At 70.8% G+C, this 42,359-nt stretch carries 36 protein-coding genes; 15 read left to right on the forward strand and 21 right to left on the reverse strand.

The features are described 5' to 3' along the window. Positions 1-373: 373 nt before the first annotated feature. Positions 374-1,381, reverse strand: a complete 1,008-nt coding sequence (locus ACZ561_RS39220) for a stage II sporulation protein M (RefSeq protein ID WP_471004795.1) — start codon at positions 1,379-1,381, stop codon at positions 374-376. A gap of 119 nt (positions 1,382-1,500) precedes the next feature. Between ACZ561_RS39220 and ACZ561_RS39225 the strand changes: the two genes are divergently transcribed. Further along, complete coding sequence (locus ACZ561_RS39225) at positions 1,501-2,430, forward strand: RDD family protein (protein ID WP_471004797.1); 930 nt, start codon at positions 1,501-1,503, stop codon at positions 2,428-2,430. Here the strand turns inward: ACZ561_RS39225 and ACZ561_RS39230 are convergent. Together ACZ561_RS39230 and ahcY are read right to left on the reverse strand one after the other, a co-directional pair. Next, positions 2,427-3,041 carry a hypothetical protein gene (locus ACZ561_RS39230; RefSeq protein ID WP_471004799.1) on the reverse strand — a complete coding sequence of 205 codons (615 nt, stop codon included), beginning with the start codon at positions 3,039-3,041 and terminating at the stop codon, positions 2,427-2,429. The two genes, ACZ561_RS39225 and ACZ561_RS39230, sit on opposite strands and share 4 nt — an antisense overlap. A gap of 131 nt (positions 3,042-3,172) precedes the next feature. Continuing rightward, positions 3,173-4,630, reverse strand: coding sequence for an adenosylhomocysteinase (ahcY, locus tag ACZ561_RS39235; RefSeq protein ID WP_471004801.1), 1,458 nt, complete (start codon positions 4,628-4,630; stop codon positions 3,173-3,175). Positions 4,631-5,016: 386 nt separating this feature from the next. Here ahcY and lepB point away from each other — a divergent pair, with 386 nt between their 5' ends. Next, complete coding sequence (lepB, locus tag ACZ561_RS39240) at positions 5,017-5,673, forward strand: signal peptidase I (protein WP_471004803.1); 657 nt, start codon at positions 5,017-5,019, stop codon at positions 5,671-5,673. 67 nt (positions 5,674-5,740) lie between these two features. Here lepB and ACZ561_RS39245 read toward each other — a convergent pair whose 3' ends face one another. The 6 genes from ACZ561_RS39245 to ACZ561_RS39270 all read right to left on the reverse strand — a co-directional run bounded on the left by ACZ561_RS39245 (position 5,741) and on the right by ACZ561_RS39270 (position 12,351). Further along, the gene (locus ACZ561_RS39245) at positions 5,741-6,706 is read right to left on the reverse strand and encodes a cation diffusion facilitator family transporter (RefSeq protein WP_471004805.1); all 966 of its coding nucleotides are present in this window, start codon (positions 6,704-6,706) and stop codon (positions 5,741-5,743) included. Positions 6,707-6,772: 66 nt separating this feature from the next. Continuing rightward, positions 6,773-7,924 carry a mannose-6-phosphate isomerase, class I gene (manA, locus tag ACZ561_RS39250; RefSeq protein ID WP_471004807.1) on the reverse strand — a complete coding sequence of 384 codons (1,152 nt, stop codon included), beginning with the start codon at positions 7,922-7,924 and terminating at the stop codon, positions 6,773-6,775. Positions 7,925-8,062: 138 nt separating this feature from the next. Further along, entirely contained in the window at positions 8,063-9,220 is a 1,158-nt protein-coding gene (locus tag ACZ561_RS39255; RefSeq protein WP_471004809.1) for an SIS domain-containing protein, read from the reverse strand. Positions 9,221-9,344: 124 nt separating this feature from the next. Beyond that, the gene (locus ACZ561_RS39260) at positions 9,345-9,527 is read right to left on the reverse strand and encodes a Trm112 family protein (RefSeq protein ID WP_471004811.1); all 183 of its coding nucleotides are present in this window, start codon (positions 9,525-9,527) and stop codon (positions 9,345-9,347) included. Between the two features lie 519 nt (positions 9,528-10,046). After that, positions 10,047-11,414, reverse strand: coding sequence for a phosphomannomutase/phosphoglucomutase (locus tag ACZ561_RS39265; RefSeq protein WP_471004813.1), 1,368 nt, complete (start codon positions 11,412-11,414; stop codon positions 10,047-10,049). 508 nt (positions 11,415-11,922) lie between these two features. Further along, positions 11,923-12,351 carry a DUF3499 domain-containing protein gene (locus ACZ561_RS39270; protein WP_376443110.1) on the reverse strand — a complete coding sequence of 143 codons (429 nt, stop codon included), beginning with the start codon at positions 12,349-12,351 and terminating at the stop codon, positions 11,923-11,925. A 290-nt stretch (positions 12,352-12,641) separates the two neighbouring features. Between ACZ561_RS39270 and ACZ561_RS39275 the strand changes: the two genes are divergently transcribed. After that, complete coding sequence (locus ACZ561_RS39275) at positions 12,642-13,121, forward strand: metallopeptidase family protein (RefSeq protein ID WP_471004858.1); 480 nt, start codon at positions 12,642-12,644, stop codon at positions 13,119-13,121. Between the two features lie 217 nt (positions 13,122-13,338). Here ACZ561_RS39275 and ACZ561_RS39280 read toward each other — a convergent pair whose 3' ends face one another. The 3 genes from ACZ561_RS39280 to ACZ561_RS39290 form a co-directional block, all read right to left on the reverse strand. After that, complete coding sequence (locus ACZ561_RS39280) at positions 13,339-14,862, reverse strand: DUF5719 family protein (RefSeq protein WP_471004815.1); 1,524 nt, start codon at positions 14,860-14,862, stop codon at positions 13,339-13,341. Further along, the gene (locus tag ACZ561_RS39285; RefSeq protein ID WP_471004817.1) at positions 14,859-18,503 is read right to left on the reverse strand and encodes a glycosyltransferase family 2 protein; all 3,645 of its coding nucleotides are present in this window, start codon (positions 18,501-18,503) and stop codon (positions 14,859-14,861) included. The genes ACZ561_RS39280 and ACZ561_RS39285 overlap by 4 nt, the downstream gene beginning before the upstream one ends. A gap of 238 nt (positions 18,504-18,741) precedes the next feature. Continuing rightward, entirely contained in the window at positions 18,742-19,005 is a 264-nt protein-coding gene (locus tag ACZ561_RS39290) for a WhiB family transcriptional regulator (RefSeq protein ID WP_015033978.1), read from the reverse strand. Positions 19,006-19,671: 666 nt separating this feature from the next. Between ACZ561_RS39290 and ACZ561_RS39295 the strand changes: the two genes are divergently transcribed. The 3 genes from ACZ561_RS39295 to ACZ561_RS39305 all read left to right on the forward strand — a co-directional run bounded on the left by ACZ561_RS39295 (position 19,672) and on the right by ACZ561_RS39305 (position 22,681). Then, positions 19,672-20,208: a cysteine dioxygenase gene (locus ACZ561_RS39295; protein ID WP_471004819.1), complete on the forward strand. Its 537-nt coding sequence runs from the start codon at positions 19,672-19,674 to the stop codon at positions 20,206-20,208. A 65-nt stretch (positions 20,209-20,273) separates the two neighbouring features. Next, positions 20,274-21,230, forward strand: a complete 957-nt coding sequence (gene cofD / locus ACZ561_RS39300; RefSeq protein ID WP_471004821.1) for a 2-phospho-L-lactate transferase — start codon at positions 20,274-20,276, stop codon at positions 21,228-21,230. After that, positions 21,227-22,681 (forward strand): coenzyme F420-0:L-glutamate ligase, encoded by a 1,455-nt coding sequence (locus ACZ561_RS39305; RefSeq protein ID WP_471004823.1) that lies wholly within the window; start codon positions 21,227-21,229, stop codon positions 22,679-22,681. The genes cofD and ACZ561_RS39305 overlap by 4 nt, the downstream gene beginning before the upstream one ends. 69 nt (positions 22,682-22,750) lie before the next feature. Here the strand turns inward: ACZ561_RS39305 and ACZ561_RS39310 are convergent, their stop codons facing one another. From ACZ561_RS39310 to ACZ561_RS39320, 3 genes are all read right to left on the reverse strand, one after another. Continuing rightward, positions 22,751-23,743 carry a DNA-3-methyladenine glycosylase family protein gene (locus ACZ561_RS39310; protein WP_471004825.1) on the reverse strand — a complete coding sequence of 331 codons (993 nt, stop codon included), beginning with the start codon at positions 23,741-23,743 and terminating at the stop codon, positions 22,751-22,753. A gap of 108 nt (positions 23,744-23,851) precedes the next feature. After that, positions 23,852-24,934: a mannose-1-phosphate guanylyltransferase gene (gene manB / locus ACZ561_RS39315; protein ID WP_471004827.1), complete on the reverse strand. Its 1,083-nt coding sequence runs from the start codon at positions 24,932-24,934 to the stop codon at positions 23,852-23,854. 133 nt (positions 24,935-25,067) lie between these two features. Continuing rightward, a complete protein-coding gene (locus ACZ561_RS39320; RefSeq protein WP_471004829.1) occupies positions 25,068-26,489 on the reverse strand; it encodes a peptidoglycan recognition protein family protein in 1,422 nt (473 codons plus the stop codon). 137 nt (positions 26,490-26,626) lie between these two features. On the opposite strand from ACZ561_RS39320, the gene ACZ561_RS39325 reads away from it, so the two are divergent. The 5 genes from ACZ561_RS39325 (at position 26,627) to ACZ561_RS39345 (ending at position 33,502) form a co-directional block, all read left to right on the forward strand. Further along, positions 26,627-27,379, forward strand: coding sequence for a TIGR03089 family protein (locus ACZ561_RS39325; RefSeq protein WP_471004831.1), 753 nt, complete (start codon positions 26,627-26,629; stop codon positions 27,377-27,379). Between the two features lie 185 nt (positions 27,380-27,564). Then, on the forward strand, positions 27,565-28,806 hold the full coding sequence (locus ACZ561_RS39330; RefSeq protein WP_471004833.1) for an LCP family protein: 1,242 nt from the start codon (positions 27,565-27,567) through the stop codon (positions 28,804-28,806). 249 nt (positions 28,807-29,055) lie between these two features. Next, on the forward strand, positions 29,056-30,852 hold the full coding sequence (locus tag ACZ561_RS39335) for an LCP family protein (RefSeq protein WP_471004835.1): 1,797 nt from the start codon (positions 29,056-29,058) through the stop codon (positions 30,850-30,852). Positions 30,853-30,902: 50 nt separating this feature from the next. Next, positions 30,903-32,648, forward strand: coding sequence for an LCP family protein (locus ACZ561_RS39340; protein WP_471004837.1), 1,746 nt, complete (start codon positions 30,903-30,905; stop codon positions 32,646-32,648). Between the two features lie 425 nt (positions 32,649-33,073). Continuing rightward, positions 33,074-33,502 carry a hypothetical protein gene (locus ACZ561_RS39345; protein ID WP_471004839.1) on the forward strand — a complete coding sequence of 143 codons (429 nt, stop codon included), beginning with the start codon at positions 33,074-33,076 and terminating at the stop codon, positions 33,500-33,502. Between the two features lie 79 nt (positions 33,503-33,581). On the opposite strand, the gene ACZ561_RS39350 is transcribed toward ACZ561_RS39345, so the two are convergent. Together ACZ561_RS39350 and ACZ561_RS39355 are read right to left on the reverse strand one after the other, a co-directional pair. After that, on the reverse strand, positions 33,582-33,995 hold the full coding sequence (locus ACZ561_RS39350; RefSeq protein WP_471004841.1) for a spore-associated protein A: 414 nt from the start codon (positions 33,993-33,995) through the stop codon (positions 33,582-33,584). Between the two features lie 362 nt (positions 33,996-34,357). Beyond that, positions 34,358-35,386 carry a glycosyltransferase family 2 protein gene (locus ACZ561_RS39355; RefSeq protein WP_471004843.1) on the reverse strand — a complete coding sequence of 343 codons (1,029 nt, stop codon included), beginning with the start codon at positions 35,384-35,386 and terminating at the stop codon, positions 34,358-34,360. 127 nt (positions 35,387-35,513) lie between these two features. Between ACZ561_RS39355 and ACZ561_RS39360 the strand changes: the two genes are divergently transcribed. Next, entirely contained in the window at positions 35,514-36,998 is a 1,485-nt protein-coding gene (locus ACZ561_RS39360; RefSeq protein WP_471004845.1) for an LCP family protein, read from the forward strand. Positions 36,999-37,071: 73 nt separating this feature from the next. Here ACZ561_RS39360 and ACZ561_RS39365 read toward each other — a convergent pair whose 3' ends face one another. Beyond that, positions 37,072-37,629 (reverse strand): acyl-CoA thioesterase, encoded by a 558-nt coding sequence (locus ACZ561_RS39365; protein WP_471004847.1) that lies wholly within the window; start codon positions 37,627-37,629, stop codon positions 37,072-37,074. 118 nt (positions 37,630-37,747) lie between these two features. Here ACZ561_RS39365 and ACZ561_RS39370 point away from each other — a divergent pair, with 118 nt between their 5' ends. After that, positions 37,748-39,013 carry an LCP family protein gene (locus tag ACZ561_RS39370; protein ID WP_471004849.1) on the forward strand — a complete coding sequence of 422 codons (1,266 nt, stop codon included), beginning with the start codon at positions 37,748-37,750 and terminating at the stop codon, positions 39,011-39,013. A gap of 460 nt (positions 39,014-39,473) precedes the next feature. Here ACZ561_RS39370 and ACZ561_RS39375 read toward each other — a convergent pair whose 3' ends face one another. Both ACZ561_RS39375 and ACZ561_RS39380 read right to left on the reverse strand, forming a co-directional pair. Further along, positions 39,474-40,376, reverse strand: coding sequence for a hypothetical protein (locus ACZ561_RS39375; RefSeq protein WP_471004851.1), 903 nt, complete (start codon positions 40,374-40,376; stop codon positions 39,474-39,476). A gap of 104 nt (positions 40,377-40,480) precedes the next feature. After that, positions 40,481-40,921 carry a peptidase inhibitor family I36 protein gene (locus ACZ561_RS39380; protein ID WP_471004852.1) on the reverse strand — a complete coding sequence of 147 codons (441 nt, stop codon included), beginning with the start codon at positions 40,919-40,921 and terminating at the stop codon, positions 40,481-40,483. Between the two features lie 264 nt (positions 40,922-41,185). Here ACZ561_RS39380 and ACZ561_RS39385 point away from each other — a divergent pair, with 264 nt between their 5' ends. Together ACZ561_RS39385 and ACZ561_RS39390 are read left to right on the forward strand one after the other, a co-directional pair. Beyond that, on the forward strand, positions 41,186-41,326 hold the full coding sequence (locus ACZ561_RS39385) for a hypothetical protein (RefSeq protein WP_471004860.1): 141 nt from the start codon (positions 41,186-41,188) through the stop codon (positions 41,324-41,326). Then, positions 41,304-41,519: an antibiotic biosynthesis monooxygenase family protein gene (locus ACZ561_RS39390; protein ID WP_471004854.1), complete on the forward strand. Its 216-nt coding sequence runs from the start codon at positions 41,304-41,306 to the stop codon at positions 41,517-41,519. The genes ACZ561_RS39385 and ACZ561_RS39390 overlap by 23 nt, the downstream gene beginning before the upstream one ends. Before the next feature lie 504 nt (positions 41,520-42,023). Here ACZ561_RS39390 and ACZ561_RS39395 read toward each other — a convergent pair. After that, the coding region (locus ACZ561_RS39395) for an acyl-CoA dehydrogenase family protein (protein ID WP_471004856.1) at positions 42,024-42,359 on the reverse strand (336 nt) is incomplete at its 5' end.

Here is a 42,359-nt window from a genome sequence, read left to right on the forward strand (position 1 = left end):
CCTCTCGGGCTTTCCTCCGGGCTTTTCCCTTCGGTCTTTCGTGTTTCCAGCTTAGCAGATCCGATTTCCGTTTCTGCCACCCGCTGGAGCGGGCTGCCAGGCCGTTCTTCGCTTTCGCGTTTCCCTTTCCGGCGATTCCGACTTTATCAGATTCATTTCGGCCGACCTAATCGGTGGCTTCGTGATTCGAATAAGGAATCGGGGTGGCTCCGTGGAAATCAACTTCCCGACCGGAGCGAGAGAGATTCTAGCTGCTGACCTTCGAACTTGTCCAGTCCGAGGCAACCGTTCAAATCTACCTCCCCACGCGGACCGTGTCAACGGTTTTTGTGGGCGATGAGGAGACTAGCAGGTCAGCGGGGTGGTCCGCACATCAGGCAGCGGTCGGTAGGGCCGCGCTGCGGTCGGTCTCCTCGAGATCGCCCGTGTCACCCGCTCGGGCCGCGCGGCCGCCCAGGACATAAACGTAGACGAGAAATGCCAGTTCAGCCGCGACGCCGATGGTGATGCGCGCCCAGGTCGGGAGGCCCGACGGGGTGACGAAGCCTTCGATGAGACCCGAAAGGAACAGGACCAGGGCCAGGCCGATCGCCATTCCCACGGCCGCGCGGCCCTGCTGGGCGAGGGCGGAACGACGGGTCATGGGGCCCGGGTCGATGAGGGTCCATCCGAGGCGCAGTCCGGTGCCGGCGGCGACGAAGACCGCGGTCAGTTCGAGGAGGCCGTGCGGGATGAGCAGGCCCAGCATGATGTCGAGGCGTCCTGCGGAGGACATCAGGCCGATGGCCACGCCGAGGTTCAGCATGTTGAGGAAGAGGATCCAGAGCACCGGGACGCAGAGGAACGCGCCGAGGACCAGGCACATGGCGGCTGCCTGGGCATTGTTCGTCCAGACCTGGGCGGCGAAGGATGCCGCCGGATGGCTCGAGTAGTACGTCTCGTACTGGCCGCCCGGGCGGGTCATCTCGCGGAGCTCGGCCGGAGCACCGATCGCGGACTGGACCTCGGGATGGGTGCCGATCCACCAGCCCATGACGGCCGCGATGAGTATGGAGAGGACGGCCGTCGGGACCCACCAGTGGCGTGAGCGGTAGACGGCGGCCGGGAAGCCGGCGGTGAAGAAGCGGGTCACGTCGCGCCAGGAGGAGCGGCGGGTGCCGGTGACCGCGGCGCGGGCGCGGGCGACGAGCTGGGTGAGCCGGGCCGTGAGCATGGGGTCCGGGGCGGCGGACTGGATCAGCGAGAGATGGGTGGCCGTCCGCTGGTAGAGGGAGACGAGCTCGTCGGCCTCGGCGCCGCTGAGCTTTCCGCCTCGGCGCAGGAGGTGGTCGAGGCGGTCCCACTCGGCTCGGTGGGCGGTGACGTAGACGTCGAGGTCCATGATCGGCTGCTGCTCCAGGCACTGGGTGCGTACGGGTCCGTACTACTGCGGCGCGCTGCGGGTCAGCTTGGCAGACTGTCGTACCGAGGGGTCGGGAAGGCCGGAGAAGGGTGGGCGCCGTGAGCGGGGTTGTGACGGGGGATGCCGTCGTACTGGGGTTGCAACCGGCGCGGCTGCCGAGCCGGGCGCTGGCGCTGGTCCTCGATCTTCTGACCGTGTGGGCGGTCTATCTGCTGATCACGGTGGGGCTGGCGATGGCCACCGCCTCGTTGGACGAGGCCGCGCAGATGGCGATCTCGATCGCGTCCTTCCTGCTGGTGCTGGTGGGGGCGCCGATCGCGGTGGAGACGCTCTCGCACGGGCGGTCGCTGGGGAAGCTCGCCTGCGGGCTGCGGGTGGTGCGGGACGACGGGGGGCCGATCCGGTTCCGGCACGCGCTGGTGCGCGGGGCGATGGGGGTCGTGGAGATCCTGATGACGTTCGGGGTCGTCGCCTGTATCGCTTCTCTGGTGTCGGAGCGGGGGCGGCGCATCGGGGACGTGTTCGCGGGGACGCTGGTCGTACGTGAGCGGGTGCCGGCGGCTCGGAGTGCGGTCGTGCCCCCTCCTCCGCCGTGGCTCGTGGGTCGGTTCGCCGAGCTGGATCTGTCGGCGGTGCCGGACGCGCTGTGGCTGGAGATACGGCAGTACCTGACGCGGATGCGGGAGTTGGACCCGGGCGTGGGGCGGAGGCTCTCGGAGCGGCTGGCCGATGAGCTGGTCGCGCGGACCGGAACGCCTCCCCCGCCGGGTGTGCCCGCGGCGGCGTATCTGGCCGGGGTGGTCGCCGAGCGGCAGGCTCGGGAGGCTCGTCGGGCCTTCGCCCCGGCGGGGCAGGGCGGAGGCGGGCAGGTGCCCGGGTTCGTGGCTCCTGTGGTGCGACCGGTGAGCGCGGCTTCGGCGGCGAAGGTGGAGAACGTCCCTCCCGCCGCCGGGCCCGTGGCGCCGCCTGTCGTTGCGTCGGAGGTACGTGATGCGGGCGCGTCGACCGGGTTCGCGCCGCCGGCCTAGGGCCAGACGGACGGCGGGGTCTCGAGGGCTTCGAGTTCGATGCCGGGGGCGGAGAGGACCACGTCGCCGGCGATGTGGAGCGTGTGCTGCTCTCCCGTGTCCAGGGCGTTGACCTGGTACTCGTCCACGATCAGACGGCCGTTGTCAGTGGCGTGCGTTTCACTGTTCACCAGGGCCCAGGACTGGTCGATCGTGAGGGGGGCGAGCACGGGATCCGTGAAGGCGACGAGCCGGATGCGGGTCGCGGGGGAAGCGGGGGTGAGACGCAGGAGTCGCGTGATCGCGACGAGGAACGCCGGTGAGGTGCCGGTGAAGGCATGGGCGCGCACATTGCCTTCCGTGGCATGGGTGCCGGTGGGGTCGGTACGGACCCAGGTGACGCCGTCGAGGGCCGCGCCGCGGACCTGCCAGCTCGCGGCGTGGAGTTCGAGGCGGATGGGGCGGCCGAGTTCGTCGATGGCCAGGTCGACGGAGCCGGCGTGTTCGCCGGAGGGGGTGGTGGTCTGTGAGACATAGCGCCAGCCGGAGGGGCCGGGCGCGCAGTTGAAGTGCTCTTCACCGAGGGGGGTGTGATCGTGCGGATCATGGAGCGAATAGCGGCCGCGGGGCATGGGTCCTCGGGGTGCTTGCTGGGGCGATAGACGAGGCAGGCCCCCGGCACGGGGGTGCGGGGGCCTGCCTTTTCCTCTACGGGTGACCGGGACGGGCGTGTGTCAGTGCACGGGCGCCGTCGGTCCCGGCATCAGTAGCGGTAGTGGTCCGGCTTGTACGGGCCTTCGACCTCGACGCCGATGTAGGCGGCCTGCTCGGGGCGCAGGGTCGTGAGCTTCACGCCCAGGGCCGCGAGGTGGAGGCGGGCGACCTTCTCGTCGAGGTGCTTCGGGAGCACGTAGACGTCGGTCGGGTACTCCTGCGGCTTGGTGAAGAGCTCGATCTGGGCCAGGGTCTGGTCCGCGAAGGAGTTCGACATCACGAAGGACGGGTGCCCGGTCGCGTTGCCGAGGTTCAGCAGACGGCCCTCGGAGAGGACGATCAGGACCTTGCCGTCGGTGAACTTCCAGGTGTGGACCTGAGGCTTGACCTCGTCCTTCACGATGCCGGGGATCCGGGCGAGCCCCGCCATGTCGATCTCGTTGTCGAAGTGGCCGATGTTCCCGACGATGGCCTGGTGCTTCATCTTGGCCATGTCGGAGGCCATGATGATGTCCTTGTTGCCGGTCGTGGTGATGAAGATGTCGGCCGTCTCGACCACGTCGTCCAGGGTCGCGACCTGGTAGCCGTCCATCGCCGCCTGGAGCGCGCAGATCGGGTCGATCTCGGTGACGATGACGCGGGCGCCCTGGCCGCGGAGGGACTCGGCGCAGCCCTTGCCGACGTCGCCGTAGCCGAAGACGACCGCGGTCTTGCCGCCGATGAGGACGTCGGTGGCGCGGTTGATGCCGTCGATCAGGGAGTGGCGGCAGCCGTACTTGTTGTCGAACTTCGACTTCGTCACGGCGTCGTTCACGTTGATCGCCGGGAAGAGGAGGGTGCCGGCCTGGTGCATCTCGTACAGGCGGTGGACACCGGTCGTGGTCTCCTCGGTCACGCCGCGGATCTCGGACGCCAGCTGGGTCCACTTCTGCGGGTTCTCGCCGAGGGTGCGGTTGAGGAGACGGAGGATGTGGCCGTACTCCTCGCTGTCCGCGGTGGACGGGTCCGGAGCGGAGCCGGCCTTCTCGAACTCGACGCCCTTGTGGACGAGGAGGGTGGCGTCACCGCCGTCGTCCAGGATCATGTTCGGGCCGCCGGTGGGCGTGTTCGGCCAGGTCAGGGCCTGCTCGGTGCACCACCAGTACTCCTCCAGGGTCTCGCCCTTCCAGGCGAAGACCGGGACGCCGGCGGGGGCCTCGGGGGTGCCGTTCGGGCCGACGGCGATGGCCGCGGCGGCGTGGTCCTGGGTGGAGAAGATGTTGCAGGACGCCCAGCGGACCTCGGCGCCGAGGGCGACCAGGGTCTCGATGAGGACGGCGGTCTGCACGGTCATGTGCAGGGAGCCGGTGACGCGGGCGCCGGCGAGCGGCTGCTGCTCGGCGTACTCGCGGCGGATCGACATCAGGCCGGGCATCTCGTGCTCGGCCAGCGTGATCTCCTTGCGTCCGAAGGCGGCAAGGGACAGGTCGGCGACCTTGAAGTCCTGCTGGGTGGCGGCAGTCGTCATGACTGGGCTGCTCCTCGTGGATCGGGTTCGAGGGTCGTGTGAGGCGCCTGACACCGCGTCTGGGGTCGTGCGGGCATACGAATGCCCGGGAGATCCCGCGGTGCAGTCGTCGGAGGCCCTCTCTCCCTCGGCCGGCCCGCGTGGGACCGCCCGACCGCCATCAGCAGCGACGTCTGGCTGGTCACGAATCTACACCGATCAGCGCAGCGGCCCACAGTCCGCCCAGCCCGGGATTCGGCCGGTTCCGACCTCGACAACCCGCTCGGAAACGGTCCGGGCGGAGCTGACACCCGCCCCGGGTAGGGTGCGGGGCCTTGCACGGATGATCACGTGGGGCCTGCCCCTTCGCGGGCGGGCGGGTGAGTGAGTACCAGGGAGTGGGACGAATGAGACCGGGGCGGGGACTGCGGATCACCGGGTGGGCGCTGCTGCCCGTGGGGCTACTGCTGCTGGTGGGAGCGGTGCTGACGGGAAAGTACGCGTACGGCGGCCACAAGGTCGCCGGGGACTCGATGAGTCCGACCTACAGCAGGGGCGACAGCGTCTTCACCGAGAAGATCGACGCGGCGGATGTGCGGCGCGGGGACATCGTCCTCTACGACCTGCCCGAACGCCTCTCGGACCGCGGCCGCCTGAGCATGCAGCGGGTGATCGGGGTCGGCGGCGACAGGGTGAGCTGCGACGGTCGGCAGGTGCTCCTCAACGGCAAGCCGCTGCTTGAGAAGTACCTCGCCGGGGGCGACCCGGTCGGGGACGGGAAGGTCTACGACGTGCAGGTGCCGGAGGGGCGGCTGTTCATGCTCGGCGACAACCGGGTCAACTCCCTGGACTCCCGTTACTACGGCTCGGAGGGGTATGGCGGGACCATCCCCGCCGACGCCGTGCGTGAACGGGCCCACGACAACGAGGACATTGGGTATGCCATCGCCTTCGGCGCGCTCGCGGGGATCGGCGTGGCCCTGACCGGGTTCGGCTGCGGGGTCGCCGGGTGGCTCGTCGGCCGTCGGCCCAAACCGGTCCCCGTCCCCTCTCCGCAGGTATGAGAAGAGGCCCCCGGGACCGTGTCGGTCCCGGGGGCCTCCGCCTTCACGCCGTGGGGCATGAGTCCCGTCAGTGGCCCGGGCCGCCCGGGGACTTCGCCGGGTTGATGCCGGCCGCCGCGGCCGACTCGTTGTAGATGTCCGGCTCCAGGTAGATGACCCGGGCGATCGGGACGGCCGCGCGGATGCGTTCCTCCGCCGCGTTGATCGCCGCCGCCACCTGGGAGGCCGTCTCGTCGGTGCGGACGGCGATCTTGGCGGCGACGAGGAGCTCCTCGGGGCCGAGGTGGAGCGTGCGCATGTGGATGAGGCGGGTGACGGTCTCGCCGTCGACGACAGCGTCCTCGATCTTCTTCACGTCCTCCACGCCGGCGGACTCGCCGAGCAGCAGCGACTTGGTCTCGGCGGCGAGGACGATCGCGATCAGGATGAGCAGGATGCCGATGCAGAGGGTGCCGATGCCGTCCCAGATGCCGTCGCCGGTCAGGAGGGCGATGCCGACGCCGCCCAGGGCGAGGAACAGACCGACGAGCGCGCCGAGGTCCTCCAGGAGGACGACCGGGAGCTCGGGCGCCTTCGCGCGGCGCACGAACTCCTTCCAGGACTGGTTGCCGCGGATCGCGTTCGATTCCTTGATGGCCGTACGGAACGAGAACGTCTCGGCGATGATCGCGAAGACGAGAACGCCGATCGGCCAGTACCAGTCCTCGATGGGGTGCGGGTGCTTGATCTTCTCGTAGCCCTCGTAGACGGCGAACATGCCACCGACCGAGAAGAGCACGATCGAGACGAGGAAGGCGTAGATGTACCGCTCACGGCCATAGCCGAAGGGGTGCTGCGGGGTCGCCTCCCGCTTGGCCTTCTTGCCGCCGAGGAGCAGGAGCCCCTGGTTGCCGGAGTCGGCGAGCGAGTGGACGCTCTCGGCCAGCATCGAGGACGAACCACTGAAGAGGAACGCCACGAACTTGGCTACCGCGATCGCGAGATTCGCGGCGAGTGCCGCCACGATCGCCTTGGTTCCGCCTGACGCGCTCATGGGTGTACGTGTTCCCTTCGTCGGTGCTCCGGCTCTGTTGCCGCCATACGGCCGGTCATTGTTGCATCAGGCGACGACGGTGGCGCGAAACACCGTTCCCGTACCGGACAGTTCGGTCGTTTCGCCCGCCGGTACGAAAACCGACTCGCCGGGCGCGAGGGTCACTTCGCCCGCCTTGGGCCGGCCCGCGACGGCGAGCAGGATCTGCGGGGTGCCAGCGGTGACATCGGTGGGCGCGGCGCCCTCTGCCCGTACGAAACGGGACAGACGGAACTCGTCGATCGGGGTGTCGTAGACCTCTTCGCCCGCCGGTGACGCTTCGGGGCGCAGGACGGCCGCGTCGTTCGGCTCGAAGCGGACGACCCGCAGCAGCTCCGGGACGTCGACGTGCTTGGGGGTGAGTCCGCAGCGCAGCACGTTGTCGGAGTTGGCCATGATCTCGACGCCGAGGCCGTCGATGTAGGCGTGCGGCACGCCGGCACCGAGGAAGAGGGCTTCGCCGGGCTGGAGTTGGACCGGGTTGAGCAGCATGGCGGCGATGACGCCGGCGTCGCCGGGGAAGTGGTGGGCGAGGGTGACGTACGGAGCGTGGGCACCGCCCAGGCGGGCGGCGGCGGCCGCGGCCTCGGCGACGGTGTGCGCCATCTCCTCGCGGTCGGCGGTGAGCAGGGCGGTCATGACCTCGCGCAGCGCGGCCTCTTCGGGGTGGGCGTGCAGCAGGTCCACGTACGGCTTGAGGGAGTCGACGCCGAGTGCGGCGATGGTGTCGGCGGCCTCGACGGGGTCGCGGAAGCCGCACAGCCCGGTGAACGGCGTGAGGGCGCAGATCAGTTCGGGCTTGTGGTTGGCGTCCTTGTAGTTGCGGTGCGGCGCGTCGAGCGGGATGCCGGCCGCCTCCTCGGCGGCGAATCCGGCCTTCGCCTGGGCGAGGTCGGGGTGGACCTGGAGGGAGAGCGGGGCGCCGGCGGCGAGCATCTTGAAGAGGAAGGGGAGGTGCGGGCCGAACTTCGCGACGGCCGGTGCGCCCAGTTCGCGTACGGGATCGGCGTCGATGACCTCGTTGAGCGGTCCGCGCTCCGTGCGGGACGGGGCGCCGGGGTGGGCGCCCATCCACATCTCGGCCTGGGGCTCACCGGTGGGGGTGGTGCCGAGGAGTTCCGGGATGGCGGTCGTGGAGCCCCAGGCGTAGGGGCGGACGGTGTTGACGAGGCGGTCCATCGAACGGTTCCAGCTTTCCTCAGTGCGGGAGGTGGGTCGGCGGAGTGTCTCAGCGGGTGGTGTCCGTGGGGTGTCTCAGCGAGGTCTTCCGGGGTACGGACGCGTACGGCGGAGTACGGCGGAGTACGACGCTGTGGGTCAGTGCTGCGGGGCGATACCGGCCGAGGCCAGGGCGAGGTAGACGGCGGCGAAGTCGGTGACGGCGAGCAGTTCGGCGAGGGTCTCCAGGTCTCCGCCCTCCTCCGGCTCCAGTTCGCTGATGGCCGTGCCGTGGCTGAGCGCCAGTTCACGGGCGGCGGGCGCCGCGGTCAGGCCACCGGCGTCGGCCGGGCGGTCGCGCAGCAGGACGACCCGGGCGCGCAGGGCCTGGGCCTCGTCGACGCGGTCGCGGAAGAAGTCGTCGGGGTCGGCGCCTGCCGCGTAGTCGCCGGCGAGCAGCACGCCGTGGGCGGGCAGCGCCTCGGGCAGTTCGGCAGCGAGCGCGGGCAGTCCGGCCAGCTCGGCGAGGACGGCGGCGAACCGGCGGCCGACGGGGCCCGCGGCGTCGCCCTCGGTCCAGATCAGCGGCAGCGAGTCGGCGAGTTCGGCGGCGAGCGTCTTGGCCGGGTTGCTGTACGTGGCGATGGCAGGGCCGCAGCGTTCGGCCGTACGGTCCAGGCGGTCGGCGACCTTCTCCAGCGTCTCGGACGGCGCTTCGACGAGGCCGACGCGGTCGAGGAGCGCGAGGAGCGGGGTGAACAGGGCCCACAGGGAGCCGGGACCCGCGGCGAGGGTCTCCTCGTACTCCTCGGCGCTCTCGTGCGGGGCCATCGCCATGGGCACGAGCAGTCCGCGGGGGCCGCTGACGGCCTCGGCGAGCGGGGTGTTCCTGGGCGCGACGGCGACGACCGTGATCCCGCGGCGGTACGCCTGCTCGACGAGGAGGGCGAGTCCGGGTTCGGAGCCGTCGGTCGTCGGGATCAGAAGCAGATCCACGGAGCCGGCCCAGCCGGGGAGTGCCCAGCGCAGGGCGCCGGCGGCGGGGGCGACGCCGGTGGGCTGGAGGCGGATGACGGGCGCGGAGGCGCCGGCGAGGGCTCCGACCAGGTCGGCGACGCCGGCGGCCGCGGTGCCGGGGCCGGCGACGAGGACGGAGCGGGGCCGACCCTCCGGACTGAGTTCGTCGATGCCGGCCTCGGCGGCGTGGCGGGCAGCGGTCCGAACCCGTGCGCCGGCCTCGGCGGCGCCGCGGAGCAGACCGCGGCGGTCGGCGAGGGCGAGGGCGTCCGGTGCGTCGAGGAGGGTCTCATCCAGCATGGGGCCTCCGAGGGCGGGGCGGGGCGGGTGCGGCCGGTGATGTGTGCCCGACCGTCGGCCGGGTTCTGTTTCCCTACCCGCCCCACCGGGGTTCGGATCTTCCCTGGGTGGAGCGGCGCCTGCCTTACGCCGGGCGGCGGGCCTCGTCGACCAGGAGGACGGGGATGCCGTCGCGGACCGGGTAGGCCAGGCCGCAGTCGTCACCCGTGCAGATCAGCTCGGGGCTCTCGGCCGCCGTGCGGTCGTTGAGCGGCGCGTGGCACGCCGGGCAGGCCAGGATCTCCAGGAGGCCGGCTTCGAGCGGCATGAGGTTTCCCTTCGAACAAACGGTGGTGGTGCTGCCCTTTGGGCCAGGTCAGCCTACCGCCGGGGGACGGGCCGCGCGGCTCGGCCGCCCGGCCCGTCCCTCAGGGGTGAGGGGCGGTCCGCGCCACGGGGATGGGCGGCCCGTGCGCCGGCTGGGAGGGGGCGTCGGTTCCCCCCCCCCCCCCCCCCGGCAGGAGACGGTCGGTCCGTCCCCGGCCGGGGGGACAGTCGGCCCGTCCCTGCCGGGGGACAGTCGGCCCGACCCCGGCGGGGGACAGTCGGTCCGGCCCCCTGCCGGGGCACAGTCGGCCCGTCCCCTGCCGGGGCACAGTCGGTCCGACCCCCTGCCGGGGCACAGTCGGTCCGACCCCGGCAGGGAGAGGGTGTCGGCAGCTCCCCGGCGGGGGAGAGGCTGTCAACGCTCCCCGCCCGAGGGGGTGTCGACCGTCCCCGGCCGGGAGAGAGTGTCGTCAGCTCCCCGCCCGAGAGGGTGTCGACCGTCCCCGGCCGGGAGAGGGTGTCAGTCCGTCGCGCGGACGAGGGCGAGGACCTCGTCCCGGATCTTGGCCATGGTGGCCGCGTCGCGGGCCTCGACGTTCAGGCGGAGCAGCGGCTCCGTGTTGGAGGGGCGCAGGTTGAACCACCAGTCGTCCGCCGACACCGTCAGGCCGTCCAGCTCGTCGAGCGTGATGCCGTCCTGGCCCTCGTACGTCGCCTTGACCGCCACGGTGCGGCCCGCCTGGTCGGCGACCGTGGAGTTGATCTCGCCGGATCCCACGTAGCGGTCGTACGACGCGACCAGCTCCGACAGGGGGCCGTCCTGGCCGCCGAGGGCGGCGAGGACATGGAGCGCGGCGAGCATGCCCGTATCGGCGTTCCAGAAGTCCTTGAAGTAGTAGTGCGCGGAGTGCTCGCCGCCGAAGATCGCACCTGTCTTCGCCATCTCCTCCTTGATGAAGGAGTGGCCGACGCGCGTACGGACCGGCGAGCCGCCGTTCTCGCGTACGACCTCGGGCACCGACCAGGAGGTGATCAGGTTGTGGATGATCGTGCCGCCGGGGGTCTTGGCCAGCTCGCGGGCCGCGACCAGGGCCGTGATCGCGGACGGGGCGACCGCCTCGCCGCGCTCGTCGACGACGAAGCAGCGGTCGGCGTCGCCGTCGAAGGCGAGACCGAGGTCGGCGCCCTCGGCCCGGACGCGGGCCTGGAGGTCGACGATGTTCGCCGGGTCGAGGGGGTTGGCCTCGTGGTTCGGGAAGGTGCCGTCCAGCTCGAAGTACATCGGTACGACGTCCAGCGGGAGGCCCTCGAAGACGGTCGGGACGGTGTGGCCGCCCATGCCGTTGCCCGCGTCCACGACGACCTTGAGGGGGCGGATCGCGGTGAGGTCGACCAGCGCCTTCAGGTGGGCCGCGTAGTCCTTCAGCGTGTCCCGCTCGGTGATGGTGCCGGTGGTCGGTGCGGCCGCCGGGGCGCCCTCCTCCGACCAGCGCTCGACCATGATGCGGATCTCGGACAGGCCGGTGTCCTGGCCGACGGGCGCGGCGCCGGCACGGCACATCTTGATGCCGTTGTACTGCGCGGGGTTGTGCGAGGCGGTGAACATCGCGCCCGGCAGGTCGAGGCTGCCGGAGGCGAAGTACAGCTGGTCCGTGGAGCAGAGCCCGATCAGCGTGACATCGGCGCCGAGGCGGGCCGCGCCACGGGCGAACGCGCCCGACAGGCCCGGCGACGAGGGCCGCATGTCGTGGCCGACGACGATCGCGTCCGCGCCGGTCACCCGGACGAACGCGGCGCCGAACAGCTCGGCGAGCGGCTCGTCCCACTGATCCGGCACCACCCCGCGAACGTCGTACGCCTTCACGATCTGCGACAGATCAGCAGCCACGGAACAACCCTCCTGAATCCTCGAACCTCGGCACGCGTGTGCGGCGCGTGTGCCACGCGTGTACGGCGTGTGCGGATGCCCAACCTACCGGGGCCCGCCGAGGGGAGGGCAGAGCGCCTGGCCGGGCGGGCGCCGCGCGTGGGGGTCCGGTACGGGATGTCGCGCTCGGGAGCGGGGCTGAGGAGCCGGCTCGGGGCGTCGGGCTCGGGAGCCGCGTTCAGGACGTCGGGCTCGGAGTCGGGGAGTGCGGAACGCGGGAGGCGGGACGCGGGACGGGGGGTCCAGGCTCGGGTGTTCCGGGCTCGGGTGTTCCGGGCTCGGGTGTTCCGGGCTCGGGTGTTCCGGGCTCGGAGGTCCCGCGCTCGGGCGTCATGCTCAGGAGTCCGGCGCAGGCCCGGCTCAAGGCGTCGCCCGCTCGGAAGTCCGGTGCAGTTGCCTCGCTCGGGAGTCCGGCGCCGGTGCCCGGCTCAGGACGTCCTGCTCAGGGCGTCGCCTCAGAGCGTCCTGCTCAGGAGTCCGGGGAGCGAAGGACGCGGAGGTGGCCGCGGCGGCCGACCTCCACCGGGTCTCCGCCTCGGCCGCCGCCCTTGCCGCCGGCCTCGGCCGTGCGCTGCTGGGGGCGCGCCGCTTCCCGTACCGCGTTGGCGAGGGCTTCGAGGTCGTCGCCGCTGGGGCGGGACGGGGCGGAGCCGTCGGACAGGCGCACGACCTCCCAGCCGCGCGGCGCGGTGAGGCGCTCGCTGTGTTCGGCACACAGGTCGTAGCAGTGGGGCTCGGCGTAGGTGGCGAGCGGGCCGAGGACCGCAGTCGAGTCGGCATAGACGTACGTCAGTGTCGCGACGGCAGGGCGGCCGCACGCGGTGCGCGAACAGCGACGTACAGGGCTCACGACGTTGGACGGTACCGCACTCTTGAGCGGGCCGCGACGACTCTCCACCAGGTCACTCCACCGTGTCGCGGTGTGACGTCGGACACGGGCTCGCTTCGGGGGGCCGTCCTGACCTGCGCGTAAGGAGGGGCACGGGGGTCGGGACGGCGATCGATCCGGACAACGGTCGACAGGAATCCGGTCAACCACGGCCGGATGGCCGATCGCGGGAGCCCCTGGAATCGAGCCCGCGCCTGGCCGGAACGTTCAACTAACGACAACCCGGGTCCGGCGCGCGGCGAGGCGGTCCGTGTGCGCCACGGTCGACGGGCACCGAGGAGAGTTACGCTGCGTCAGTGATGGACAGTCCTGTGCCGCCGAACCCCTCGTCCCGTCCGCCCGAGCCCGATGCGGCGGAGTCCAGTCCGGTTCCGGTGGAGCCGCGGACGCGCAGGCGCGACCGGCACGGTCGCGGTATGCGCGGGCCCGTCGCCCCGCCGCAGGTGCCCTTGTCCGCGACCCGTGCCGACACGTTCCGCGATCTCGTCCTGGACTCGGTGGAGCGCCTGGAACGGCGCTGGCCGCAGCTGGCGGACGTCGAGTTCATGGTCCTCGACGTGCCGCCTTCGGTGGAGGGCGAGTCGGTGCCGCTGGGCGGGGCCGCGCCGGCGGAGAAGGGCGGGCCCGCCCGGATCGTCGTCTACCGGCGACCGGTCGAGATCCGCTCCAAGAGCCGTGACGAACGGGCGCTGCTCGTCCATGAGGTCGTGGTGGAGCAGGTGGCCGAGCTTCTGGGTCTCTCCCCCGAGTCGGTCGACCCCCGCTACGGGCAGGACTGACCCCTTCGGGGGAACACGGGCCACCCTTCGGGGGAACACGGGCCAACTTCGGGGGAACGGCGGCCGCCTTTGGGGAAACAGCGGCCGCCGGGAAGGAACGCCGACGCCCTTCCCCGTCGTACGACATGGGTGTCCCCGATGCCAGCCGTCCGGGCACCGGTCGTCCAGGCGTCGGCCGTGCGGGCACCTGCCCGTCGAAGCGCCCGTCCTCGAAGCGTCAGTCGTCCAGGACCGAGAGGTCCTGCTTCGCCCTCGGGACCTGCACCGCGCCCCGGTCGTCCGCCAGGGTCTGGACCGTGAACATGGGGATGCCGTCCTGCGGGAGCGCCAGGACGCGTGCGGCGTGGACGGGCCCGCCCGAGACCCGCTCGACGGTCAGCGCGTAGGAGCCCTTCAGGCCGGCCGGGACCACGTCGGTCACCTTCGTCGTCGTGCCCGCCTTGACCGTGACGGTCTTGGAGACCGTCGTGCCGCCCTCCGTGCCCGCCGACGCCGTGACCTTGACCTGGGCAGCGGCGCCGGGCGCCGTGAGCGTGAGGGTCGAGCCGGCCGCGCGGTTGTCGGCGACGGTGGCACGGGCGGTGATCGCCGCGGTCGCGGGGACGAAGGCGACCTCCTGCTTGTCGCCCTTGCCTCGTACGACGCGCAGGGCGGCCACGAACGGGGTGGTCTTCTTCGGGTCCGAGGGAGTGAGGAGCAGGGCACCCGCCTCGCCCCTGGTCAGGTCGGGAAGGTCGACGGACGCGGTCATGCCCGACTTCACGTGCAGGGACTGCGCGCTCGCCGGGACGATCGTGCCGTTCTCGCCGACCAGTTGGATCTTCAGCTCCGCGTCGTCCTCGCCCGGCGCGTACGCCACCAGGCGGACCGAGGTCGCGTCGGCCGGGATGCCGGGCAGGACGGCGGTGCCGGCCGGGTCGGCCGAAGCGGGCAGCCAGTCGCTGCCGAGCTTGTCGTCGGCGGAGCCGATGACCGCGCCGACGCGTCCGCTGCGGGTCGTGACATGGACGGTCACGTCCGCCTGCGCGGCCTCGCCGGTGAGCGTGGAGAGCAGGACGGGGACGCTGGAGTGGGCCGGGACGGGGATGCCCTCGGTCAACTGCGACTTGAGCACGCCCTCGGGGCCGTACAGCTCGATGTCGGCGACGGCGGCGGTGTCGTCGGGGTTGGTGAGGTGGACGTAGTCCTGGCGCTCCTTGGCCGTGGAGGCGGCCGGGAACCAGAAGTCCGTGTCGGGGGCGGAGCAGGCGACGCCGAGCAGTCCGCGCGAGCCGCCCGCGGGGACCACGGTGGTCTGCTGGACCGTCCAGCCGGGGGCGAGGGCGCCGGTCGCCGCGCCGGTCAGGGCGGGGGCGGCGCCGCCGTTCGCCTCGGCGCCGACGGGCTTGCCCGGTTCGGTGACGGTCCCCGGGGCCTTGGCGGCGGAGGGCTTCTTCGCCGGCGTACCGCCGGGGGTGGCGGCGACCGGGGCGGGCTTGAGCTCGGCCTTGGCGGCGGTGCCTCCCTTGGCGGCGGCGCCGTCAGCGGCCTTTCCGGCCGGGGTGTACGAGGTGTAGTCGGTCTCGGCCACCTCGGACGTGCTCGGCGCCGGGCACAGCAGGCTGGAGCGCTCGACCGGCATCGGCCCCGTGGCGATCGGCGGGACCGTGACGGTGCCGTCGGGCGCGGTCAGGGCGGCGAAGCCGGTGACGGCGGCGAGGGCGGTGGCGACCGCGATCAGGGAGAGGGTGGTGCGCTTCACTGGTTGCTGCTCCCGTCGGGACGCTGCTCGGTCTCGTAGCCGTAGGTGTACGGGTCGTACGGCTGCTGCTCCTCGTACGGCTGCTGCTGCGGCTGCTGTTCGTAGCCCTGCTGCTGGTACGGGTCGTACTGCTGCTGCTCGTACGGCTGGTCGTACTGCTGCGGATACTGCTGCTGGTACGGGTCGGCCGCGTACTCCGGGTAGTAGCCCTGCTGGGCGTACTGCTCCTGCTGTTGTTGCTGTTGCTGCTGCTGCTGCTGCGCGTAGGCCGGGTCGTACTGGCCGTCCCAGTCGGCGGCGTACGTCTGCTCCTGGGGAACCGGCACCGGCTCCTGCTCGGGAGCCGCCTCTTCGGTCGCCGTGGCAGCGGCCTCCGCCTCCGCCGCGGCGCGCAGACGGCGGGCCCGTCGGCCGTCGCCCTCCATCGCCTGGGCGGGGATGGCGACCTCTTCCTCGGGCAGGTCGTCGTCGATCTCGCGACGGCGCCCCGGCAGGGCGAGGACGAGCAGGACGACGGCGAGGCCGACCTGGGCCCAGATCCACAGGGTGTGGGTGAAGGGCTGGTCGTAGGTGAGGTCGAGCTTGCCGCCCTCTGCGGGGAGTTCGAAGCCCTGGGCCCAGCCGTCGACGGTGGTCTTGTTCAGCTCCTTGCCGTCGAGGGTGGCGGTCCAGCTCTCGTCGGCGTGGTCGGCGATACGAAGGACGCGGCCGGCGGGGCCGGACGGGATCTTCGTGTGCGCCTCGACGGGGCCGGAGGCGACCGCGATCGGCGTGACCGCCGCGTCGGTGGCCTTCGCCGTGTCGGTGGGCTTCGCCGCGGGGACGATGGTGGCGCGGGCGACCACGCGGTCGCGGTCGACGCTCCAGAGCGCGCTGCCGTCGAGCTGGCTGAGCCGGTTGAGGCCGGGGGTGGCGTCGAGGACGCGGCTCATCTGGCGCGGTGCCCCGTCGCGTACGAGGACGTAGCGGATCGCGAAGCCGCTGAGCTCCTGGGTCTGGTCGGCGCCGGAGCCGGCCACCAGGTGCGCGACGACCTTGTCCAGGCGCGGGTCGTTGTCGGCCGCGGCGGTCAGTTCGGCGTCGCCGAGGCGGCCGCCTGAGCCGCGGACCAGGGTGTACGCGACCTCGTCGGGCGAGGTGCCGCCGAGGACGAGGGTGCGGGGCTGGTCGGGGTTGGTGCTCTCCTCGGCGACGAACGCCGGGACCTGGACCGGGTCGCGCCGGGTCAGCGGGCCGTCGGCGCCACCGATCATCCAGCCGGCGGCGGCCACGACCGGGCCGAGCGCGGCGGCGAACGCGATGAGCGCGGCGACGGGCTGGCGCCAGCCGAAGCCGTGGGCGGCGACGCGGGTGCGTCCGCCCTCGGCGCCGATCATGCCGGCGGCGAGCAGTGCGGCGCCGTAGACGAGCGTGGCAGGTCCGGCCCAGCCGGTGTCCCCGGCGCCGTTGGAGAGCACGGCGAACAGGAGTCCGGCGAGGGCCGCGGCCCAGGCGACGCGGACGGCGAACTGGCGCTCCTCGCGCAGCAGCGCGGCCAGGGCGGCGAGCACGATGCCGATGAGGAGGAGGCCGCCGGTGGTGCCGGGGCCGCCGGGGCTGATCCCGAGCAGGTCGAGCGCGGAGGCAGTGCCCGTACGGATGTCGAGGCCGGCCTCGCGCAGGAAGGCGGAGGGGCTGGTCAGGAGGGAGAGCGACCAGGGGGCGAGGACGAGGATCGGGGTGCCGACGGCGGCGAGGAAGCGCAGTCCGTACGCCGTGATGTCGGAGCGGCGCAGGGCGAGGACGCCGAGGCCGAGGACGACGGCGAGCGGCCAGACGATCGGGGTGAACGCCGTCGCGAAGGTCAGCAGGAAGGTGTACGCCCAGGTGGCGCGCCAGCTGCCGCGGCCCTGACCGGTCAGTCCGTGGGCGGCGACGGCGGCGCGGGCGATGAGCGGGAGCAGGATCGCGAGGACGGCGGTGCCGAGGCGACCGGCCGCGAGCGCTCCGGTGGCGGCGGGCAGGAAGGCGTAGGCGATGGAGCCCCACGCGCGCAGCAGCCGGGACTCGACGATCGGGCGCGCGGCGAAGTAGGCGGTGAAGCCGGCGAGCGGGACCGAGCAGACGAGCAGCACGGTGAGCGCGAACGAGGTGGAGCCGAGGAAGAGCGCGGAGAGGGCGGCCAGGACGGCGAGGTAGGGCGGCGCGGTCTGGGTGCCGCCGGTGCCGAGGGCGTGCCAGCTGTCCGCGTACCGCCCCCACAGCTCGGAGACGGAGTCGGGAGCGGGGAGCAGGGCGCCGCCGGCGAGCGAGCCGCCGCCGAACAGGCCGCGGCAGGCCACCACGGAGACGAGCAGGAGCAGTGCGAAGAGGACCGGTCCGGGCTTGCGGGCAACCTTCTTCAGCCGGGCGAACTGCTCGATCTCCAGGAAGTCGGCGTCGTCGCCGCCGGGCCCGGATTCGACGACGCCGTGGCGGGAGCCACCGGAATCGGCGTCGGAGCCGCCGAAGTTCGCAACGATCTGTTCGGCGGTGGCCCGGACGGTGGCGCCGGGCGGCGGGAAGAGCGGGCGCAGTTCGCTCGCGGCGACGGCGGGGTTCTTGCGGCGTTTGCGGGCGGCGAGGATCCGCTCGGGGCGCAGCAGGGTCGCGAAGAGACCCATGACCTCGTCGACGGCCTGGCCGGGCACCTTGCCGACGAGGTAGGCGAGGGTGCGCAGCAGGGTGCCGAGGATCAGCCGGATCAGTACGTAGGGCAGGGCGGCGCCGCGGGCGTTGGCGAGCAGCGTGTAGACGGCGCCGGCCTTGTCGACGCGGTGCGGGTTGGCCACGGAGCGGCCGGCGCAGTCGACGGTGCGGCGTTCGCGGGCGGAGGCCTCGGCGTGGCGCAGGACGGCGTCGGGGGCGACGAGGACGCGGTGGCCGGCCGAGTGGGCGCGCCAGCACAGGTCGACGTCGTCGCGCATCAGGGGCAGGCGGCGGTCGAAGCCGCCGAGCTCCTCGAAGACGTCGCGGCGGATGAGCATTCCGGCGCTGGAGACGGAGAGGACGGAGCGGACCTGGTCGTGTTGGCCCTGGTCCTGTTCGCGGCGGTCGAGTCCGGTCCAGCGGCGGCCGCTGCGGGCGATGGAGACACCGGCTTCGAGGAGCTGTTTGCGGTCGTACCAGCCGCGGAGCTTGGGGCCGATGACGGCGGCGTACGTGTCCGAGTCGGCGACGCGCAGCAGTTCGGTGAGTGCGTCCGGCTCGGGGGCGCAGTCGTCGTGGAGCAGCCAGAGCCACTGCACCGGCTCGCCGTGCGGGAGCTCGGGCAGGTCGTAGGCGTCGTCGCTCCAGGTCCTGCTGACCGGGTCCCAGCCGCTGGGGCGCTTCAGATAGGTGAGTTCCTCGGGTCCGAGCACGGGGGCGGTGCGGGCGGCCTCCTCGACGGCGGCACCGAATCCGGTGCGGCGGGCGAGGTGCAGGACGCGGTCGGCGCCGATCGCGTCGGCCAGCAGCTGCGCGGAGTCGTCGGCGCTGCCGGTGTCGGCGGCGACGACGTTCTGCACGGGGCGTTCCTGGGCGAGCAGCCCGGCGAGGGCGTCCGGCAGCCAGCGGGCGCCGTCGTGGGCGACGAGCACGGCGGTGACGACGTGTCGCGGGAACTCAGGAGTTGAGGACATCGAGGTACGGGCCCTCCGGCCGGGGGTCGCCCGCGGGGGGCGTGGGTACGTCTCGGACGGGGCCCCACACTAACGGCAGACAAGGAGGGGTTGGCGCGCAGCGCCTCGATGAGGGGCGGTGGCCGGGCGACGGGAGGGCAGGAACGGTCCGCCGCCTGTGGACAGAGCACAGGGGACGGACCGTTCGTTGTGTACAGGTGTGAGCGGTTTGACGCGTGGGCGCGGGTCGGGGCGCCGGTCAGACCGCGGCCTTCTTCAGGCGTCGGCGTTCACGCTCGGACAGGCCGCCCCAGATGCCGAATCGTTCGTCGTTCTGCAGGGCGTATTCGAGGCATTCGGAGCGGACCTCACAGGCGAGGCAGACCTTCTTGGCCTCGCGGGTCGAGCCGCCCTTCTCGGGGAAGAAGGACTCGGGATCGGTCTGGGCGCACAGTGCGCGCTCCTGCCAGCCGAGTTCCTCGTCCGCGTCCTCGACCAGCAGTTCCTGGAACAACTCGGTCATGTGCGCCCCTCGTCCGTCTTTGCGTCCCCGTGATGTTGCCGTTACCGATTTCGGCCGAACGACACGAGTGAAATTACAAGTTCGTGCTCTGTGCGAGTCAAGCCGGAATCTGCTATTGGGCCCGGTATTCACTCTGCGGAACCAAGGCTATGCGGAAAGTGTTCAAATCACCAAAAACAAGACACATGCCACTGGCCTGTCCACACCGTTCCCCCTTCACGAAGGGAGACGCCCCAGACATGGATCTTGTTGCGATCCAGCCAAGGAAGCGATCCGGATCACAGTCTGATCACGGGATCCCAGCCGCGTTTGCGGGCACGGATGTTGCGCCATGTCTCCCGCTCAGCGACTGAACAAACCTTTCTCCGGGCGCTGTAACCGGATGAGGTGAAACATTACCGCCAAAACGGGCATTGGGTTGACAGTCGGGTGGCTCGCCCGGCACCTTTGATGCCATGCCAGTGACCTCAGCGCCCTCCGCGACCCACGCCCGTGGGTACCGCCGCGCTGTCCAGGCTCGCTGTTGCTGTTGCTGTTCCAGCTGTTGATGCCCCAGAGCTCCAGCGTCTTCGTCTCCGCGTAGCCCGCGTTGCCCCGCGTGACGCTCGCACGACCTCTGCGTGACCCCCGCCACGACTTCGTTTCTGCCGAGGAACCACCGCACCCATGAACAGCGACAGCGACCTTCAGATCGCCGGCGACATCCTCGAGGTACAGCACCTCCTGCAGCCCGCCCGCGAGCACCCCGCCACCGTGGCCGAGTTCGTCGGCCTCGCGCGCTCCATCGCCGCCGACCGCGCGCAGTGGGCCCCCTATGTCGAATACGACGCCACCAGCCGCTGGTACCACCGGCTGCGCACCGGCCCGGGCTACGAGGTCTGGCTGCTCTCCTGGGTGCCCGGCCAGGGCAGTGGGCTCCACGACCACGGCCCCTCCTCCGGCGTCCTGACCGTCCTCGAAGGGGAGTTGTCGGAGCGTACGGACCGGGGCGTACGGACGCTCACGGGAGGAGCGCAGCGCGTCTTCGCGCCGGGGTACGTCCACGAGGTCGTCAACGACTCCCTCGAACCGGCGGTCAGTCTGCACGTCTACTACCCCGGTCTCACCGACATGCCGATGCTCCCCCAGACTTCGTCCGGGGGGACCCTCAGGCCCGTGACGACCCAGTGCGCCCCGGCGACCCACGGTGTCGTCACCGTCTGACCGTCCCTCCCGCCGCCCGACCACCACCCCTCAGACGATCAGGCCGCGCCTGACAGACTGTCTGCATGCGCATTGTGGTTCTGGCCGGTGGCATCGGTGGTGCCCGCTTCCTTCGCGGCCTCAAGCAGGCCGCGCCCGACGCGGAGATCACGGTCGTCGGCAACACCGGTGACGACATCCATCTCTTCGGACTGAAGGTCTGCCCGGACCTCGACACGGTGATGTACACCCTCGGCGGTGGCATCAACGAGGAGCAGGGCTGGGGCCGTGAGGACGAGTCCTTCACGGTGAAGGAGGAGCTCGCGGCGTACGGGGTCGGCCCGGAGTGGTTCGGCCTCGGCGACCGGGACTTCGCGACCCACATCGTCCGCACGCAGATGCTGGGCGCCGGATACCCCCTCAGTGCCGTCACCGAGGCGCTGTGCGCCCGCTGGCAGCCGGGCGTGCGTCTGCTTCCGATGTCCGACGACCGCGTCGAGACGCACGTCGCCATCGAGGTGGACGGCGAGTCCAGGGCGGTGCACTTCCAGGAGTACTGGGTGAAGCTGCGGGCGTCCGTGGACGCGCGGGCCGTCGTGGCGGTCGGCGCGGAGGCCGCGAAGCCGGCCCCCGGTGTCCTGGAGGCCATCGCGGAGGCGGACGTCATCCTCTTCCCGCCGTCCAACCCGGTCGTGTCGGTCGGCACGATCCTGGCCGTACCGGGCATCCGCGAGGCGATCGCCGAGGCGGACGTGCCGGTGGTCGGCCTCTCCCCCATCGTCGGCGACGCGCCCGTGCGGGGCATGGCCGACAAGGTCCTCGCGGCGGTGGGCGTCGAGTCCACGGCCTCGGCGGTGGCGAAGCACTACGGCTCGGGGCTGCTCGACGGCTGGCTGGTCGACACCGTCGACGCGGGCACGGTCGAGGACGTCGAGGCCGCGGGCATCCGCTGCCGGGCGGTGCCGCTGATGATGACGGACCTGGACGCGACGGCCGCGATGGCGCGCGAGGCGCTGACGCTCGCGGAAGAGATCCGCGGATGACGGGCCGGTCGGGCGCGGGCGCTCCGGGAGCGGGGACCGGGACCGGGCCCCGCGCCGATGGCGTGGCGCCCACCCTTCCCCAGCCTCCGCCCAGCGGGACCCCCGGTCCTGGCGGAGCGGCTGCCCACAACGGAGCCGACGGCGCGGCTCGCGCCGAGGCGCGCTACGAAGTGTGGGCGCTGCCCGGGCTGCCCGAGGTGAAGCCCGGGGACGATCTCGCCAAGCTGATCGCGTCCGCCTCCCCCGGTCTCGAGGACGGAGACGTCCTGATCGTCACGTCCAAGATAGTGAGCAAGGCCGAGGGGCGGGTGATCGCCGCCGACGACCGGGAGGAGGCGATCGACGCCGAGACGGTACGGGTGGTGGCGCGCCGCGGCACGCTGCGGATCGTCGAGAACCGGCAGGGTCTGGTCATGGCCGCGGCCGGGGTCGACGCCTCCAACACCCCTGCCGGAACGGTGCTGTTGCTGCCCGTCGACCCGGACGCCTCGGCCCGCGCCATCCGCGACGGGTTGCGGGACGCGCTCGGTGTCGACGTCGGTGTCGTCGTCACGGACACCTTCGGGCGGCCCTGGCGCAGCGGTCTGACGGACGTGGCCATCGGCGCGGCCGGCGTGCGCGTCCTCGACGACCTGCGCGGCGGCACGGACGCGTACGGCAATCCGCTCAGCGCGACCGTCGTCGCCACCGCCGACGAACTCGCCGCCGCGGGCGACCTGGTGAAGGGCAAGGCGAACGGACTGCCGGTCGCCGTCGTCCGGGGCCTGCCGCACGTGGTGGACGGTTCCGTCGGCGAGGGTGCCCGGGCCCTGGTGCGCGGCGCCGCCGACGACATGTTCCGGCTCGGGACCTCGGAGGCCGTGCGGGAGGCGGTGACCCTGCGGCGTACCGTCCGCGAGTTCACCGACGAGCCGGTGGATCCGGGCGCCGTACGGCGTGCCGTCGCCGCGGCCGTCACGGCTCCGGCGCCGCACCACACCACTCCGTGGCGGTTCGTACTCCTGGAATCGCCGGAGTCGCGGCTGCGGCTCCTCGACGCGATGCGGGACGCGTGGATCGCGGACCTGCGGCGCGACGGCAAGTCGGAGGAGTCCGTCGCCAAGCGCGTACGACGCGGCGATGTGCTGCGCAACGCCCCGTATCTGGTGGTGCCGTGTCTGGTCATGGACGGCTCGCACCACTACGGCGACCCGCGCAGGGACGCCGCCGAGCGGGAGATGTTCGTGGTCGCGGCGGGCGCGGGCGTGCAGAACTTCCTGGTGGCGCTGGCGGGCGAGCGGCTCGGCTCGGCGTGGGTGTCCTCGACGATGTTCTGCCGTGATGTCGTACGCGACGTCCTCGGGCTGCCGGAGGGCTGGGACCCGATGGGCGCGGTGGCGGTCGGACACGCTGCGGCGCCGCCGAAGGACCGGCCCGCGCGGCAGGCGGGGCAGTTCATCGAGGTGCGGTAGCGGCTCTCGGCGGGCGGGGCTCGGAGCGTCGGTTCCGAGCCGCGCTCCCGCTCCGGGAGGTGCGTGCGGTCAGAGCGCAGCGATGTTTCCGGGGGTCATCCGGGGCGCGCGGCGCGGCGGGACCCGGCCGCTGAGGAGGATCAGACGGGCCGCGCGGTGGCGCTGGCCGGCGTAGGGGGCGAGCAGTTCGAGCATGGCCGCGTCGTCGGTCGTGCGGTCGCCCGCGAGGGCGTAGCCGACGATGCCGGGCAGGTGGAGGTCGCCGACGGTGACCGCGTCCGGGGCGCCGTTGCTGCGCTGGATCGTCTCGGTGGACGTCCAGGGGCCGATCCCGGGGATCAACTCCAGTCGCCGCTGGGCCTGTTCGGGCTCCATCCCGGCGGCCTCCTCCATGCGGCGGGCGACGCGCGCGGCGCGCAGGATCGTCGAGGCGCGTTTGTCGTCGACGCCCGCGCGGTGCCACTCCCAGGACGGGATCCGGGCCCAGGTGGGGGCGTCGGGCATGACGTGCATCCCGTCCGGGGCGGGGCCGGGGGCGGGCTCGCCGTACTTCCGTACGAGCAGACGCCACGCGCGGTACGCCTCGTCGGTCGTGACCTTCTGCTCCAGGATCGACGGGATCAGCGACTCCATGACCAGGCCCGTGCGCGTCAGGCGCAGGCCGCGCCGGCGGCGGTGGGTGGCCGCGAGGAGACGGTGACGGGGAACGAAGGCGGCGGGGTCGTCGTCGGCGCCGAGGAGCCGGGGCAGGCCGTCCATGAGCCACTCGCCGCCCGGGCCCCAGGCCTCGGCCTCGACGACTCCCGAGCGGATGGCGACCCGGAGCGTGCCGGGGCCCGCGGGGGTACGGCTGGCCCGCCAGACGGAGCCGTCGGAGGTCGTACGGAAGGTGGGGTCGGCGGGGCCGCGGCGGAGGGGGCCGAGGGTGAGGCCCAGGTCGACGGTGTCCGAGGCGGGGGCCTCCAGGGAGGGCGCCTCGGGGGCGGGTCCGGGGATGGGGACGTGGCCGCCGCGCACGGTGGTGCGGGTCGTGGGGGTGCGGGGTGGGAAGCGGCCGGCCATGTGTATGAGCGTATCCCCGGCGCATCTCGGGTGAACGCACCCCGGAACGGGCAGCGCCCCCGTGGTCACCGGACACACGGGGGCACGCCCACAACGGCGGGGGCGTCGCTACTGGTCCGACGAGAAGCGGACCGAGCCTGCCGGGAGGACCGCGTTGCACCAGATGCGGATGCCTTCGCGGAGCTCGTTGTCCGGGCCCACGTGGGCGCCGTCGCCGATGACCGCGCCCGTGAGGACCGTGCGCGCGCCGATCCTCGCGCCCGCGCCGATCAGGGAGTCCGTGATCACCGCGCCCGGTTCGACCACCGCGTCCGCGTGGACCGTCGAGCCGGCGATCCGGGCGCCCGCGCCGACCACCGCGCCGTTGCCGACCACGGTGCCGCCCGTGAGCTTGGCGTCCGATGCGACACGGGCCGTCGGCAGGACCAGGCGGTCGCCGCAGCGGCCCGGCACCGCAGGGGACGGGGCGTGGCCCAGGACCAGGTCGGCGGAGCCGCGGACGAAGGCCTGCGGGGTGCCGAGGTCGAGCCAGTACGTGGAGTCGACCAGGCCCTGGAGATGCGCGCCGGAGGCGAGCAGCTCGGGGAAGGTCTCCCGCTCGACCGAGACGGGGCGGTCCGCCGGAATCGTGTCGATGACGGAGCGGCGGAAGACGTAGGCCCCCGCGTTGATCTGGTCGGTGACGATCTCCTCCGGAGTCTGCGGCTTCTCCAGGAAGGCCGTGACGCGGCCGGTCGGGTCCGTCGGGACCAGGCCGAACGCCCGCGGGTCGTCGACCCGGGTGAGGTGCAGGGAGACGTCCGCACCCGAGTCGGCGTGCGTGGCGACCAGGGCCCGGATGTCCAGGCCCGTGAGGATGTCGCCGTTGAAGACGAGGACCGGGTCGTCGGCGCCCGAGTGGAGCCGCGAGGCGACGTTTCGGATCGCTCCGCCCGTACCGAGCGGCTCCTCCTCGGTGACGTACTCCAGGCTGAGCCCCAGCGCCGAGCCGTCCCCGAAGTGCGGCTCGAAGACCTCGGCGAGGTACGACGTGGCGAGCACCACATGCTCGACGCCCGCCGCCTTGGCCCGTGCCAGCTGGTGGGTAAGGAAGGGAACGCCGGCCGCCGGAACCATCGGCTTCGGCGTGTTGACCGTCAGGGGCCGCAGCCGCGTGCCCTTGCCACCGACCAGGAGGATCGCTTCTGTCACCTGTCGTCTCTGCTTCCTGTCCGGGTCCGGTCTCGTCGCACGCCCACTTGTCGGCTCGTCCGCTTTTCGGCTTGTCCGCTCGTCCGTGCGATATGACCGGTCAGTTTATGCAGACGCTCCGGCGGTGCCCCCATCACGGCCGTCCCTGGTACTTCGCCGACGTGGTCCTCGCGGTGCCGAGCTTCCCGTAGAGGCGCGCTCCCGGGCAGGCCGTGGCGTAGCCGTCACGATGTCCCGCGATCGTGTTGAAGGTGACCTTCTTGCCCTTCTTGTACTTTCCGCCGGCCGAGACCAGCGTCGTCTTCCCCTTCGGATTCACCCCGTGCAGCCCCAGCTTCCACGCCGTCAGCTTCGCGACTGCGTTGACCACGGCTGCCGGAGGGGTCGTCGAACTGTAGGTGCCGAGGACGGCGATGCCCATGCTGTTGGTGTTGAAACCGAGCGTGTGCGCGCCGTGGACCGGCTTGGCCACGCCTCCGGCGCGTCCTTCGTAGATGTTTCCGCACTTGTCGACGGCGAAGTTGTAGCCGAAGTCACGCCAGCCGCTGCTCTGGGTGTGGTAGCGGTAGATACTGCGGAGGACGGAGGGCGCCTGCTTGCAGGTGTAGTTGTTGCCGGTCGCGCTGTGATGGACGAAGGCCGCCTTGACCGCCTTGGTGTAGACGAACCCTCCCCTGCGCAGCTTCTCGTTCGCCCCCCAGCCCTTCCGCGTGATGATCTTCGGGCGGGGTCCGATGTACGGCTTCGCGGCGGCGGCGGGGGCGGCGGCGGCCGGGATCGCGGGCGTACCGACCGGGGCGAGGTGGGTGTTGACGGAGGTGGCGGCCCTCTCCTCGACGGTCGGCCCACGGTGCGCGGTACGCGCCGCGTGCGCCACGCGCGTCTGGGGGCCCGGGTCGGCGGCGGGCTCCGGGCCCGGGTCGACCAGCTCGATGCGGAGCCCGGCGGGGAGGGGTTCGGCCTCGGCCGCGAACTCCTCGTGCCGCTCCGGCTCCACTCGGACCTCGACTCCGTCCGAGTCGCCGACCCAGAGCGGGGCGGTGGATCCACGGATCGCGCCCGAGACGGCCTCGGCGGTGTCGGGGTCGGCCCCGTGGTCGTCGCTGTGGATCTCGACGTTCTGCCACTCCGACCAGTCCGCGCTTCCGGTGGTCCGGGTGCGGACCTGGACGGTGCCGTGCAGGTGCGCCTGGGCGTCGTCCCAGACGACGCCCACGAGGGAGAAGGGTCTGACGTCCCGTCGGGCCAGGCCTTGCGCCGCCCCCGCGGTGGCGGGGCCGATGGCCCGACGGCCGTTCCCGAGCGGCGCGAGCCGCAGGGACTGGGTGGATCCGGCGACGTCCGCCTCCGAGGCGGCGGCCGGCGCCGCTTCCCGCTCCGCGGGGTCCACGACGGGTGGCGCCGCCGGAGCGGCGGGTTCGACGACGGTCGGCACCGCCGTCGGCATGGTGGGCGCACCCGGCTGCAGCGCCGCCGCAGGGGTCGCGAGGGACAACGGAAGGGCGAGAGCCGCCGCGCATGTCACGGCGATCGAGGAGACAAGGTTGGCACGCATGAAGTGATCGTCCGCAGCCCCGGGCCGTTCCGCACGGCGGGATTCCACCCGGAAACTGACGGTCCATCGGGCCGACCGGAGGACGGTGTCACCGGTACGGCGGCTTCCCGCAGACCGCCCCGCGTACCCTTGCCCGCGTGAACGCCAGCGACCGCACCCCCGCCGACCTGCTGCGATCCGCGCTCGCCGCGGACCCCGCCCGCCCCTTGGTCACCTTCTACGACGACGCCACCGGTGAGCGCGTCGAATTGTCCGTCGCCACCTTCGCCAATTGGGTGGCCAAGACCGCCAACCTGCTCCAGGGCGAGCTCTCCGCCTCCCCCGGCGACCGGCTCGCGCTGCTGCTGCCCGCTCACTGGCAGACCGCCGTCTGGCTGCTGGCGTGCTCGTCCGTCGGCGTGACCGCCGAGCTCGGCGGGGACCCGGCCGACGCCGACTACGTCGTCGCGGGGCCCGACACCCTCGACGCCGGGCTGGCCTGCTCGGGAGACCGGATCGCGCTCTCCCTCGCCCCGCTGGGCCGCCGCTTCCCGGCCCCGCCGGCCGGTTACGCGGACTACGCGGTGGAGGTGCCGAGCCAGGGTGACCGATTCGCCCCGTTCATCCCGGTCGATGCGGGCGCGGCCGCGCTGGTGGTCGGCGGTGCGGAACTGACGGGCACCCAGCTCGTGGACCGGGCCCGCGCGGACGCCGAGGCCCTCGGTCTCGCACCCGGCGCGCGGCTGCTCTCCGGCCGTGCCTACGACGGCTGGGACGGGCTCTCCGCCGGGCTGTACGCGCCGCTGGCGGCAGGGGCCTCGGTCATCCTCTGCCGGAACCTGGACCAACTGGCGCCCGAGGCGCTCGAGAAGCGGGTCGAGAGCGAGCGGGTCACCGTGACCGCGGTCTGACCGCCCGCCGAGGATCCACCCGTATGGCGCACCGACTCGCCGAGTCCCCGGGTCTGCGCCTCAACTCCGGTACATGATCGGCGGGTACGCACCCTCCCCGGCACAACCAAGCGTCAGGTTCGGCCGTCTATCTCAGCGACCGGCGGCCCGGCGCGCCGCCGACGCCATGAAGGATGGACTCAGACGTGACGGACAGTGCCGGCACGCCCGCCGAACCGGACCCCCCGGCCGGGGAGGAGACGCCCCGCACCACCGGAGAGGCCGGCGCGGAGGGCTGGGCGCGTGCCACCGTGGGCGATGCCCCGCGCAAGCGGCACTGGCTGCGCTGGACCGCGCTCGGGTGTTCGTTCGTCGTCCTCGCCGCGGCGGGTGCCGGCTGGTGGTTCTACCGCAAGCTCGACAACAACATCACCACCGACACCACGGCCGCCGCCGAACTGCGCGCGTACGAGAAGGAGCGCCCGAGCGCCGTCGCCTCGTCCGCGCGGAACATCCTGCTGATCGGCTCCGACACCCGGACCGGCACCGGCAACTCCCAGTACGGGCGGGACAAGGGGACCCAGCGCTCGGACACGACGATCCTTCTGCATCTGGCGGCGAGGAAGGAGAGCGCGACGGCGGTCTCCATCCCGCGCGATCTGATGGTGGAGATGCCTACGTGTCGCACACCGGACGGAACGCGCACACGTGAACAATTCGCCCAATTCAACTCGGCCTTCGAGATCGGCGGCACGGCCTGCACAATCCGTACCGTCGAGCGGCTGACCGGGATCCGGATCGACCACCACATGGTGATCGACTTCCGCGGCTTCAAGAAGATGGTCGACGCCGTGGACGGGGTGGAGGTCTGCCTCAGGGAGCCGATCGACGACTCCGACGCCAAGCTGAAGCTGCCGGCCGGGCGCCAGACGCTCCATGGCGAGCAGGCGCTGGGCTTCGTACGGGCCCGCAAGTCGCTGGGCAACGGAAGCGACACGGAACGCATGGATCGCCAGCAACAGTTCCTGGGCGCCCTGGTCAACAAGGTGCAGAGCAACGGCGTCCTGCTGAATCCGACCCGCCTGTACCCGGTCCTGGACGCGGCGACGAAGTCCATCACGACCGACCCGGGGCTCGACTCGCTCCGCGATCTGTACGACCTCGCGCGCTCGATGCGGGCGATCCCCACGGAGAAGGTGCAGTTCCTCACGGTGCCGCGGCGGCCGTACTCACAGAACGCGAACCGGGACGAACTCGTACAACCCGAGGCGAGTCAACTCTTCAAGCGGCTCCGCGAGGACAGGCCCGTGACCGTCACGCCCTCGGCGTCGGAGAGCACCGGCGAGGACAGGGACGGCAATGGGAAGCCGGACGACGCGGGCTCGCCGGGCCCGGTGCCGACGCCGACGTTCTCGGGACGCAGCGCGGCGGAAGGAGCCTGCCCATAGAGGAGGTCTGAGGGCGGGTGAGTAAAGGGGAGTCCAAGGGGAGGGCAGGGATGGATGAGGTTTGAGCAAATTGCCCAGTTGTAAGGGGCGTGGAATTTGTCACGGACGTCGCTCCGCGCTGAACTGGGCGGATAGTGTGACGCGATCCAGTGCTCTCGACCGCGTGGTCGCGCACTCATACGGATCGAACGACCGAGCGCCCGACGGGGTAGGCGCCTCGCGTGGCACCGACGGAGGATTCAAGTAACCGTGGACGCGCACAGCCGTGGACAGGCGGACGAGATCGACCCCGCCGACCAGTGGGTACTCAACCCGCAAACGGGCAACTACGAACTGCGACTGAACCACTCCGCTGGGCAGTCGACACAGCAGTCCCGCCCCCGCGGTGCCACCACTCCGGGCCAGAGAACCGGTGAGGGGTCACGGGCCGCCGAGCGTTCGCGAACCGGCGAGACCTCCCGGACCGGCGAGCGTTCGCGGACCTCGACCGAGGCGCCCGTTCCCGGCCAGCGCCGCCGCCGTGCCCCCGAGGGCCCCGCGGGCGGGCAGCCGTCGGCCGGTCGCCGCAAGCGCAAGCCGCAGAAGTCCCGTAAGAAGAAGGTCCTGCTCTGGACCGGCGGGACGATGGCCGTCGTGCTCGTGGCGGGTGCGGCGGGCGCGTACGCGCTCTACAACAAGTTCAACGGCAACCTCAACACCATCGACGTCGGTGACGCCGCCTCGGGCGGCGAGACGATGGAGGGGCCGCTGAACATCCTGATCATCGGCAACGACGTCCGCACCGGCGAGGGCAACACGACTTACGGGAACAAGGACAACGTCACCGGCCACGCCGACACGACGTTCCTCTTCCACGTCTCCGAGGACCGCACCAACGCGACGGCGATCAGCATCCCCCGCGACCTCAAGACCGAGATCCCGGACTGCCCGACGAAGCAGCCCGACGGTTCGACCAAGGTCATCCCCGGCTCCGGCACGAAGACGAAGTTCAACGAGTCGTTCGGTGTGAACGGCCGGGACCCGGGCTGCACGATGCGCACCGTCAAGGCGCTCACGGGCGGCATCGAGATCAACCACTTCATGATGGTGGACTTCAACGCCGTCAAGACGCTGTCGGCCGCGGTCGGCGGCGTGAAGGTCTGCCTGAGCAAGCCGATCCACGACAAGGACTACTCCAAGCTCAACCTCTCGGAGGGTGAGCACAGGGTCCAGGGTGAGCAGGCGCTCGCGTTCCTCCGCAACCGCCACGGTCTCGGCAACGAGAGCGACCTGGACCGGATCAAGATGCAGCAGCAGTTCCTGGCATCCATGATCCGGCAACTGAAGGAAGAGACGCTCGACAGCCCGACGAAGCTGTACTCGGTGGCGGACGCGGCGACCAAGGCCCTGACGGTGGACCAGGGAATAGGTACGGCCATCAAGCTGACCACCCTGGCCAAGGAGCTCGGGAAGGTCGACCTCAAGAACATCAGTTTCATGACCGTTCCGGTGCGCGACAACCCTGATGAACCGCCCACCAAGCGGGCGACCGTCGTCCTCGACCCGGAGCTGGCCCCGCAGGTCTTCGACATGGTGCGGAACGACGTCTCCTTCACCGAGGTGAAGAAGAAGGAGAAGGACGCCAAGAACGCCGAGGCCCAGGCCCAGGCGAAACTGCTCCAGGGAACGCGCGCCAAGGCCGCCGACGTACGCGTCGACGTCTACAACGGCAGCAACATCCAGTTCGCGGCGCAGTACACCATCAACTGGCTGCAGAACGACCAGGGCGTGACGCGGTCCACGAACAAGGCCAACGCCCCCGAGAAGGCGGCGAAGACCACGCTCACGTACGCACCGAACCAGGCCGATCAGGCCCGCAAGCTCGCGGACATGATGGGCCTGCCCGCCACGGCGCTCAAGCCGGGCACCACGGACGCCGGGGAGCGTGAGCCCATGACGCTCGTCCTCGGTTCCGACTTCAAGGGCGCGGGGGTGCCCATCACCGGTCCGGTAAAGGCGCCGGACGTGGGTCAGGTTGAAGCAGACAAGAAGGTGTGCGCCAAGTGACCCGGAAACACCGGGTCACGGCACACGCCTGACAAACGAGGGGACCAGGGGTGGGACAGAGCAGCGTGCGCAGGGAGGGGACGCGTGGACGCGTTCCGCACGCCCGAGATTTGGGCTGGGACGAGAGTCTCTACGGTGACAAGGGTGAGGGTGCCGGGGAGGGCACCCGCGCCCCCGGCGGCGGTGCGAGCGACGGCGGCGACAAAGGAGGCGCCGGTGGGAGCGGCGGCGAAGGTCGCACGAGTCACCGGCGCAAGGGGCCGCGCAGGCGTGCCAAGAAGAGCGGGAAACGCAAGATACTCCGCTGGGTCGCCGCGACGCTGTCGCTCCTGATACTCGCGACGGCCGGCGCCGGATACCTGTACTACCAGCACCTCAACAGCAACATCCGCAGCGGCGGCCGCGCGGGCGGCGAGAGCGGCGTCAAGAAGGCTACGCCGAACGCGCTCGGCGACACTCCGCTCAACATCCTGCTGATCGGCTCGGACAGCCGGGAAGACGCCAAGAACGTGGCACTCGGCGGTGGCAAGAACGACCGGGACCGGAAGCCACTCGCGGATGTGCAGATGGTGCTGCACATCTCGGCGGACCGCAAGAACGCCAACATCATCTCCATCCCGCGAGACACGGTCGTCCCGATCCCGAAGTGCACGGGCGAAGACGGTACGTCCTACGCGGCCACGACCAACCGGCCCATCAACGAGACGCTGCAGCGCGGTGGTCCCGGCTGCACGCTGACCACCTGGGAGAGCCTCACCGGGGTCTACATCGACCACTGGATGATGGTCGACTTCGCGGGTGTGGTCGCGATGGCGGACGAGGTCGGCGGTGTCCCCGTCTGTGTGACGACGGGCGTGTGGGACAGGTCGAACTCGATCGTGAAGGGCGGCTCGGGGCTGCAGCTACCCAAGGGCACCACCGAGGTCAAGGGAGAGCAGGCGCTCCAGTGGCTGCGGACCCGGCATGCGTTCGGCAACGACCAGAACCGCGCCAAGGCCCAGCACATGTACATGAACGGCATGATGAAGAAGCTCCAGGGCCAGAACGCCTGGACCGACACCGGGCGGCTGATGGGGCTGGCCGAGACCGCGACGAAGGCCCTGCAGGTCTCCGACGGTCTCGACACGGTGGCGAAGCTCTTCGATCTGTCCATGCAGCTCAAGAACGTGAAGATCGACCGTCTGACGACGACCACGGTCCCGACGACCGCCTATCCGCCGAGGCCGAACGAGTGGCTTCAGCTGGTGCCGAAGTCCGCCGACAAGATGTGGTCGATGCTCCGCGACGACGTGGCCTTCGACAAGAACGGCGACCCGGCCGGCACCAAGCCGTCCGCCTCCGCTTCCGCGAAGCCGAAGGGCCCGACCGCTGCCGCGCCGAACACCCTGGGCATCACGGTGATCAACGGCACGGGTGTCGACGGTCAGATGTCCGTGGACGGCCGGGCGAGCGGCACGGTGACGACCCTCAAGGGCAAGGGCTTCACCCAGGCGAAAGCCTCGCAGGGCGCCGAGCCCCGCAAGGACACGGTGGTCAAGTACCCGAAGGCGGCCGGCGACCAGGGGAAGGCCGACGCCCTGTCCGTGGCCAAGGCCCTCGGCCTGCCGGACTCGGCGGTCCGCGCCGACGGGAGCGCGGAGAACATCACCCTCGTCGTCGGCGGCGACTGGCGCGAGGGCGCCACGTACAAGAAGCCGAAGGACGAGGCGGGCGACCTGCCGGAGGGCGCGGATTCCAAGGTGAACTGCATGGAGGTCTACTCCGTCTACAAGTGGGACGGCAAGAGCACGAGCTGACGCCCCCACGGGATCGAATGGTGTTGGCCGGACCCCCGAAGGGTCCGGCCAACACCATTTCCCCCCAGTCTCCCCGTGATCCGCATCACGCGTGCACGATGCGCCGCGGCAGGGGCGTCCCTCGCAGTGGATGCGAGGGACGCCCCTCTTGCGCGGATGAGCCATCGCGACTGCCGTGAGGGTCGACGCGGCGAACGGAGATGGCGCGAGGGTCGCCACGCACAGGAAGCGGCAGACGAAGGAGGGTGCCCTTCCGGAGGCCGCGGACACAGGTGCGCCCGAGGTATACCTGCCAACTCGCACCAGATCACGGGACTTTGACCATACGTCAGAGTGGCACGCATCACCCTCTTGATCATTTACTTCGATCGATCATTGGCTATAGCTTCAGCTGGCTTTGTCCGCCGTCCACTTGGAGCTACCCCATGAACCTTGGCAAGAAGGTCGCGTCGACTCTCGGCGCCCTCGGCGCGATAGCCGGCCTCTCGCTCGTCAACGCCCCCGCCGCCGCCGCCAGCACCCCCTCGGGCTGCGCCAGCGTCTCCCAGGTCGGCACGACCCGGGTCATCCAGGTCGGCGGAATCGACGCCGCGTCCGTCAAGCAGTACTACGGCTGTGGTTACAACTACGCCTACATCTACGTGTGGCAGCAGTACCGGAACACCCACTCGAACTGGGACCTGTACGTCCACATCGTCAACCACTCGGACTCCGGCACCGACTACGGTGACGCGGAGCTCAACAACACCACGCGCTCCGAGCTCTGGGGCCCGGCCGCCAACACCGCGGCCTTCTGCACGCACGCCACGGGCTACCTGAACTCGACCGGCGGTTCGACCTCCAAGGTCTGCTGACGGCGCCACGGCGTGCATCACGCGCATGGAGCCCCGACGGGATCCGTCGGGGCTCCATCCTGTGCGGGCTCACGCCATGTCAGCCGCAGTGGTCGTCGTAGTTGACTCGGGTGTAGTTGTCATTGGCCGAGCCGCCCCAGTCGATGCAGGAGTTGGGGGCGTACAGGTACACCGGACCCGCGTAGTACTTGAAGCTGCCCTCGTCCATCTCGTTGTACTTCCACACCGTGTCGTTCCTGGAGAGCCGAATTCTGGTGTTCAGCCACAGCGCGGTCCCCGGAGAATCGCTGACGGTGACGACACAGTTGTAGCCGGTGGAGGAGTTGTACGTGAGGAAGGTCGTGCCCTCGCCGACGTACATCGAGTCGATCACCTTGTACCCGGAGCCACAAGCGCCGTTGTAGGAGGCCGCGTAGGCCGTGCCGGCCGAGACCGCCATTCCGGCGGCGGTGATGCCCAGGACGGCCGCGATGGAACCAAGTCGCCTGCTCATGCGCATATTTGAGTCCTTGTCATGGAAGCTTGATCGAGCGCGATCTTGGCGGGGTGTCGCGAGACAAGCAACTGTCAAGGACGTGAGGTGCGTCACGATCGGCCGTACGTCGGACGCGTTCGAGATCCGTCGGGATCAGCCGGCGGACGGTAGGCGGTGGGTACGGCCGCAACGCGACCGGCACGAACAAGGCGGCACCACCGGCTCGTAGGCCGGCGGTGCCGTGGTCTGCTCCGTCGCGGTATCTGTCGGGTCCGACCGGTCTCTCCGCGCCGCCCCGCTGAGGGAGAGGCCATGATCCGGGTGATGCCCGTACGACGGAGGCCGCCCGGTGCGTCACGCACCGGGCGGCCTCCGTCGTGTCAGACCTCCGCGGTCTTCACCGCCGGGCGGCGGCTCGCGATGACCTTCCGCGCCAGCGCGCGGGGGCTGGTCAGGAAGCCGTAGCCCCAGGACATGTGCATCGTCGCGAGGGCCACCGGGATCTGGAGACGGGCCTTCAGCGGGAGGCCCTTGCCCGCCGGGACCGAGCCCGCGGTGATCGCGGCGAGATAGCCGGCCGGGATCACGAAGCCGAGGGGGGTGAGCGCCACGCCCACCACCAGGCCTGCCGCGATCGCGCAGACGGCGGTCGGCGGGGCGAGGTAGCGGAGGTTGATGGAGCCCTGGTGGTAGCGGGCCACGACATGGCGCCACCGGCCGTAGTCCTTGTACTGCTTCGCCAGCGCGCGGACGCTCGGGCGGGGCCGGTACTGGACCCGCAGCTCGGGCGAGAACCAGATCAGACCGCCCGCCTCGCGGATACGGAAGTTCAGCTCCCAGTCCTGGGCGCGGATGAACTCCACGTTGTAGCCGTCCTGCCGCTCCAGGGCCTCGCGGCGGAAGACACCCAGATAGACGGTCTCGGCCGGGCCCGCCTGGCCGCCGGTGTGGAAGGCCGCGTTGCCGACGCCGATCTTCGAGGTCATCGCGGCGGCGACCGCGTGCTCCCAGTCGTTCTCGCCCTCGGCGTGCATGATGCCGCCGACGTTCTGCGCGCCGGTCTCCTCCAGGAGGCGGACCGCGGTCGCGATGTAGTTGGGCGACAGCATCCCGTGACCGTCGACGCGTACCACGATCGGGTGACGGGATGCCTTGATCGCCGCGTTGAGGGCGGCGGGCGTCCGGCCCGTGGGGTTCGGCACGGTGTGGACCCGGGGGTCCTCCCGTACGAGTTCGGCGGCGATCTCGTCCGTACGGTCCGTGGACGGGCCGAGCGCGATCACCACCTCCATCTCGCCGTCGTACTCCTGCTCGAGGATGTGACGGACCGAGTTGCGCAGGTGCCGCTCCTCGTTGAGGACCGGCATGATCACGGAGACGGGGGGCAGGGCGGCGGGCATGGCGTTCATATTGCCCGCCACGTTACCGCGAACGGGGGACACGAAGCGCGTCACGGAGACGAGTGCGCGAGGTCGCTGATCGTATGGGCCTACCGTGCTCACGGTCCCCTCGTCCCACCCGCGGAGGTGTCCCCCGGTGCCCACACCGCCCCGCACGCCCCGTCCCCGGCCGGCCGCCCGTTCCGTACCGGCCCGCCGTGTCAGACGGGTCCGACGGGTGCGACGGGTCCGGCGGCCACGGTGGGGGATGCGGATCGCGACGACCCTCTCCGTCCTCGTGCTCGGCGCGGGCGGCATCGGCCATGCGATGGTGACCGGTCTGGACACCGGGATCACCCGGGTCGATCCCTTCAAGGACATGAAGAACCGGCCCCAGGCCGGGCACGGCATGAACGTGCTGGTCGTGGGCACGGACGGGCGGGACAGGATCACGGAGGAGGAGCGGAGGGAGTACCGCCTCGGCGGGAACCCCTGTCGCTGCACCGACACCGTGATGCTCGTCCACATCTCCGAGGACCGGGAGCGGGCGAGCGTGGTGAGTCTGCCCCGTGACTCGTACGCCGAAATGCCAGAGCACATCGACGAGACCACCGGCCGACGGCACCAGGCGCATCCGGTGAAGCTGAACGCCGCGTACGCCGAGGGCGGGCCCGGGCTGACGGTGCGGACCGTCGAGAGGATGACGGGCGTAAAGATCGACCACTATCTGGAGGTCGATTTCACCAGCTTCATGAAGACGGTGGACGCGGTCGGCGGGGTGAAGATCTGCACGGCGCGGCCGCTGAAGGACTCGTACACCGGGCTGGACCTGCCGGCCGGATCGCACGAGATGAACGGCGGGCAGGCGCTGCAGTACGTGCGTGCCCGTCATGTCGACGGGGCGGCCGACATCAGCCGTATGCAGCGCCAGCAGCGGTTCCTGGCGGCGCTGGTCGACCGGATGACCAGCGGCGGGGTGCTGCTCAACCCGGTGCGGTTCCGCGACGTCGCCACGACGATGCTGAACTCGGTGCGGGCGGACGGCGGATTCGGTACGGAGCAGGTCCTGGCCCTCGCCAAGGCGATGCGGGGCTTCACCCCGGCGTCCTCGGAGTTCGTCTCGGTGCCGATCGGGGACGTGAGCTTCCGGGTGAAGGGCATCGGCTCGACGGTGAAGTGGGACGCGCCCAAGGCGCAGAAGCTGTTCCAGGCCCTGCGCGACGACCGGCCGCTCGCCCCGCACAAGGCGGTGGCGAAGGGCGGGCCGAAGGCGGCGGTGGTGGATGTGGCGCCGAAGACGATCCGCGTGCAGGTCTACAACGCGACGGGGACGGCCGGTCTGGGCCGGAAGGCCGATGACGCGCTGCGGGCCACGGGCTTCAACACGACGCGCGCACCGCGGACCGGCGGCGGCGCCCCTCACCCGCGCACGGTGGTGGAGTACGACCCGCGCTGGGACCGCTCGGCGAAGTCCCTGGCGGCGGCGCTGCCGGGAGTGAAGCTGAAGGCGGTGAAGGGGCGCGGCGCGACGCTGCGGGTCTTCGTGGGCTCGGACTACAAGGGGGTCACGCCGGTGCGGCCGGAGGAGCCGACGAAGGGACCGTTCGTCGCGGTGAAGGGGGACGAGGTGGTGTGCCCGTAGCCCGGTCGCGCTACGCCGGCGACGGAGCGGACTCGCCCGCCGGGGCGCGGCTCCGCCGGCACCGCCCGGGGCGTCAGTCCTCGTAGCCCTCCGCCGCGCGGCGCTCCCGCAGATCCATGATCGCGCGGCGGCGGGCCAGTCGGTGGGTACGGCGGATCTGGGCCTCCTGGTAACGGCGCTTGTCCCGCTCGGTCTCCGGGAGCACCGGCGGGACCGGGCGCGGCTTGCCGTCACCGTCGACCGCCGCGAAGACCAGATAGGCCGAGCCGACCTGCTGGGCAGGGGTGGACTCGTTCCAGCGCTCGGCCATGACGCGGACGCCGACCTCCATCGAGGAGCGGCCGGTCCAGTTGACCTGGGCCTTCACATGGAGCAGGTCCCCGACTCGTACCGGCAGCAGGAAGGCCATCTCGTCCATGGAGGCGGTCACGGCCGGACCGCCCGAGTGCCGCCCCGCGACGGCACCCGCCGCGTCGTCCACCAGCTTCATGATCACGCCGCCGTGCACCGTACCCAGGAGGTTCGTGTCGTGGCTGGTCATGATGTGGCTGAGCGTGGTGCGGGACGCGGAGGTGGGCTTGCCCGGAATGTCACCCTGTGGGCGGTCCGTGCGCTGGGCCTGGTCTGTCATGCCCTCCACCTTATGCCGGGTCCCGGGCTCGTCCTCATTGCATCAGCTTGGCAACAGCGCCGCCCCGATTCCCCACCCACCCTGTCGGCGCTCGGGAGGCGGCCTGCAGACTGTCCGCATGAATGACTGGCCCGATGACGGCGGATACGGCCGCGGCAGCTCGAGCTCTCAGCCCGAGGGAGCCCGCCGGATGCGCCATGTGCAGCGCCCGCAGGTGCCCCAGCAGCAGCCGCAGTACGACCCCGGCTACGGCCAGGGCCAGCCGCGGCAGGGCTCCGGGTACGACAGCGGCTACAACACCGGGCAGGTCTACGGGCAGCGGAACTACGGCGGCGGGCAGCAGCCCCCCGTCATTCCGCCGCAGCCGGGCCAGGGATACCCCGGTACGCCCGGCCGTCCGGCACCGGACTGGCGCCGCCGCGTCAAGGTCGGCTCGATCGTCCTGGTCGTCGCCGTGCTGGCCTGGGGCATCGGCACGTACGCCTGGGCCAGCAGCCAGATGCGCAACGAGGTCGACCTGGCCAAGGTCATCGAGCGGCCGGCCGAGGGCGACTGCACGACGTATCTGATCGTCGGCTCCGACAGCCGTGAGGGCATGTCGGCCGAGGAGAAGAAGAAGCTGCACACCGGTTCCGCGCAAGGCAAGCGGACCGACTCGATGATGATCCTCGCCGCCTGTTCCAGCGGGAACACGATGGTCTCTCTGCCCCGTGACTCGTGGGTGACGATCCCCTCGTTCGTGGGCTCGGAGTCCGGGAAGAAGTTCGGGGCTCGTGGCGGCTCCAAGCTGAACGCGGCGTACGCGATGGACGGCCCGGAGCTCCTGGTCCGCACGGTCGAGTTCAACACCGGGCTGCGCATCGACCACTACGCGGAGATCGGCTTCGCCGGCTTCGCGAACATCGTGGACGCGCTCGGCGGTGTCGATCTGAACATCGAGAAGGGCTTCAAGGACGACAAGTCCGGCGCCGACTTCAAGGCGGGCGAGCAGACCCTCAACGGCGAGCAGGCCCTGGCGTTCGTCCGTACCCGGTACGCGTTCGCCGAGTCGGACCTGGCGCGGACGAAGAACCAGCAGAAGTTCCTCTCCGCGCTGGCCAACCAGGCGGCGACGCCGGGCACGATCCTCAACCCGTTCAAGCTGTACCCGACGCTGGGCGCCGGCCTGGACACGCTGATCGTCGACAAGGACATGTCGCTGTACGACCTCGGCAAGATGTTCTTCGCGATGAAGGGCATCAGCGGCGGCGACGGCAAGTCGATGAACATCCCGATCTCGGGCAGCGCGCCGCAGGGTTCGCTGAAGTGGGACATGCCGAAGGTGAAGCAGCTGGTGTCGCAGATCCAGAACGACGAGCCGGTCACGGTGACGTCGAACCGCTGACGCGCGGCGGGTGAGCGGAAGGGCGTCCTCGATCCGGCTCCGTATCCCGGGCCGCGGCGAGGCGTCGGTCGGAGTGGTCCACCTCCGCGCCCCCGTCGTCCGGCGCATCCGGATCAGCCACTCGCGCGCACCCAGGCCCGGTCGTGCGCGAGCACCGAGGGGTCCCGCACCAGCCGCAGCAGGGCTTCCTCGCCGGACGGCCGAGCGTGTGCAGGAAGCTCACCGCGTGGAGCGCCACGAACCGGGCCACTACGTCTCCACCCGCGCCCGGGCGGCGGTGCGGCGGCCGGCGGCGGCCGGCGGCGGTGCGGCGGCCGGCGCCGCCGCGAGGGCGTCCAGGTCGACACGCTCGCTCATGGCGCCGGGTTCCTTCGCCGTCCGCTTCCGCCGACCGGAGACCTGCCGACGGCGGCGATCGAAGTCAGTGACTCAGAGGTGCGCTCCGAAGGTCACGGCGCCGTCATCCACGCTGGTCGACGATCTTGTCCGCGTCCGCCATGATCTGGGCCCTCTGCGCGTTCGCCTTCTCCAGGACCGACAGATGCTTCGCTATTTCCTTTTCCTGAATCTTGATCTCAACATTCTGCCAAACGGAGATCAAATTGGTGGATGCTTTGCAGGCATAATCGGCAGCCGCGATGCGCAGTTCTGTCGCGCTTGGCTTCGGCATCTTCAGATCGGCCTTCGAAAGCGCCTGCAGGGGGCCCGTGTATGAATGGCCCTTCTTTGCCATGCAAGCCGACCAGTCCGCGGTGACCGCCTTCACCTTGGCATCCTTCAGAGACTCCACGAAGCTTTTGCTGCTGATCTGCCGTGCGACCGGGGAGTCCAGAGAACGGTCGCCCATGAGCTCTCCCCGGGCCACGGCAGCGCAACCCGACGGGCCGCCCAGGGCAGCCTCCTGCTGAGCTGAAATTCTCTTTCGAGGCGCAGCCGTACCTCCGAACCATGAAGGAGGGAGGTGATAGCCGTAGGTCAACATATCGGCTTTGACGATCGGCCCGTAGCGACGTCCGACCTCATAGGGGTCGGGGTACTGCTGGCCTGCTGCGCCCGTCCGATCTATCGGCGGAACGTTTCGCTGCCGCAAGCACGCATTTACCAGAATGGTGGTCGCGGACCTGACTCCCGACATTTTACTCGGCGTCAGCAGATACTTCTGCACGGGCAATGGGAGCGGATTGGCCTCAACGGCGACGGATGACTGCGCGTCCCCGCCGTGGGGCGGCCGCTGCGCTTTCGCCGTAGGCGCCGACCCTTGGGGATCAGGCTCAGGACTGCCCCCGGAAGCGGCACATGAAGAAAGCGCCAGCAGGGTGACTGCGGCGCATGCCGTGGTGAAGATATTCTTGACGTAGCGCATGATCCATCGATTCTTCGATCGCTCGACAGTCGTAGCGAACCGTAGGCCGTACCAAACAGCTTGCCGGCCCTGGCCGAGACGATCAGCCAGGGCCGGCACAGGAATTACGGGCAGCCCGCCTTCATGGAGGCGTTCTCGTTGTACGTGTACCAGAGCTGCCCATAGGAAGTATCGCCGAAGTAGTCGATATTCCCACCGTAGTTGCTGTTGTAATAGACCCACATGGAACAATTGGTGCCGTTGATCTCCCCCGAGGCGGCATTGTTCTTCACCGACTTCCCCGCACCGGCACCGGAAGAGTCGAAGTAGTAGCCGGCGAGATCCGGAATCGCGAGCGTCGTCTCGACGTTATTGGCGTCGAAGTAGCGCATGAACTTGGCACCGGACTGGCCCGAGTTGTAGTAGAGGCACACGCGGCTGTAGGAGCACCGACCGGTAGACCCCTTCGTGTCCGACGAGTTGTGGGTCTCGGCGGACGCGACACCCGTCCCCAGGATCGTCGTCAGAAATGTAGCGCCAGCGACGATTGCGCTCTTTATCTTCACTGAATATCTCCGTTGTCGTGTACGCGCCCACCAATGGGGTAGATCACAAAATACCGACGACGACGATCTTCGTCAACGACTCGGAGATGTACCCAAAAAGACAGCTATTTAAGCCTGAGGCATGCCATGCTGATATTTACGTGGACGATTAAACCCAAAACGGAATGCCAGCCTCCGACCTGGTGTGAGGTTCCCCCGAGATGCGGGGAGAGGCGACCGAGGCCAGATGGTGCTCAGGGGACTCACCATCGAAGCAGGTGCGTCATGGCCGAGGACCGCACGTTCTGGGCGCCCGGGAGCCGGCAGGTTTCCAAAGGCAACGAGGACGAATTCATCGAACGGTGGACCGCCTTCCTGGACGAAGAAGGACAACGACGGTTTCGTGTGCGCCCGGCTCCTGCGTGACACGGCCGCACCGGGGCACTTCATATCCTTCGCGTCCTGGCGTGACGCGGACGCGATGGGCGCCTGGAAGACCAAGCCGGAGTTCGCACAGCACTTTGGGGCCTGCAAGGCACTGTGCGACGAGATGCGGGCTAACGGCACGTACTGGCCGTGTCCGTGTAGACGCCCGGGACGCGCGAAGGCCCCCACTTGACGGTGGGGCCTCTTCGGGGGCGTCTCACCCCAGGATGCCCTCGGTCCGACTCCGTACCTCGGGCCGCAGCGAGGCGTCCGCGTCGATACGGGCCAGGACCTCGCGGCTGCACGGGTGCTCGTTCATGTAGCTGAGCATGCGGCCATGTAGCTGAGCATGCGGCATCAGGGCCATCCCCAGGAGGCCGGTGTCGTGCCACTCCGGCCGTTCGTCGTATGCCGTCTCGTCGTCCCCGTCATCGTCGAACCATGCGGCCGGCGGTTCCGGCTGTGCCCGCCGCGCGGCGGGCCGCCGTATCCCGAGCCTGGTGGCACTGCAAGACGAGTTCCGGGTATCGCAGGACACTGCCCGCAAGACGGTGCAGGTCCTCTAGGACGAAGGGCTGGTCACACGGTCACCGGCATGGGCGTCTACGTCGTCGACAAGGCCGCCGCGTAGGCGAACCCGCGCAACGCAACGACCCCCGGCAGCGCGCCGGGGGCCGCGAGTCGTACCGCCTCCGTACTACGGGAGGTTGCGGGCCATGACGATGCGCTGGACCTGGTTGGTGCCTTCGTAGATCTGGGTGATCTTGGCGTCGCGCATCATGCGCTCGACGGGGTAGTCGCGGGTGTAGCCGTAGCCGCCGAGGAGCTGGACGGCGTCGGTGGTGACCTCCATGGCGACGTCGGAGGCGAAGCACTTGGCGGCGGCGCCGAAGAAGGTCAGGTCGCCGTCGACGCGCTCGGACTTGGCGGCGGCGGCGTAGGTGAGCTGGCGGGCGGCTTCGAGCTTCATGGCCATGTCGGCGAGCATGAACTGCACGCCCTGGAAGTCGGCGATCGGCTTGCCGAACTGCTT

It is taken from the genome of Streptomyces sp. NPDC039609, from assembly GCF_055596705.1.

Coding starts and splice junctions, on each gene's coding strand:
- ACZ561_RS39220 (WP_471004795.1), bottom strand. CDS start 1,381: ATGGACCTCGACGTCTACGTCACCGCCCACCGAGCCGAGTGGGACCGC.
- ACZ561_RS39230 (WP_471004799.1), bottom strand. CDS start 3,041: ATGCCCCGCGGCCGCTATTCGCTCCATGATCCGCACGATCACACCCCC.
- ahcY (WP_471004801.1), bottom strand. CDS start 4,630: ATGACGACTGCCGCCACCCAGCAGGACTTCAAGGTCGCCGACCTGTCC.
- lepB (WP_471004803.1), top strand. CDS start 5,017: ATGAGACCGGGGCGGGGACTGCGGATCACCGGGTGGGCGCTGCTGCCC.
- ACZ561_RS39245 (WP_471004805.1), bottom strand. CDS start 6,706: ATGAGCGCGTCAGGCGGAACCAAGGCGATCGTGGCGGCACTCGCCGCG.
- manA (WP_471004807.1), bottom strand. CDS start 7,924: ATGGACCGCCTCGTCAACACCGTCCGCCCCTACGCCTGGGGCTCCACG.
- ACZ561_RS39255 (WP_471004809.1), bottom strand. CDS start 9,220: ATGCTGGATGAGACCCTCCTCGACGCACCGGACGCCCTCGCCCTCGCC.
- ACZ561_RS39260 (WP_471004811.1), bottom strand. CDS start 9,527: ATGCCGCTCGAAGCCGGCCTCCTGGAGATCCTGGCCTGCCCGGCGTGC.
- ACZ561_RS39275 (WP_471004858.1), top strand. CDS start 12,642: ATGGACAGTCCTGTGCCGCCGAACCCCTCGTCCCGTCCGCCCGAGCCC.
- ACZ561_RS39285 (WP_471004817.1), bottom strand. CDS start 18,503: ATGTCCTCAACTCCTGAGTTCCCGCGACACGTCGTCACCGCCGTGCTC.
- ACZ561_RS39290 (WP_015033978.1), bottom strand. CDS start 19,005: ATGACCGAGTTGTTCCAGGAACTGCTGGTCGAGGACGCGGACGAGGAA.
- ACZ561_RS39295 (WP_471004819.1), top strand. CDS start 19,672: ATGAACAGCGACAGCGACCTTCAGATCGCCGGCGACATCCTCGAGGTA.
- cofD (WP_471004821.1), top strand. CDS start 20,274: ATGCGCATTGTGGTTCTGGCCGGTGGCATCGGTGGTGCCCGCTTCCTT.
- ACZ561_RS39305 (WP_471004823.1), top strand. CDS start 21,227: ATGACGGGCCGGTCGGGCGCGGGCGCTCCGGGAGCGGGGACCGGGACC.
- ACZ561_RS39310 (WP_471004825.1), bottom strand. CDS start 23,743: ATGGCCGGCCGCTTCCCACCCCGCACCCCCACGACCCGCACCACCGTG.
- ACZ561_RS39320 (WP_471004829.1), bottom strand. CDS start 26,489: ATGCGTGCCAACCTTGTCTCCTCGATCGCCGTGACATGCGCGGCGGCT.
- ACZ561_RS39345 (WP_471004839.1), top strand. CDS start 33,074: ATGAACCTTGGCAAGAAGGTCGCGTCGACTCTCGGCGCCCTCGGCGCG.
- ACZ561_RS39350 (WP_471004841.1), bottom strand. CDS start 33,995: ATGAGCAGGCGACTTGGTTCCATCGCGGCCGTCCTGGGCATCACCGCC.
- ACZ561_RS39355 (WP_471004843.1), bottom strand. CDS start 35,386: ATGAACGCCATGCCCGCCGCCCTGCCCCCCGTCTCCGTGATCATGCCG.
- ACZ561_RS39365 (WP_471004847.1), bottom strand. CDS start 37,629: ATGACAGACCAGGCCCAGCGCACGGACCGCCCACAGGGTGACATTCCG.
- ACZ561_RS39370 (WP_471004849.1), top strand. CDS start 37,748: ATGAATGACTGGCCCGATGACGGCGGATACGGCCGCGGCAGCTCGAGC.
- ACZ561_RS39375 (WP_471004851.1), bottom strand. CDS start 40,376: ATGCGCTACGTCAAGAATATCTTCACCACGGCATGCGCCGCAGTCACC.
- ACZ561_RS39385 (WP_471004860.1), top strand. CDS start 41,186: ATGGCCGAGGACCGCACGTTCTGGGCGCCCGGGAGCCGGCAGGTTTCC.